The organism is Vibrio sp. HB236076, from assembly GCF_040957575.1.
GTDB lineage: Bacteria > Pseudomonadota > Gammaproteobacteria > Enterobacterales > Vibrionaceae > Vibrio.
The window spans coordinates 2,941,249-2,998,919 of record NZ_CP162601.1 but is presented as its reverse complement, the minus strand read 5'-3'; the positions used below and the strand labels follow the sequence as shown (position 1 = coordinate 2,998,919).

The following is a 57,671-nucleotide window of genomic DNA, read 5'->3' as shown; positions in this document are numbered from 1 at the left end:
TCAATGGCACCACGGGTTACGAAGAAGCAGCAGCGCAAGGTTTAATGGCCGGTGTCAACGCCAGCTTATACAGCCAAGACAAAGAAGGTTGGAGCCCGCGCCGTGACGAAGCTTACATGGGCGTATTGATCGATGACCTTTCCACAATGGGCACACAAGAACCGTATCGCATGTTCACCTCGCGAGCCGAGTTCCGACTCTTGCTGCGTGAAGACAATGCCGACATGCGCTTAACCGAAAAAGGTTACCAACTCGGCCTGGTTAACGAAACTCGCTGGGCGCGCTTTAACGAAAAAATGGAAAACCTGGAGAAAGAGCGCCAACGCTTGCGTGATATTTGGATGAATCCTCAGTCTGAAGGGGTTGATCAACTCAATGCCTTGCTCAAAACGCCAATGGCTCGCGAAGCCAGTGGTGAGGATTTGTTGCGTCGCCCTGAAATCAATTACCAACAATTGACCGAGCTCGATGCTTTTGCGCCTGCGCTTGCCGATCAACAAGCCGCTGAGCAAGTTGAAATCCAAGTAAAATACGAAGGTTACATCAAACGCCAGCAAGACGAGATTGAAAAATCCTTGCGCCATGAACACACCAAATTGCCGTTTGAGCTCGATTACAAAGACGTCAAAGGCCTCTCGAATGAAGTGGTGGCCAAGCTCAATGACGCCAAACCAGAAAGTATTGGTATTGCCTCACGCATTTCAGGCGTTACCCCAGCGGCGATCTCTATTTTGTTGGTTCATCTCAAAAAACACGGTTTGCTGAAAAAAGGTGAGGACGCCGCATAATGAACGAGTTGCGACACACCTTAGACGCACTTTTGGCTCAGACATCACTGGTGGTGTCTGAGTCACAAAAAGAGCAACTTGTTTCTTATGTAATGCTACTCAATAAGTGGAACAAGGCGTATAATTTGACCTCGGTCCGCGATCCAAATGAAATGTTGGTCAAACACATTTTAGACAGTATAGTAGTAAGTGAGTATTTACCGGGGCAGCGATTTATCGACGTGGGAACTGGGCCTGGTTTACCGGGTATCCCATTGGCTATTATGAATCCAGGCAAACAATTCGTGTTGCTCGACAGCCTTGGCAAACGCGTGCGCTTTTTAAAGCAGGTCGTTCATGAGCTCGGATTAACCAATGTCACTCCAGTTCAAAGCCGCGTTGAAGAATACCAACCGGAAGAAAAATTTGATGCGGTTCTAAGCCGTGCCTTTGCATCAATGACAGACATGGTGGAATGGTGTCATCATCTACCCAAATCAGCAGGAGGGGTGTTTTGCGCCTTGAAAGGACAACACCCACAAGATGAGATAGCGGCATTACCCGAGTGGTGTCAACTCGACGACATCATTGTACTATCCGTTCCTCAATTGGTCGGAGAACGCCACTTAGCTATTTTATCGCACAAGGAATCGTAGCGAGGTCAATGTGGGAAAAATTGTCGCCATAGCCAATCAAAAAGGCGGTGTGGGAAAAACCACAACATGTGTGAATTTAGCTGCTTCTATGGCGGCGACGAAACGCCGGGTATTGGTGATTGACTTGGATCCCCAAGGCAACGCCACGATGGCCAGCGGCATTGATAAATACGACGTGGAGAGTACGGCGTACGATCTGTTAGTCGATCAAGTCCCGTTGGATCAAGTGATTTGCCAGGGTACAACCGGGCGTTATGACCTCGTTGCTGCCAATGGTGATGTCACCGCTGCAGAAATCAAGTTAATGGAAGTGTTTGCACGCGAAGTGAGGCTGAAAAATGCCTTGGCCTCTTATCGCGACGAATACGATTTTATCTTTATCGATTGCCCTCCATCTCTTAACCTTCTTACCATCAATGCGATGGCCGCCGCTGACTCGGTACTCGTTCCGATGCAGTGTGAATACTTTGCTCTAGAAGGGTTAACAGCCCTGATGGATACGATCAGTAAACTGGCGGCTGTAGTAAACGAAAACCTCAAAATCGAGGGGTTGTTGCGCACCATGTTTGATCCGCGCAATCGCCTGTCAAATGAGGTCTCAGATCAGCTTAAAAAACACTTTGGCAATAAAGTTTATCGCACTGTGATCCCTCGTAACGTTCGCTTAGCCGAAGCGCCGAGTCACGGTAAACCGGCGATGTATTACGACAAGTACTCGGCGGGTGCCAAAGCTTATCTCGCGCTTGCCGGTGAAATGCTACGCCGAGAAGAAGTGCCTGTTTAATTTAGTTCAAAGGATATTTGCCAGATGTCAAAGCGTGGCCTAGGAAAAGGGCTTGATGCTCTACTATCGACGAGTTCTCTTGCTCGAGAAAAACAGCAACTAGCGACGAAAAGTGAAGCCTTATCGGCAGAAGGCCAGTTAACGGAATTGCGAGTGGCCGAGCTAAAACCCGGTGTGTATCAACCTCGTCAAACCATGTCTTCACAAGCGCTTGAAGAGCTCTCCGCCTCGATTCAATCCCAAGGTGTGATTCAGCCGATTGTCGTTAGACAATCCGACGACGGTCGTTACGAAATTATTGCCGGTGAACGACGTTGGCGCGCGGCGAAGCACGCTGGGTTATCCTCGGTTCCTTGTGTGATCAAACACATCGATGATCGCGCGGCGATCGCAATGGCGCTGATCGAAAACATTCAACGTGAAGATCTCAATGTGATCGAAGAAGCGAGTGCGTTGGCACGTTTGCAAAAAGAATTTGATCTGACTCACCAACAACTGGCTGATACTGTGGGAAAATCTCGTACAGCGATCACCAACCTCTTGCGCCTTAACCATTTAGAAGACGACGTGAAAACCATGGTCTCGGAAAAGAAAATGGAAATGGGGCACGCTAGGGCCTTACTCGCGCTTGATGGAGAAGCGCAACTTGAGTTGGCACAGCAAGTGGTGAAAAAGGGCTGGACGGTACGCCAAACAGAGCAGGCGGTGAAGAAGGCATTACAGCCTGAAGTCATTGAAGAGCGTGAAGCCGCTCAACCTATAAAGCCTGTGGCGACAGAGCAAGCTCAGCATTGGTCGACACAATTAGCAAATAAATTACAAGCAAAAGTGCTTCTAGATGTTTCAGAAAAAGGCAATACCACAATCACCATCAGTTTGGACAAAGAACAAAATTTAGAAAATATTTTGGAAAAATTAGCAAAAACACAAGATTAATGATGTTTTTGTGACCAAACGCGTGTTTTTGTGAGTTTTAATACTTGATTAAGTGCGTTTTTTGACTTGATTAGTCATTATGTCGTTTGGAAATGTCTATTGGTATTTACCGTCAGACTTTATTGTAAAACATAAAGTCAACGGTATAATCTGCACGTGGTTAATAAATGGTTCTCTATGTTGAATAAATGGTATCTCTTGTCTTTTTTTTGGCAAAGTGCGTTTTTTACAGTTTTGGCAGCCATTGTTAGCCTCGCGTATGACAAGGAGAGTGCGATTTCGGCTCTTCTAGGGGGGCTCGCATATTGCGTTCCTGCACTGTTGTCTAATCTTTATGTCCATCATTCTAGGCGGGTAAAGAGCCCGATAGCGAAGGCATCATTAGGCACTGTGTATCGATTTATTATGGTGGCGGCGATTTTGGTTTATCTTCTCGAAGAAACCGATTTACCTCATGCCATGATGATCGTCTGTTTCTGTTTGGCGACAGTGGTTCAGTATGTGACGTCATTTAGTTTTTTAAAACGTAATTAGACAGGATATCTAATGGCTGGTTCAGGTGAACTAACTCCTCAGGAGTACATCTCACACCATTTGCAAAGCCTAGAAGTAGGTGGCGGATTCTGGACACTGAATATTGACTCACTGATTGTTTCAGTCCTATTGGGTTGTGCATTCTTGTGGCTCTTTAAGCGCGTAGGCCAAAAGGCGACGAGCGGTGTTCCAGGCAAGCTACAGTGCTTTATAGAAATGCTGGTTGAGTTTGTGGATGCCTCAGTAAAAGATATTTTTCATGGAAAGAGTGCTCTATTAGCGCCATTAGCGTTAACCGTATTCGTATGGATTTTCCTAATGAACCTAATGGATCTAATTCCGGTCGATTTTCTACCTCATGCAGCTACACTTTTGGGAATTCCTTACCTTCGTGTTGTTCCAACGGCGGATGTAAACATTACCATGTCTATGGCATTAGGTGTGTTCTTCCTCATCATTGGCTACAGCGTCAAAATGAAAGGGGTAAGTGGGTTTGCAAAAGAGTTAGCATTACAGCCTTTTAATCACTGGGCGTTTATTCCGGTAAACCTAGTGCTAGAAACGGTGACGTTATTGGCTAAACCAGTCTCTTTGGGCTTGCGTTTGTTCGGTAACATGTATGCAGGTGAGTTGATTTTCATTTTGATTGCTGGGCTATTGCCTTGGTGGTCTCAATGGCTTCTTTCTGTGCCTTGGGCGATATTCCACATCTTAGTTATCGTTTTACAGGCATTTATCTTTATGACATTGACGATAGTGTATCTATCTCAAGCATCTGAAGAACATTAAATAATTATTTAACACAAAAACTTGGAGTTTTTTATTATGGATCTGATCTACATTTCTGTTGCTATCATGCTTGGTCTTGCTGCTGTCAGTGCTGCGATTGGTATCGCACTACTTGGTGGTAAGTTCTTGGAAGGTGCGGCTCGTCAACCTGATTTAATCCCTGTATTACGTACTCAATTCTTCATCGTAATGGGTCTTGTGGATGCGATTCCTATGATTACTGTAGGTCTTGCTCTCTATCTGTTGTTTGCGGTTGCCGGATAATAGTTCCTTATCAAGGTATTGTTTTTTTTAACAGCAAACATAGAAGGAGTATGCGGTGAATATGAACGCAACTCTGCTAGGTCAAGCCATTGCCTTTGTCCTGTTTGTGTGGTTCTGCATGAAGTTCGTGTGGCCACCACTGATGGCAGCAATTGAAGAGCGTCAGAAAGAAATTTCTAAAGGCCTTCAAGCTGCGGAAAGGGCAGAGAAAGACCTAGCTTTAGCTAAAGAAAATGCTTCTGATCAGCTAAAAGAAGCGAAACGCACTGCTACAGAAATCGTTGAGCAAGCAAACAAACGCAAAGCTCAAATTGTTGATGAAGCTCGTGAAGAAGCTCTAGCGGAACGCGCTAAGATTCTTGCTCAAGCCGAGTCAGAAATTGAAACAGAACGCAACCGTGTACGCGATGAACTGCGTAAACAAGTTGCGACGCTGGCTGTTGTTGGTGCTGAGAAAATCCTTGAGCGTTCTATTGATAAGAATGCACACAAAGATATTCTCGACAACATTACTGCAAAACTTTGAGTAGGGGGGCGCTATGTCTGATTTGACTACTATTGCACGCCCCTATGCTAAAGCAGCTTTTGACTTTGCAGTGCAAAATGAGCAAATTGAGCAATGGGCTCAAATGCTGATTTTTGCTGCTGAAGTCGCTAAAAACGAACAAATACACCAAATGCTTACCAGCTCGATTTCAGTTGATAAGACTTCGGATGTATTTATTACAGTTTGTGGTGAACAACTCGATGTTCACGGCCAAAACTTAATTAAGTTAATGGCTGAAAATGGCCGTCTATTGGCCTTACCCGATGTCAGCGAGCAATTTATTGCTTTGAAGAAAGAACACGAGAAAACCATCGATGTTGATGTGGTTTCGGCGACTGAACTTTCTGAATCACAACGTGTGGACATTGAAAGCAAACTGGAGCAGCGTTTAGCGCGTAAAGTCAAGCTGAATTGCAGTATAGATGAGGCCCTACTTGGTGGGGTTATTATTCGAGCCGGAGACTTAGTCATCGATAACTCAGTACGCAGTCGTCTTGATCGTCTCGGTGATGCATTGCAGTCTTAATGGGGATTGGAGCATGCAACTTAATTCCACGGAAATTAGCGATCTAATTAAACAACGTATCGAATCTTTCGAAGTTGTTAATGAAGCTCGCAACGAAGGTACTATCGTATCGGTAAGCGATGGTATCATTCGCATCAACGGCCTAGCGGACGTGATGCAAGGTGAAATGATTGAATTACCAGGTGGCCGTTATGCCTTAGCACTTAACCTTGAGCGTGACTCGGTTGGTGCGGTAGTAATGGGCCCATATGCTGACCTTAAGGAAGGCATGAAAGTCACTGGCACAGGTCGTATTCTTGAAGTACCTGTTGGTCCTGAATTGCTTGGCCGTGTTGTTAACACGCTGGGTGAGCCTATTGATGGCAAAGGTCCTATCCAAGCCAAATTAACTTCTCCTGTAGAAGTGATCGCACCTGGTGTAATCGACCGTCAATCGGTAGACCAGCCAGTACAAACCGGCTATAAGTCAGTTGACTCTATGATCCCAATCGGTCGTGGTCAGCGTGAGCTTATCATCGGTGACCGTCAAACCGGTAAAACGGCGATGGCGATCGATGCGATCATCAACCAGAAAAATTCTGGCATCTTCTCTATCTACGTTGCGATTGGCCAAAAAGCGTCAACGATTGCAAACGTAGTTCGCAAACTTGAAGAGCACGGTGCACTACAAAATACAATTATTGTAGTCGCGTCTGCTTCTGAGTCGGCGGCATTGCAATACCTAGCGCCTTACGCAGGGTGTGCAATGGGTGAATACTTCCGCGACCGCGGTGAAGATGCACTGATCGTTTATGATGATTTGTCTAAGCAAGCTGTTGCCTATCGTCAAATCTCTCTACTATTGAAACGCCCACCAGGCCGTGAAGCTTTCCCAGGTGACGTTTTCTACCTCCACTCTCGTCTACTTGAGCGCGCTGCTCGTGTAAATGCGGATTACGTAGAAAAATTCACAAATGGTGAAGTGAAAGGCAAAACGGGTTCACTGACTGCGCTTCCGATTATCGAAACGCAAGCCGGTGACGTTTCTGCATTCGTACCGACCAACGTTATCTCGATCACTGATGGTCAGATCTTCTTGCAAACAGAACTGTTTAACTCTGGTATCCGCCCTGCGGTAGACCCAGGTATCTCAGTTTCTCGTGTAGGTGGTTCTGCTCAGACTAAGATCATTAAGAAGCTATCTGGTGGTATCCGTACGGCACTTGCGCAATATCGTGAATTGGCGGCGTTCGCCCAGTTCTCTTCTGACCTAGATGAAGCGACTAAACGTCAGCTTGACCACGGTCAAAAAGTGACTGAGCTAATGAAGCAAAAACAATACGCGCCGATGTCTGTATTTGACCAAGCTTTGGTTATTTTTGCAGCGGAACGCGGCTACTTACAAGACGTGGAAATCAACAAACTTCTCGACTTTGAAGCAGCCCTACTATCGTATGCTCGCGATCAACACGCTGAATTTGCAGCAGAGATCGACAAGACGGGTGCGTTTGACAAAGAAATCGAAGCTCAGCTTAAGAAGCTGGTTGACGATTTTAAAGCAACCCAAACTTGGTAATAGGTCGGTGGTAGTCAATACCACCAACTAATGGAGAGTAACGATGGCCGGCGCAAAAGAGATACGTAATAAAATCGGTAGTGTAAAAAGCACTCAGAAAATTACGAAAGCGATGGAAATGGTCGCGGCTTCAAAAATGCGTCGCAGTCAAGACGCGATGGAGTCGTCACGTCCATACGCAGAAACAATGCGTAAAGTGATCGGTCATGTCGCAAACGCAAATCTAGAGTACCGTCATCCGTACCTAGAAGAGCGTGATGCTAAGCGTGTTGGTTACATCATCGTTTCAACAGACCGCGGTCTTTGTGGTGGTTTGAACATTAACTTGTTCAAGAAAGCCATGATGGATATGCAGTCTTGGAAAGAAAAAGGCGCAGACGTGGAGCTGGCAATTGTCGGCGCTAAAGCGACCGCGTTTTTTAATAACACTGGAGCAAAAGTAGCTGCCCAAGTTTCAGGCCTTGGTGATTCACCAAGCCTTGATGACTTGATTGGTTCGGTCAGTGTTATGTTGAAGAAATACGATGAAGGTGAGTTGGATCGCCTGTACGTAGTGTTTAACCACTTTGTGAACACTATGGTACAAGAACCAACGATCGATCAATTACTGCCTTTGCCTAAATCGGAAAGCGAAGAGATACAGCAGCGTGAGCACTCGTGGGATTACCTTTACGAGCCCGAACCTAAACCACTACTTGATACGTTGTTAAAGCGTTACGTCGAGTCTCAGGTTTACCAAGGGGTTGTGGAGAATTTAGCGTGTGAACAAGCAGCGCGTATGGTTGCCATGAAAGCGGCAACCGACAATGCGAGTAACTTAATTGATGACTTAGAGCTTGTGTATAACAAGGCGCGTCAAGCGGCGATTACACAAGAGTTGTCAGAAATTGTCTCGGGCGCGTCAGCGGTTTAAGCTTAGGTTAACGAAATAGTTTAGAGGATTAACGATGGCTACAGGTAAGATCGTACAGATCATCGGTGCGGTAGTCGACGTAGAGTTCCCGCAGAGCGATGTACCAAGTGTTTACGATGCTCTGAAAGTTGTGGATTCAACAGAGCGTCTTGTTCTTGAAGTTCAACAACAGCTTGGCGGTGGCACAGTGCGTGCAATCGTAATGGGTAGCTCAGATGGTTTACGTCGTGGCATGACTGTGGAAAACACAGGCTCGCCAATTTCAGTGCCAGTAGGTACTAAAACCCTTGGTCGTATCATGAACGTGCTTGGTGATGCGATTGATGAGCGCGGTGAAGTAGAAGCTGAGGAAACTTACTCTATTCACCGTTCTGCACCTAGTTATGAAGAACAGTCTAACGCAACTGAGTTGCTTGAGACGGGTGTAAAAGTTATCGACTTGATTTGTCCATTTGCAAAAGGTGGTAAAATCGGTCTGTTTGGTGGTGCTGGTGTTGGTAAGACCGTTAACATGATGGAACTTATCAACAACATCGCTCTTCAACACTCTGGTTTGTCAGTATTTGCCGGTGTTGGTGAGCGTACTCGTGAAGGTAACGATTTCTACTACGAGATGCAGGAAGCTGGTGTTGTGAACATCGAAAAACCTGAAGAATCGAAAGTAGCAATGGTTTACGGTCAGATGAACGAGCCACCGGGTAACCGTCTGCGCGTTGCATTGACTGGCTTGACCATGGCGGAGAAATTCCGTGATGAAGGCCGTGATGTACTTCTGTTTATCGATAACATTTATCGTTACACCCTTGCGGGTACCGAAGTATCAGCACTACTAGGTCGTATGCCTTCTGCGGTAGGTTATCAGCCAACATTGGCAGAAGAGATGGGTGTACTACAAGAACGTATTACCTCAACTCGCACAGGTTCTATCACCTCTGTACAGGCGGTTTACGTTCCTGCGGATGACTTGACTGACCCATCACCAGCAACGACGTTTGCTCACTTGGACGCGACGGTTGTACTTAACCGTAACATCGCATCAATGGGTCTTTACCCAGCGATCGACCCATTGGATTCAACCTCTCGTCAGCTTGATCCACTTGTGGTTGGCCAAGAGCACTACGACATTGCGCGTGGCGTTCAGCAAACTCTACAACGTTACAAAGAGCTAAAAGACATCATTGCGATTCTTGGTATGGACGAATTGTCTGAAGAAGATAAGCAAGTGGTTTCTCGTGCTCGTAAGATTGAGCGTTTCTTGACTCAACCTTACCACGTTGCAGAAGTCTTCACTGGTGACCCAGGTATCTACGTATCTCTAAAAGATACCCTGCGTGGATTTAAAGGTCTCCTAGATGGCGAATACGATGACATTCCAGAGCAAGCCTTCATGTACTGCGGTGCAATCGAAGATGCTATTGAGAATGCGAAGAAGCTATAAGGCTAACTAGGAGGCGATATGGCAGAAATGACCTTTCACCTTGACGTTGTGAGCGCAGAGAAGAAATTATTCTCTGGTCTTGTTAAAACGTTTCAAGTGACCGGTACTGAAGGTGAACTTGGTATTTACCATGGCCATACGCCGCTCTTGACCGCTATTAAGCCTGGTATGGTTCGCATCGTGAAACAAGATGGCCAAGACGAGATCCTTTACGTCTCTGGTGGTATTGTTGAAGTTCAGCCAAGTACCTCTACGGTACTGGCTGACACTGCGATTCGTGGTGAAGACCTCGATGCAGCTAAGGCCGAAGAAGCAAAACGTCGCGCTGAGGAGAAAATCCAAAATCAGAGTGGCGATATGGACTTCGCTCAGGCGGCCAGCGAGTTGGCAAAAGCCATTGCTCAATTACGTGTTATCGAGCTGACAAAACAGCGTCGTTAATAAGTAAACGCGCAGTTAAAGGCGGTCTTTTGACCGCCTTTTTGTTTTTTTACCAACAAATTTCCTCTTCCCATTAACTAATTCTTTTTCTCTGTCTACAATAGCTTCATATCATCAAGGAACGCTTTGCGTATAGGATCACTATGAAGTTCAGTTCAGTTATTCTCGCGGCTGGTAAAGGCACGCGTATGTACTCTCAAAAACCTAAAGTACTGCACACGTTGGCGGGTAAGCCTATGGTGTCTCACGTCATCGATACTTGTCGAGAAATCAACGTCGATAACATTCATTTGATCTATGGCCATGGCAAAGATCAAATGCAGGCCACTTTGGCAAATGAGAGCGTTAACTGGGTACTACAAGCAGAACAGTTAGGTACCGGACACGCGGTGATGCAGGCCGCTGATCAGTTTGTCGATGACGAGCAAATTGTTGTCTTATACGGTGATGTTCCTTTGATTTCATCGCAAACGATTGAAGCTTTACTCAGTGCGCAACCTGCAGGAGGCATTGCCTTGCTCACGGTGAAGTTGGATGAGCCGACGGGGTATGGGCGTATTGTACGTCAGCAAGATCAAGTCGTGGCGATCGTTGAACAAAAAGACGCGAATGCCGAACAGTTGTTAATTAATGAAGTCAACACCGGTGTGTTAGTTGCGACAGGCCGCGATCTTAAGCGCTGGTTATCTGGACTGTCTAACGATAACGCGCAGGGTGAATATTACTTAACGGATATCATCGCTGCTGCCCATAGTGAAGGCGGTGTGATCGAAGCCGTTCATCCACAATCGACAATGGAAGTGGAAGGGGTCAATGACCGTGTACAACTCGCTTGCCTAGAGCGCCGTTTCCAACTTTCTCAAGCCCAAGCCTTGTTAAAGCAAGGGGTTATGCTACGCGATCCGAGTCGCTTTGATTTACGCGGTCAATTGCAATGTGGGCAAGATGTTGAAATCGATGCCAACGTGATCATTGAAGGCACTGTGACCATCGGCAATAACGTGACGATTGGCGCAGGCTCGGTACTGATCGATTGTGAAATTGATGATAATACTCTCGTACGCCCGTACAGTATTATCGAGGGGGCGATTGTCGGTGAGACTTGTACCGTCGGGCCATTTGCGCGTTTGCGTCCTGGGGCTGAGCTCTGTGACGATGCACACGTCGGTAACTTTGTCGAAATGAAAAACGCCCGTTTAGATCAAGGCTCAAAAGCCAATCACTTAACGTACCTTGGCGATGCGGACATTGGCCAACGAGTTAATATTGGCGCGGGGACCATCACTTGTAACTATGACGGGGCAAACAAACACAAGACCATTATCGAAGACGATGTTTTTGTTGGCTCTGACACTCAACTTGTCGCACCGGTTAAGGTCGGCAAAGGAGCAACCATTGGCGCAGGGACTACGGTGACACGCGATATCGATGACAATGAATTGGTGATCACGCGAGCGAAAGCAAAACACATTACCGGTTGGAAGCGGCCAACCAAAAAGTAAAAAAATGGCCCTCAAGGGCCATTTTTTTTATCAAGTACACCGTTATTTAGACAGAAAAAAGCGATAAGCTGAATTATCACTTTCGTCTTTGTACTGGTAATTTAACTCGCGTAAGTGCGCCGTGAAGCGATCGAGATCCGAATCTGACAGTTCAAACGCACACAAGACGCGGCCGTAATCGGCACCGTGATTGCGATAGTTAAACAAACTGATGTTCCAATGCGTACCAAGCGTACTCAAAAACTTCAACAGCGCGCCAGGGTACTCTGGAAACTCAAAGCTATACAATCGCTCTTGAAGCGGTTTTGATGGCTTACCACCAATCATATAGCGCACGTGTTGCTTAGCCATTTCGTCATCGGAAAGGTCTTCGACGGGGTAACCGCCTTCGCGAAGATCTTTGATGATGGTTTCCAACTCTTGTTGGCCGCCCTGTAAGCGCACCCCGACGAAAATATTCGCGAGCTCATCATCGCTGTAACGGTAGTTAAACTCCGTAACGGCGCGTCCGCCGAGTAATTGGCAAAACTCAAAAAATGCCCCTTCGCGCTCGGGGATAGTGACCGCCAGTAACCCTTCGCGCTTCTCACCGAGCTCACTGCGTTCAGAGACGTAACGCAAGGCGTGGAAGTTGGTATTGGCACCAGAGAGCACGGCTCCGAGTTGTTTTCCGGACAGCTGGTGTTGAGCGGCGTATTTTTTTAGCCCCGCGAGTGCGACCGCGCCCGAAGGCTCGGCAATGGCGCGAACGTCTTCAAAGATATCTTTAACAGCCGCACAAATCTCGTCACTCGACACGCAAATATGCCCGTCAAGGTACTGCTGGCAAACTCGGAAAGTTTCATCGCCAATGCGCTTCACGGCAACGCCTTCAGCAAATAAGCTGATTTGGTCGAGGACAACGGGCTCACCAGCGTCTAAGGCCGCTTTCAGACACGCTGAATCTTCGGGTTCAACAGCGATGACTTTTACATCGGGCATCAGTTGCTTCACCAACACCGCGATGCCTGCCGCCAAACCGCCACCGCCAACTTGGACAAAAATGTAATCGAGATGGCCATTTTGTTGCAACATCTCCATGCCCACAGTGCCTTGACCGGCAATGACCAGTGGGTGGTCAAACGGCGGGACAAAGGTATACCCGTGCAGTTTGGCAAGGCGTTCAGCTTCGCCTTTGGCCTCATCAAAGTTATTGCCGAATAACAAGACTTCACCGCCAAACCCTTTTACCGCATCGACTTTGATGTCAGGCGTTATTTCCGGCATGACGATGATGGTCTTGACGCCGAGCAAGCGCCCCGACAATGCCATTCCTTGCGCGTGGTTACCCGCAGAGGCGGCAATCACCCCGGCTTGCTTTTGCGCTTCACTCAAGTGAGAGAGCATGTTGTAAGCGCCACGGACTTTAAACGAGTGTACTGGCTGTCTGTCTTCGCGCTTGATAAAAATGCGATTATCAATGCGATCAGACAGGCGCTGCATGGTTTGTAACGGCGTGACGATAGCGGCGTCATAAACCGATGCGCGCAAAATATGGCGCAGATACTCTGCGCCTGTTGGATTGGTTTCACTCATGATCAATCCTCAAACATCGACGTGTCGCGCACCGCTCCTTTGTCAGCACTTGTTGCCATGCTGGCAAATGCCTTAAGCGCGAGAGACACTTTACGCTCACGAGAAACGGGTTTCCAACCGATTTTATCTTGTTCAGCGCGACGTTCTGCCATTTCTTGCTCCGAAATTTCTAGAGTGATACTGCGGCCCGGAATATCGATGGTGATGATGTCATTGTCGCGTACCAGACCAATCGCACCGCCGCTGGCTGCTTCTGGTGACGCGTGGCCAATAGACAGACCAGACGTACCACCAGAGAAGCGACCGTCGGTTAGCAGAGCACATTCTTTGCCGATCCCCATCGATTTTAGATACGTGGTCGGGTAAAGCATTTCTTGCATGCCAGGGCCACCTTTAGGGCCTTCATAGCGAATAATCACCACGTGGCCGGCTTTTACTTTACCGCCTAAAATGCCTTCAACCGCATCGTCTTGGCTTTCAAAGACAATTGCTGGGCCTTGGAACTTCAAGCTGCCTTCGTCTACCCCAGCGGTTTTGACAATACAGCCATCAACCGCGATATTGCCTTTTAGCACCGCTAGGCCACCGTCTTGGCTAAAGGCGTGCTCGCGATTGCGGATACAGCCTTCTTTGCGGTCGTCATCCACTGTGTCCCAACGGCAGTCTTGTGAGAATGCTTGCGTGGTGCGAATACCGGCCGGTCCAGCGCGGTAAAAGTCACGGATCTCAGGTGATTGGGTTTGGATAATATCGTATTGAGCCAGTTGCTCTTTCCAGTTCATACCTAAGATGGTACGCGAGTCAGAATTCAGCAGTCCTGCGCGATCGAGCTCGCCTAGGATACCCATGACACCGCCGGCGCGGTGGACGTCTTCCATGTGATACTTAGGCGTTGAAGGCGCCACTTTACACAAATGAGGGACTAGGCGAGACATGCGATCGATGTCATTCATATCAAAGTCAATCCCGCCCTCTTGAGCGGCAGCTAAAAGGTGTAAAACGGTGTTGGTTGAACCGCCCATGGCAATATCAAGCGCCATGGCGTTTTCAAAGGCCGCTTTATTCGCGATATTACGCGGCAATAACGCCTCTTCATCTTGCTCGTAATAACGGCGCGTGATATCAACAATACGGCGACCGGCGTTGAGGAAGAGTTCTTTACGGTCTGCGTGGGTGGCCAGCATAGAGCCATTACCAGGCTGCGATAGACCGAGTGCTTCGGTCAAACAGTTCATGGAGTTTGCAGTAAACATACCAGAGCAAGAACCACAGGTTGGGCATGCTGAGCGCTCAATCTGTTCACTTTGTTCATCAGAGACGGTTGGGTCGGCCCCTTGGATCATAGCGTCAACCAAATCGAGTTTGATCAATTGATCCGATAATTTCGTTTTACCCGCTTCCATTGGGCCACCAGAAACAAAGATCACAGGGATGTTGATACGCATTGCTGCCATCAGCATTCCCGGAGTGATTTTGTCACAGTTGGAAATACACACCATGGCATCAGCACAGTGGGCATTGACCATGTATTCCACAGAGTCGGCAATCAAGTCACGCGATGGCAAAGAGTAAAGCATGCCACCGTGACCCATTGCGATACCGTCATCGACAGCAATGGTGTTAAATTCTTTCGCGATACCACCGGCTTGTTCGATTTCGCGGGCAACCAATTGGCCGAGGTCTTTAAGGTGAACGTGACCAGGAACAAATTGAGTAAATGAGTTAACTACGGCGATAATGGGTTTACCAAAGTCATCGTCTTTAACGCCTGTTGCGCGCCATAATGCGCGAGCACCGGCCATGTTGCGACCGTGAGTGGTTGTAGCGGATCTATATTTAGGCATTTGAGATGACTCCTTACTTCTCATTCTCTGGGTAAACGTAATCTAACCAGCCCCATTTATCTTCGGTGGTGCCGTTAAATAAGCCAAAGTAGGCTGTTTGTAAATCTTCAGTAATCGGGCCGCGAGCACCGTTGCCCACTTCAATTCTGTCAACAGATCGCACCGGCACAATTTCAGCTGCGGTTCCGGTCATAAAGATCTCGTCAGCGAGGTAGAGTGATTCACGTGCAATGTTCGCCTCTTGTACTTGGTACCCTTTGTCACGGGCTAAAGTCATAATCGAATCACGGGTAATACCTGGCAAAATGGCGCTGGTGGTTGGCGGGGTTAAAATGACGCCATCTTTGATAACGAAAATGTTTTCACCTGCACCTTCAGACAGGTAACCATCGACACTGAGTGCAATCCCTTCATCGTAGCCATGACGACGGGCTTCACCACCAATCAGTAGTGAAGACAGGTAGTTACCGCCTGCTTTGGCGCCTGTTGGAATGGTGTTTGGCGCTAGGCGATTCCAGCTTGAAATCATTGCATCAACACCGTTTTTCAGTGCTTCTTCACCGAGGTACGCTCCCCAAGGAAATGCTGCAATGATTAAGTCCATCTCAGTATCGGCTGGTGGACAGACCCCAAGGCCGACATTGCCGACAAACGCCAAGGGGCGAATGTAGGCGTCGTTGAGTTTGTTTTGGCGCAGGGTTTCGCGCGTTGCTTCCATGATTTCCTCAGCGCTGTAGGGAATGGGGAAGCGGTAGATTTTCGCTGAGTTAATTAAACGCTCGGCGTGTTCTTGGTGGCGAAAGACAATCGGTCCTTTTGGGGTGTTGTAACAACGAACGCCTTCAAAGACGGAGGTCCCGTAGTGCATAGCGTGTGTCAAAACGTGGACATTGGCCTCGGCCCAAGGTTTGAGCTCGCCGTTGAACCAAATGTAGTCTGCAGTTGTGTTTGCCATTGTTGTTGCCTTCCTATGCACTTACTTGTTTTTGTAAATTATTATTGGGAAGTTGATCGTTAGGGATTTTGATCACTTCCACGGTTTTGATGTCCCAAAGTTTTTCGATCTGATTGACCAAAAATGAAATAGGGCGATCACTGTCGACAATGATTTCCACACTGGCGACGTGGCTCGCGTGGTTTTGCGTCGCCGCAACTTGCTTGATAATAAAGCCGCGGTGGCGAGTGACTCGCAATACGCGTTCAAGTAAAACCGGTTTGTCGTCAGCTTTGATGTCTAATAAATAACGTTCCATGGCTCATTCGTCTCCTAGGTATTCTCTAACATATCACTGTTTGAGGCACCTGGTGGAACAAGTGGCCAAACATTTTCTTCTTCGTCGATAAGAACATGCAATAAATAAGAGGTTTTACTCGCGAGCATTTCTTGCAATGCGGGTACAACTTCTTCTTTGGTGGTGATGGTTTTTCCTGGTATATCAAACGCTTTGGCAAGGGTGATGAAGTCCGGGTTATCATCCAGGATAGTTTCACTGTGGCGACCGTCGAAAAAGAGTGATTGCCACTGACGTACCATGCCCAAGCGCTGGTTGTTGAGTAGTACGATTTTAACTGGGATTTGGCGGCGCTTTAACGTGCCCAGTTCTTGTATGTTCATCATAAACGAGCCATCGCCCGTAATGAGGATCGATTGATCGTCTGGGCGCGCAACCGCCGCTCCCATGGCTGCCGGTAAGCCAAAGCCCATGGTGCCCAAGCCTGCCGAGGTAATGAAATTTTGTGGTTCGCGAGGTTGAATGTGTTGCGCCGCCCACATTTGATGCTGACCCACGTCGGTCGATACCATGCTGGAATCAGGCATCATGTCCGATAATTGCTTGAGCAATAGTGGCGCATAAATTAAATCACCAGGGTGGTCGTAGCGCCACTTAAAGCCGCTGCGCAAGCTTTCGCTGTGGTGTAGCCATGGCGTGATGTCTTGAGTGAGCTCAAGGCGAGGCAAAATGTCGGTAATCTCGCCGCGCAATGGGGCATTCGCGTGACGCAGTTTGTTGAGCTCCGCGGCATCAATGTCAACGTGGATGACTTTGGCGTTAGGTGCAAACGTGTCGAGTTTGCCGGTGACTCGGTCATCGAAACGGGCGCCCACTACAACGAGCAGGTCCGATTCTTGTACCACAAGGTTCGCCGCTTTCGTGCCGTGCATCCCGAGCATACCTAAGTAATGAGGGTCGTGACGCTCTATGGTACCTAAGCCTTTAAGAGTGCTGACGACTGGCATAGGGTTAAGTCGTAAAAACTCTCGTACACATTGCGTGGCTTTGGCGAGTTGAACACCGCCACCGACGTAAAAAACAGGGCGTTTGGCTTCAGAGAGTAGAGTCTGTGCTTTTACAACGGCATCGTTATCAACAGAAGGGAGAGCGGGGATGGTAACAGGGGGAAGTTCGCTAGTCGGGGCTTGGCCAAGTTGGACATCTTTTGCTATATCGACAATAACAGGGCCTGGGCGTCCGGTTTTAGCGACTTCAAAGGCTTCGGCTAAGGTTGGCGCTAACTCTTCGATGTCGGTCACAAGGTAGCTGTGTTTGGTACACGCTAATGACATACCAATCACATCCATTTCTTGGAAGGCGTCGGTGCCGATGTGAGAGCTGGCAACCTGGCCGGTGATCGCGACGACCGGGATGGAGTCGAGGAAGGCATCAGCAAGGCCGGTCACCAAGTTAGTGGCTCCTGGCCCTGAGGTGGCCATGCAGACGGCGACATCTTGAGTGGCTCTGGCCATACCGATGGCGGCCATGGCGGCACCTTGCTCATGGCGACAGAGGATATGTTCGACTCCGCCGTCGTAAAGGGCATCGTATATGGGCATGATCGCCCCGCCTGGATAACCAAAGACGGTTTCAATGCCTTGTTGTTTTAAGGCGGATACAACTAATTCAGCACCTGTCATTGCTTACTCCCGTCTGTGGTGTGGTTGTGTTTGTTTGGCACATGGTGTGCGCTCCCATTCTTCCTGTCATTTTTATTATGGCCTTTTTGAGACCCAATTTTTCAGTTGTAAAAAAACCCCCGGACTTTTCAGTGCGGGGGTTTAGAAATTCTTATGTTTACTTATCGCCCATAAGACCCCGCGCGGTGCCAATAATGACCACGACAATCAGGAGTACCAGTGAGTTAATTAGGGCAATTGGGTTCATTTGTTACTTATTTTCTATTTTTTTACTAAGAAAGTGTTTGCACCCTTAGTGTTATCATAAAAAACTGTTAACTGACAAGTGAAAACTCATTCTTTTTTCATCTTTCTTATCATTAAAAATACGGTAAATAACTAAGGTGGATAAAAACCAGTGACTTATTGAAAGGGGTAATGGAATGGGATTGTCGATAGTTTACAGCCGAGCGATTGTCGGAGTTGAAGCACCATTGATTTCAATAGAAGTGCATATCAGTAATGGCATGCCGGGTTTCGCTTTAGTCGGCTTGCCAGAGACCACGGTCAAAGAAGCCAAAGATCGAGTGAGAAGTGCGATCATCAATTCGCAATTTGAGTTTCCTAGCAAGAGGATTACCGTCAATTTGGCACCAGCGGATTTACCCAAAGAGGGCGGGCGTTTTGATTTACCAATTGCCTTGGGGATTTTGGCTGCCTCCGATCAAGTTCCACATGAAACCTTATCTCAGTACGAGTTTTTAGGAGAGTTAGCGCTTTCTGGCCATTTGCGCACGGTCAAAGGGGTATTGCCCGCCGCCTTAGCCGCCAAAGCCGCGGCGCGACAATTAATCGTCCCAGACAGTAATTCCGGTGAGGCGGGCTTGGTGGATGCCGATCATCGTTCTGCATCGAGTTTATTGGCGGTGTGCGCTCATTTATCAAGTGAAAAGCCCTTGGTCTTAAAACCGGTACTCAAGGTCGTTAAGGAGACGGCTGAAGAGCGCGATTTACAAGACATCATCGGCCAGCAGCAAGGTAAGCGAGCATTGGAAATTGCCGCGGCGGGCGGGCACAATTTATTGTTTCTCGGCCCGCCTGGTACCGGGAAAACCATGTTGGCTAGTCGCTTGTGCGATTTACTGCCGGAAATGGGAGACGAAGAGGCGATGGAAACGGCGGCTGTGGCCTCGCTGGTGGGCAATGATATCCACAGTGGCAATTGGAAAACCAGGCCATTTCGCTCGCCTCATCACTCGAGCTCAATGGCGGCGTTAGTCGGGGGCGGCAGTATTCCTCGCCCAGGTGAGATTTCACTCTCTCACAATGGCATTTTGTTTCTCGATGAGATGCCGGAGTTTGAGCGTAAAGTACTGGACTCACTTCGCGAACCGTTAGAGTCCGGAGAAATTGTGATTTCTCGTGTACAAGGAAAAACCCGCTTTCCGGCTCGCTTTCAATTGATTGGTGCGCTCAACCCCAGCCCGACGGGGTATTATGAAGGAGAGCAAGCCAGAGCCAACCCTCAAAGCATTTTGCGCTACCTGGGGCGTTTGTCTGGTCCTTTGCTCGATCGCTTTGATATGTCGCTAGAAATTCCATCGCTCCCCAAAGGCACATTGGCTGAAGGCGGTGACCGGGGTGAGGCAACCTCGGTCGTAAAAGAGCGCGTCAATCAAGCCAGAGCAACGATGTTGGCGCGCTGTGGTAAGATCAACAGCCGTCTCAATACGCGAGAAATTGAGCAGTACTGCCCATTAGTCAAACAAGATGCCGAGTTTTTAGAACAAGCTTTGCATCAGTTAGGGCTGTCCATTCGCGCTTATCATCGCATTATTAAAGTGGCTCGCACCATCTCCGATCTCAATGGCGAAGAGCAAATTAGCCGAACGCACCTGTGTGAAGCACTCGGCTATCGCTCGATGGATCGTTTGATGAAGCAATTAACGGAGCAAACGGTTTGGCCTTAATGAATACTGCTGTTTTTTGCGATGGTTGCCTTACTTGTATTAGACATGAAGAGAAAAATGGCAACAGAGCCGACCATAGCGTCTGGGCTATGAAAGCGTGAGTGACTTTGTATAATATTGCGCTTCTTTCTCGCGCCAAGATGTTTATTTATGTCCTACTTTATTTTGTTGTTCAACGCGGTACTGGTGATCGCCAACACGGCGGTGTTTTCTTTGCTCATTTGTTTGGTGGCCGTTTTAAAGTTCGCCTTACCGATACCGGCATGGCGTGGTTTGATGACGCGGCTGGCCGACGGGTGGATGTGGTGCTGGGCCACGGTGAACCACGGTGTTTTGGCCTTGAGCAATCGTGTGGATTGGCAGTTAAATTGCCCAGAAGGATTGAGTAAAAGAGCGTGGTATTTGTTGATTTGTAACCACTTGAGTTGGACAGACATTGTAGTGTTGTGCTGCGTGTTTAGAAATCAAATTCCCATGCCGAAGTTTTTTTTAAAACAACAACTGCGTTATGTTCCTTTTGTTGGTATGGCTTGCTGGGCGTTAAACATGCCTTTTATGCGCCGTTATTCCAGAGCCTATTTATTGCGACACCCGGAGAAGAAAGGCCAAGATCTCGAGGCGACTCGCCGCGCCTGTTTGCAGTTTCGCCATCACCCGACCACGGTGGTAAACTATGTGGAAGGGACTCGTTATACGCCTCAAAAACGCATCAGCAGTCAATCGCCTTATCGTCATGTACTGGCGCCTAAATCAGGCGGTATTGGGTACGCGATGTCGACGATGGGTGAACAATTTAACGCAGTGATAGACGTTACACTCGCTTACCCAGACAATCGTGATACCCCCTTTCGAGATTTGTTAATGGGCAAGATGACACGCATTGTGGTGGATGTTCAGGTGCGCAGTGTTGACCCCATTCAGGGCAATTATTTCACAGATAAACAATTTAAACGCCACTTTCAGGCTTGGTTACATCAAGTGTGGCAAGACAAGGACGAGCACTTAGATAGGGTATATAACGATCAACATGTCGCGTGTAGTACCGACTGTGAGGCGATAAAAAACTCACCGCAGTGAGTTTTTTATCGGTTGGAATACGATGCGGTCGATTACTTTTTCAATAAATAATCGACTAAGTCGTAGTACTCGTCCATGGTTTTAATACCTTGAGCAACCACTAAATACTTGTTGTTGACGACAACAGAAGGCACACCGGTCAAACCGTGGTCTTTAAATGATTTGCTAAAGCGTCGCGCCATTGAGTCGACAGCGAAGCTGTTGTATTCCGCATCAAAGGTTTTGCCATCAATGCCGTGGTCAGTAAAGATTTGCTTTAATTCCGCTTCGTTTTTCGGCGCTTGGCGCAATTGGTGAATTTGATTGAACATCACCGGGATCATTTTATCTTCGATGTTCATCACCACCATAGTGGCGTAGGCTTTACTCATCGAGAGGCCCATATCACCGCCCATAAAGTCGACGTGGTTTTTTTGAAACTCAACGTTGTCAGGTAAGTGCTCTTTGAGCTTTTCAATCACAGGTTCGAAATTGTAGCAGTGCGGGCAGTAAAATGAGAAAAACTCCGTGACTTGCGGGCTTTTGGATTTTTCTGTCGCGAGCTCTTTGTATTGCTCGCCTTCTTTATAGTCTGCAGCGTGAGCTGACAGGCTTAAACAAGCAGCGACTAACAGGGCAAAAAACTTCTTCATATTTCTCTCCAATTTAAAAAACAGAGCCATCACCATTGTGAGAATAAAGTGAGCGGCGGTTGCTGAATAGTGCGAATTTGTTCTTCTAATGTATTGATTTGATTTTGCCAATAAGGCGCTTGTTGAAACCATGGAAAGGCGTTGGGAAAAGCAGGGTCTTGCCATCGTTTTGCTATCCATGCCATATAGTTCAACATACGTAGACCGCGCAAAGGCTCAATAAGTTTCAACTCATTGACGTCAAAATGGCAAAAACTCTGATAGGATTCAAGCAAGATATCTAATTGCATTCGTTTGTCGTTTTGTTCGCCATTGAGCAGCATCCAAATATCTTGGATGGCCGGACCGTTGACAATATCATCAAAGTCGACAAACACAGGTCCATCACGCCATAAAATATTACTTGGGTGGCAATCGCCATGTAAGCGTCTTGTAGTAAATGGTTGATTCAGTGAGGGGGTGATTTCGCAGAGCAGTTTCTCCATGGTTTGGATGATCTGCCCGCGTAGTGAGGAAGGAATTAACTCACAATTGCCAATGATTTCGATGGGGGAGTCAATGCTACTGAGATCGCACAAGGAGCGGCGATGAGCAAAATGGCTAGTCGGTCCAATTTGGTGAATCTGGCCAAGGTAGTGGCCGACACTTTCGAGTTGGTCGTCGTTGTCGACTTCGAAATTGCGCCCCCCAACACTGGGGTACAGGGCAAATAAAAAACCTTGGTGATCGTGTAAACTGTGGCCGTTAATGACCAAAGGGGCGATCACTGGGATATCGCTCTGTTGCAGGGCTAAACAAAATTGATGTTCTTCGAGAATTTGCGCTTTGTTCCAGCGCTGCGGGCGATAAAACTTGACCACATAGCGCTGCTTTTCTTCGTCAGTAAATTGATATACGCGATTTTCATAACTGTTGAGGGCCAGTAGGCCGGATTCGGCTCTGATCCCGATTTCTGCCATGGCTTGCCAGATAATATCTGGTGTGAGCCCAGAAAAATTGAATTGCGGTTGTGTCATTGTCCCTACTAACGCATTGCTGCATCAGACCAAAATATAGGTTATTACACAGTATAAACACGTTATAGGGTTGGAAACTAGCGATAGTCATGGCCAATCTTATTGGTTATTCAATGCCCCGCGCTTTGAGTAACGCTTGTTTAAAGTCGCTTTCGCAATCTTTTTGCATACCTGGGATCGGCGCGTTTTCTCCTTGTTGCTGCATTTTTAAATGGTAGATCAGCATGTCATCGGTCAATTCGGCCAAACCTTCTGGAAGTGCTAATTGTGTGGCGATCTCAAGCAGGCAATCACATAAGCTCAAATCCGGCGATTGTTGCCAGTGCGTGTTTAATAGAGACAGCAATTCATCAATGCGATGGCAGCTCATAGCGATTTCCCTTTTTCTTTCGGATGGATTCAAAATACCAACGCTAGCAAAAAGGAAGGAGAGAGGGATTGATGTAGATTAAAAAAGCGCAGCTTTCACTGCGCGTTTTTTACGCGGCGTGCACAACGTTATTGATAATATCAGAGTGAGCTTTAATCGTTCTCTCCGTCATCATTTTGTTGACAGCAGCGGATTGGTGCTTAGTCGGCGCTTTGGCAAAGCCAGAACGGCGACGTGTCGCACTGCGATTGGTGTGTGAGCACCTGACAGTAGTCGGTCGCATTATGTTACCTAATTGTGTGGCAAATCCATTGCCTAACAATGTCCCTGAAGCAATTTGGAGCCCGAGCTTACACTCTGACTCTATTGGTTGAATCACCATTCCGAAACATTGCCTCAGGATTGCTCATCGTATAAACGATGTTCAATTCATATTATCACCGTTGAATAATAAAATCGATAAGTCAATCAAAGTTATGACATGTTTTTTGCATAATTTTCAAACAATACAGTAGAGTGGAACTACGCATTGATCTATTCATATCGGTGTCGTCAGATGAAGGATAGGAGGCAATATGTCATTGTGGAAAAAAACCTTGGCCAGCCTGGGAATTGGGGCGACGAAAGTGGATGTCAGCATTAAACAATCAGCACTTTATCCGGGGCAAAGTGTGGATATCCAAGCGCATGTTTACGGTGGGGCGACGGAACAAGTGATAGAACAATTGTCTATTCGTTTGTGTTGTCAGTACTGGCAAGATATCGATCCTAACCGAGATGATCCAGGGTCTAAGGTCGGCAAGCGCGAAGCGGTCACTTATACCTTAGCTGAAAGTCATTTACCCGAATCATTCTCAGTGGCTAGCGGCGAAGAAAAAGTCTTTTCACTGACCTTGTCATTGCCTTGGGAAACCCCTGTCACCTTGTCCGATGCCAAAGTTTGGTTAGATACCTCTTTGGATATTGCCTACGCCGTTGACCCGACCAACAAAGCATCGATTACTGTGCGCCCGGACCCGGTTTTAGACGACGTGCTTTCTTTGTTTGAAGAGCAAGGCTTTCGGATCCGGCAAGTCGAATGTGAAGCGGTTGACGGGTTGGCGGCCCCTTTTGTTGAAGAGTTTGAATTTGTCCCGGTCGATGGGCCTTTTCACGGGGTGTGGCGTGAGCTTGAAGTCGCGATACACCGCAATGACCAGACAATGACGTTGTGGATGGCGATTGATCGGCATCGCGATGGCTTACGAGGTATGTTGGCTTCGGTACTCAATCGCAGTGAGACTTTTCCGCCATTGGTACTGGAGGTGTCAGCGTCGCGGGCGCAACTAAAGCGCGCCTTATTGAGCTACCTTGAAAGCATGGATTAATTAGGCGTACACGTGTAAGCTAGAAGTGGTTAAAACCTCAAGTTGAACGGTTGGTTACATGAATACCCACAATGACGCCCTATCTAGCTATAGCAAAAATGAAGAAAGACTCAATGCCATTACTCATGCGTTAGGGGCAATGGCGTCTTTGATTGCAACGCTGTTTTTATTAAGCCATATCCCGCCTTCAGAAGAGCTCACGTTGATGAGTATTGCGGTCTATGGGGCGAGTTTGGTGACGCTCTTTACGGCTTCAACCCTTTATCATTCCATTTTTATTGCCCGGGCGCGCCGTTGGTTGAAGGTGTTCGATCACTGCGCTATCTATTTATTGATCGCCGGTACTTATACGCCCTTTTTACTGATTGGCCTGGGTACCCCTTTGGCAATGGGGTTGATTTGGGTCATCTGGTTTGTGGCGCTTATCGGCGTGCTGTTTAAGCTGCGCTTTGTTGGGCGCTACAAGCGGTTCTCAGTCGCTTTGTATTTGCTGATGGGGTGGCTATCGCTGATTGCGATTTATCAGATGTGGTTATTGTTGCCTTTAGCCAGCTTGGTATTACTGGCCGCTGGCGGTGTGACTTACACGTTAGGAGTAGGGTTTTACCTTGCCAAGACACTGCCTTATCACCATGCTATTTGGCATGTGTTTGTGCTGGGCGGTGCAACCTGCCACTTCATTGCGGTGGCATATCTACTCTGAGTCACCTGTCGTTCTGTTTTTGCCTACTCACTTGCGGCGTATGTCTCACAGGTGGCCTTAACGGGGATTAGCGCGTTTCCAATTGGTCTACCGTTACGAGGAGGCGATAGTTTGGCAGCGGCGGCACATCGAAACTCAGTTCGATTCCCGGCTTTGAGCTTTGGGTGCGCAAGTAAGTGTCAGGAAGTCGCTTGATCGCTTGCCAGACCGCACGCGTTTGTTTAATGAGAGGTTGGCCTTGGCTGTCTTGGATCTCAATATTAATACTCATCTTGATGACCGGGTCTTGGCTTTGGTTACTGATTGCGGTGGGTACCCACAATTTTCCGTCTCGATAATCTGCTTTTCCGAGTACTAAATCTACCCCAGCGTGGCTCAATTGATAAATCGGCTTGTCTTGTTTGAGGTTAATGTCGATATAGCGAGGGCTTGGCAAGGTTTTTAGCGGTACAGGGGGTGCCGTAGTGTTTTTTTCTGGGGCTATCGCGCCATGAGAAGCGTCGCCGTGGGGGGCTTGTGGGTAGTGCCAAGTAAAGTCAGGGTTGAGGATCACTGTGGTTCCGTCATCGAGGGTAGCTTTTTGTGCGCTGAAACTCGAGGTGCTAAACAAGGCTGCCACCAGTAAGCTGGCTAGGGTTAGAGGAGTGTATTTCATGAATTTATCGCTTCCAAAACGCAGGAAAAAACAGCACGAGTATAGTGAGTATTTCTAATCTCCCTAACAACATGCCAAAACTAAGTACCCATTTCGCGCTGGCGGGTAAAGGGGCAAAGTTACCGGTTGGGCCGATGACTTGCCCCATACCTGGGCCAACATTGGCAACCGCAGTAATGGCCCCCGTAATGCTGGTGATAACATCGAGGCCCATGATGCTAAGCGTGGCAGCAATGGCCAAGATACTGATAAAAAACATTAACACAAAGGCCACGACAGAGCGAATGACATCGTCGTTGACAGGCCTTTGGTTATAACGTTGAACAAAGACCCCAGAGGGGTGGATCAATTTCATGATTTGTTTGTTGAGCAAGGTTATTGCGATCTGGAAGCGAAACACCTTAATGCCGCCTGAGGTCGACCCTGAACATGCCCCCGCCATTAATAAGAACGCAAATAATGTGGTTGGTAGGGCTCCCCAAGCGGTAAAGTCCTCCAAGCCAAAGCCGGTGGTGGTGACGACGGAAATAATATTAAACATGCTAACGCGAATGGCATCGAGTATCGAATAACCGTCTTCCACCACCATCCATGCACTGATGACCGCGGTACTGGCAAGGATGAGTTTGGCAAACCCTCTCACTTGGGCGTCGGCCAATAAGGTGTGCCAGTCGCGCTTTTTTATCGCAGCAATAAAGAGTAAAAAAGGCAAACCACCTAAAAACATGAAGAGAATAGCCACCCAGTGAGCGCCCGATGAAAAATGGTTCATTGAGCCATCTGAGGTTGAGTAGCCGCCCGTGGATAAGGTGGTAAAAGCGTGGTTGATGGCGTCAAAGAGGGACATTCCGGTCAACAGGTAGCCTGACGTGCACAATAATGTCAGTACTAAATAGACGATGACAATATTTTTCGCGACGGTTTTTGCTCTTGGGCTACTTTTGTCTGACCAGTCTGAGGATTCGGTGTGAAACAGTTTCATGCCACCCACATTGAGCATGGGCAACACGGCAACGGCCATGACAATAAAGCCTATTCCCCCTAACCATTGCAGTGTTGATCGCCACAATAAAATACTCGGCGCCATGTTGTCGAGCCCGCTCAGTACCGTTGAGCCCGTGGTGGTGATTCCGGACATGGTTTCAAAGTAAGCGTCGGTGAAGCTGATGTGGTTGATGAACACAAAGGGCAGGGCGGCGAACACGCTGGCGATGCTCCATACCATACTGGTAATTAAAAACATATCTCTCACCCCTAAATGAAAACGGGCAGAGCGGCCTAGGGTTAAGCACAAGAAAGCTGCGATATGCGTAATGATCACCGCTTGGGCAAAATCGATGAAGCCGGCCGTCGCGGTAAAAAAAGCTAATAGGGTGGGAATGTACATAAACAGGGCCAGTTTAGAGAGCACTAGCCCAACAACAAACAAGATAGAACGTAAGTTAACCATAATACCAATCTCGCGAAATAGCGGGTCACCCTAATCGATTAAAACGCTCGCTTTACAAGAAAAAGGCGCTTGGTTGGAACAAAGACTCGACGTCTGGGACGTATTTTTTATTGACCAAAAACATCACGACATGGTCATCTTGCTCAATCACCGTTTTGTCATGGGCGATCATGACTTCTTCGCCACGTACGATGGCTCCGATGGTGGTGCCCGGTGGCAATTTGATCTCTTCGATGGCTCTGCCGACCACTTTTGATGTGCTTTCATCACCGTGGGCAATGGCTTCGATGGCTTCGGCGGCCCCTCTTCTTAGCGAGGAGACATTGACGATGTCAGCGCGTCTGACATGGGTGAGGAGTGCCGATATCGTTGCTTGTTGAGGAGAGATGGCGATATCGATGACTCCCCCTTGAACTAAGTCGACGTAGGCACTGCGTTGAATCAGTACCATGACTTTTTTCGCTCCCATGCGTTTGGCAAGCATGGCCGACATGATATTGGTTTCATCTTCGTTGGTGAGGGCAATAAAGACGTCAACTTGGTCGATGTTTTCTTCAGAGAGAAGCTCTTGATCGGCGGCGTCACCACAAAAAACGATCGTGTGCTCTAACTCTTCCGATAAACGCTCTGCTCGCTTGTAGTCCCGCTCGATCAACTTGATGCTGTAGTCTTGCTCTAGACGCTTGGCCAAGCTAGAGCCAATATTACCTCCACCGACAATCATGATGCGTCGATAGGGCTTTTCTAAGCGTTGTAACTCACTCATTACCGAGCGGATATGGTTGTTGGCCGCGACAAAAAAGACTTCATCATCGGCTTCAATCACGGTGGTACCTTGGGGGCGAATGGCCCGACCCTGACGGAAAATTGCCGCAACACGGGTATCGATGTGCGGCATATGTTCACGTAATGCCGATAGCGCGTTACCGACCAAAGGCCCACCGTAGTAAGCTTTAACGGCGACTAGGCATACCTTTTTATCTGCAAAGTTAACAACTTGCAGTGCACCAGGGTATTGGATAAGCCTTTCTATATAGCCGGTCACCAACTCTTCAGGGGCAATGAGGTGATCGACCGGGACTGCCCCAGATTGAAATAAAGCATCTTTGTGAGTCAAATATTGGGGAGAGCGAATACGAGCGACGCGGTTAGGTGTGTTGTAGAGGGTAAACGCCACTTGGCACGCCGCCATGTTGACTTCGTCTGTATTGGTGACCGCGACGAGCATGTCTGCATCTTGTGCCCCGGCTTCTTGCAACACATCAGGGTGGCTCGCGTAACCGCTGACCACCCTTAAGTCGTATTTGTCTTGCAGTTCTCTCAGGCGCTCTGGGTTGGTATCAACAATAGTGATATCGTTGTTTTCACCAACTAAATTCTCTGCCAGAGTCCGACCAACTTGACCTGCACCAAGAATGATTATTTTCATAATGGGTTCTCATCTTTCATCGTCATCGCGTCCCTGCGGTGACGTTTAGTTCGCGGTTTTGGTGATGACGGCGTAATAAAATCCATCCATCTGTTCTTCACCAGGCAAAATTTGACGGCCGGGATCCTTGTCGTCAGAGTCTAGCAGTTTGGCATCACCCGTGTTGGCGAGGAAGCGTTTAATCTGTTCTTTGTTCTCTGCTGGTGTGATAGAGCAGGTGGCGTAAACCAAGCGCCCCCCCGGTTTTAACATCGTCCACATGGCGTGTAAGATGTCTTGCTGTAACTCAACCAAGGCATCGATATCTTCTTTACGGCGCAACCATTTGATATCGGGATGGCGTCGAATAACGCCAGTGGCGGAGCAAGGCGCATCGAGAAGAATGCGGTCAAATTGCTCGCCTTGCCACCAAGTGCGAGGGGCTCGGGCGTCACCGTGAATGACATTGGCCGTTAATTTTAAACGAGTGAGATTATCATTGACGCGTTCTAGTCGGTTTTGATCACTGTCAATCGCGACCACTTGAGCGGTTGGTGTGGTTTCTAAAATATGGGCGGTTTTGCCACCAGGCGCGGCGCAGCAATCTAAAATTAACTCACCCTCTTGTGGATCCAAATAGTGATACGCCAATTGGGCCGCGGCATCTTGTACCGATACCCAGCCTTGTTCAAAACCCGGTAAAGTATAAACGTCACAAGGCTTGGCTAAGAGTAGCGCATCTTGGGCCTGGCTATGGAGACTGCTCTCAATACCGTGTTCGTCTAACAAAGCTTGGTATTGTTCTCGGGTGTGGTGCTGTCGGTTGACGCGTAGCCACATTGGCGCTTTGTGGTTGTTGGCCTCAACGATGTCTTGCCACTGTGTTGGGTAACTCGTTTTGAGCGTGTTGAGTAACCAACTTGGGTGAGTATAGCGACCGGCGTCATGGCTAACGGCTTTTTGGTCTAACGCTTCTTGCTGTCGTTGGTAGTTGCGAAGAACAGCGTTGATTAACCCTCTGAGCTTTGGGCATTTGAGTGCTTTGGTGCCTTCAACCGTTTCTGCCACCGCGGCGTGTGCAGGGATCCGCATGTAGCCCAGCTGATATAAGCCGATTAAGATCAAGTGGTGAAAGACGCGTTGTTTGCCCTTGAGAGGTTTATCCATTAATTGGTTAGCAATCGACTCGAGCCTGGGTAAATAGCGCAAAGCGCCGTAGCACATTTCTTGTAATAAGGCGTGGTCACGTGGCTTTATCGCCGATTGTGCCAAGGGCAATGCCGTCGACAACGATTGGCCTTGATCGACAACGGAAAAAAGGACTTGAGCGGCGGAAGCGCGAACATTCATCTAGGTGATACCTTTAAAACAAAGGAGGGCATCTCTGCCCTCAATAATTACGGTTTCTTGGTGGCAAGCTCACCAAAATTTAATTAAGCAATTGACCCACTTCAAACCAACTGGCTTTGGAGTTTAATACGTCGGCCACGGGCATGGCTTTTTTGCCTGGGATTTGAATGTGCTCTAGGACCAATTGCCCTTGTCCAGTTGCCACGACAATACCGTTTTTATCCGCTTGAACAATGGTGCCCGGCTGGGCGGTTGTCTCATTGTATCGCACATGACTTTGCCAGACCTTAACCGTTTGCTCTTGAACCTCAAAATGGCTCACTGGCCACGGATTAAAAGCACGAACACAGCGTTCAATGTGCTCGGCAGACTCCGCCCATTGAATTCGAGCTTCTTCTTTGCTGAGTTTCTTGGCGTAATTGGCTTGTGCATCGTCTTGCGGGGTTGCAATGACCTTGCCTTGATTGATCTCAGTTAAGCATTCCAGTAAGGCTTGTGGGCCAAGTTGCGCTAATTTAGCAAACATGGTGCTACTGGTATCATTGGGTTCAACCGGGATCTTGGCAATCTTGAGGATATCACCGGTGTCCAGGCCGACATCCATTTGCATAATGGTGACCCCGGCTTCTTGATCGCCGGCCCAAATCGCGCGTTGGATTGGCGCAGCGCCTCGCCAGCGTGGCAAGATAGAAAAATGGATGTTGATGCATCCCAAGCGTGGGGTATCGAGTACCACTTTAGGCAACAGCTGACCATAAGCCACGACGATCATCACGTCGGCATTTAAACGAGCGAGCTCTTGTTGCGCTTGTTCATTTTTAAAGCTTTCTGGTTGATAGACGTCAATGCCGTGTTCCATCGCGATTTGTTTTACCGGGCTTGCTGTTAACTTTTTACCGCGCCCTGCGGGTTTATCTGGTTGGGTATAAACGGCGATAACGTCGTGCTCTGAAGACAGTAATGCCGCCAAGTGTTGGGCGGCAAAATCAGGCGTACCAGCAAAGACAATACGAAGAGGTTGAGTCAAGAGAATGTCCTTGTGTTATGGCTTAAGAATTCGATTGTTGTGCGTGCTTGGCGTTCAGGCGCTTGAGTTTCAACATTTTGTCTTGAATGCGTTTGCGCTTTAGCGGCGACAGGTAGTCAACAAACAGTTTGCCATTGATGTGGTCGATTTCGTGTTGCACACAGATAGATAACAAGCCATCGGCATCAAACGTGTATTCTTTACCATCTCGGTCTAGGGCTTTAACGCTGACGTTCGCGGCGCGTGGTACTAAGGCTCGTGCACCCGGGATCGATAAACACCCCTCTTCGATGCCATCCTCACCGCTCTGCTGTATAATTTCCGGGTTGATCAATACCATCGGCTGATCCCGTGTATCAGAAACATCAATAACAATAATGCGTTGATGAATATCGACCTGAGTTGCGGCAAGGCCAATCCCTTCTTCATCGTACATGGTTTCAATCATGTCATCGACAATGGTTTGGATTTCAGGCGTGACTGCTTCTACAGGGGTGGCAACAGTACGCAAGCGCTCATCGGGAAAAATTAATACATTTAATACAGACATAGTTACTCAAGTTTTGTTCTGAGCCGTTAACAGGCAAAAGGTTTCGCTTTAATTCTAGTCATTTTACCACCTAAATAACAGTATAACGGCAGCTTTTTTCACCGTGTTATATAGTTAGTAGTAAGACAATCAAGATTCTCGGTGTAACGTGCAGCACTTACTGCGGTGGTTTTGAGTGGAGTATTAAAGTGAGTGGAAACGCGCAAGCTTGATTGCAAGGCCTTGGCGATGGTGGGCCGAGCCACTCAGTGATGAGGGAATAAGGAGTGAGAAGATGCGAAAGGAATTGTCACCGGAGCTCGTGTGGTTGGCCCTGAGTCTATTGCCCAAAATCGGGCCACAGCGTTTGTCCTCCTTGTGGCCCACGATACCTGTTCAAGGGTGCCATTTAGCGGTTCGCGCCGATTGGCTGTCTTGGGGAATAAGCGACGCGCAATATACGCGCCTCGATCGGGTATGGCAGCAAGCGATTCGCGTTGAGCAATGGCTGGCAGACAAACCCAATCGCAGTATGTTGACCCCTTGGAGTTTGGGGTACCCGCGTTTACTCAATGAGATTAACAGTAAACCCAGTGTGCTGTTTGTCGAAGGGGATGGGTCGGTGTTGCAACAGGCTCAAGTGGCGATAGTGGGTGGACGTCACGCTCGGCCTCAAGCCCTGACGCTTGCGCAGCAGTGGAGTCGGGAATTGGCAGGACAAGGCTTGGTGATCACCAGTGGTCTCGCGGTGGGGATTGATGGTTTTGCCCACGACGGTGCACTAAAAGGCGGAGGAAAAACCATCGCCGTGCTTGGTTCTGGTATCGATCGTATTTACCCCGCTTGTCACCGTGGTTTGGCTGAGCGCATTGTTGAATCTGGGGCGCTGGTTAGCGAATTTTTACCGGATAGTCGCCCACAAGCGGCCTATTTCCCTCGCCGCAATCGCATCATCAGCGGCTTGTCTTTGGGGGCGGTTATCGTGGAAGCGGCAGAAAAAAGTGGCTCTTTAATTACCGCTCGTTACGCGCTAGAGCAAAATCGCGAGGTGATGGCGACGCCGAGCTTCCCCGGAGAACGGGTGGGGGCTGGGTGTAATCGTTTAATTAAGCAAGGTGCGGCCTTAGTGCAATGTGCGCAGGATATACTTGATGAAATTTCGCCAATGTTGATGTGGGCCCCTGACATTGTCGAAGAACAAAAAAAGTCGCCAGACGACAATCAGTCATTGCCATTTTCCTCTCTGTTGGATAACGTAAAAGAAGAACCCCTACCCATTGATATTATCGCAAGCAGGAGCCATATACCTGTTCAACAAGTTATGTCACAGTTACTCGAGTTAGAACTATTAGGGTTCGTTGAGTCGGTCACTGGTGGCTACATTCGAAAGAGGAGAGGCTAGCTATGATGATGGATATTTTAATGTATCTTTTCGAGACCTACATCCATAGTGATGCGGAATTACAGGTGGATCAAAACGAGCTCGAAGATGAGCTGATCCGTGCGGGTTTTCAACAAAAAGATATCCTCAAAGCCTTGCAATGGTTAGAAGAGCTGGCCTTATTGCATCAGAACGATTCTCCGCTAGCCTTGATTTCCAATGATGGCAAAGTGCCATCGACGCGTATTTATACCGCGGTCGAAATGGAGCGCTTAGATGCGAAGAGCCGAGGCTTTTTGTTGTTTTTAGAACAAGTTGAAATTTTAAAGCTCGAAACTCGCGAAATGGTGATCGACCGTGTTATGGGGTTGGAAACCAAAGAGTTTGATTTAGAAGACTTAAAGTGGATTGTTCTGATGGTACTGTTCAATGTCCCTGGTCATGAACAAGCTTATACCTTAATGGAAGAGCTGATTTACACCCAAGAGCAAGGGTTAATGCACTGAGTCTATGAATAGAAAAATTGATGCCGATCTCTTTGATTCATCTCAGCAAGACCGGGGGGAACCCTGCCCGGAATGTGGGCATACGCTGGTGCTAAAATACGGTAAACATGGGCCGTTTTGGGCGTGTTCTCATTTTCCAGTGTGTGAGTACTTAAAACCTTTGCATCAAAATGACGGTCATGTTGTGAAGCACTTAGCCGTGCCCTGCCCGGAGTGTGGGAGTGAACTGGTGCTGCGCCAAGGGCGTTATGGCATGTTTATTGGGTGTAGTGATTACCCGCAATGTGATTATCACCAGTCACCTAAATCGGCGGCTCAACAAGATACCGACGACGAGCAATTTGTGTGCCCCGAGTGTCAGCAAGGGCAGTTAGTGGCGCGCCAAAATCGGTTTGGTAAGCGCTTTTATTCTTGTTCTTGTTACCCAGATTGTAAATTTACTCTCAATACTCAACCTGTGACTGGTGTGTGCCAATCGTGTGGCAACACGCTACTGACTAAGCTTAAGTCAGGTAAATTCCAGTGCGCGATTAAATCCTGTCATCATCACCAAGAACAGCCAAGCTAAATAGCATCGAATGGTTATGCCGTCATGGCGGAGAAGAAAGACGGCCTTCACTTTCGGGGGGAAGGCCGTTGGTGGCGAGGGAGTGCGACTCGCGTTTAACCTTATTGGTCAGTCAGAGATGCACACCACTGATGAAGCGCTGGGTAGAGTTTTTCTGGTAGAAGGTCGGTTAAATCGGTCAATAATTGTTGTTTTTCTCGCTCGCTTTGGGCACTGACATTAAGGTGGCCCATTTTCCTTCCTGCGCGCTTTTGTTTGCCGTACCAATGCAGGTGACAACCGGGTTTCGCTAACACCATATCATGAATGCTGTCTTCACCTAAGATGTTGATCATTGTCGTTGGTCGTAATAACTCAGTGTTGCCAAGCGGTAGATTACACACGGCCCGTAAGTGGTTCTCAAATTGACAAACCTCACTGCCTTGTTGTGTCCAGTGGCCAGAGTTATGAACGCGAGGGGCAATTTCATTGACTAATAATTGCCCATCGACATCGAAAAACTCCAATGCCAACACACCACAATAATCCAAAGTGTCGGCGACGGCGCTAAACATGGCATGCGCTTGTGCTTGTCGCTGAGGGTCGTCAATGGCAGAAGACAGGCTAAGCACACCATTAACATGGATATTCTCCGCTAAAGGGTACGTGGCAATATCACCGTTTTCCCTTCTGACTCCGACTAAAGACACTTCGCGTTGAAAAGGAATCCACTGCTCAGCCACAATCGCTTGATGGGAGGCCGAGTCCAAGCAGGCTTGAACCTCAGGCCAAAACTGTTGGGCTTGTTGGGCGTTTTTAATACGCCATTGTCCTTTGCCATCGTAGCCGCCCAATGCGCTTTTCAGTACTAAAGGCAGGCCGAGTGATTCAATGGCCAACTCGAGGTCGGCGAACGTTTCAATGTGACGATATGGCGCATTTTTAACCCCCGCTTGGTCGAGTAAGCGTTTTTCTAAGCGACGGTCGCCCCCCACTTTTATCGCCTGAGCACTTGGCTTGAGCTTACCACTTTGTTCGCACACATCGAGGATGTCATGTGGGATGTGCTCAAACTCTGCCGTGACGACATCAGCGCGCTTTAATTCGGATTCTAAACTCGCGTTTTCAATCTGAGCTTTTGATATAGGATCGACGATGGCCTTGGTGCCGACGTCATAGGCGTGGATGGTGATATTGAGCGGCGCTCCTGCCAATGCCATCATTCGGGCAAGTTGGCCGGAACCGAGAACTAAAACATGCATGTCAGTGGTTACTCTTCAGCTGGGTTAGGGTTGGCGAGAACGGTGTCGGTTTGTTGCTGACGAAATGCTTCGACTTTTGTCATGACTTGGTTGTCGAACGTACCGATAATTTGGGCAGCAAGTATACCGGCATTCGCCGCACCGGCGTCACCGATGGCCAATGTTCCTACGGCGATGCCTTTGGGCATTTGTACGATTGAAAGTAACGAGTCCATCCCTTTTAGGGCTTTGGATTGTACCGGTACACCAAGCACTGGCACACTGGTAAAAGCCGCGGCCATTCCAGGTAAGTGCGCTGCACCGCCGGCTCCGGCAATAATCACTTTAATACCACGCTCTTTGGCGCTACTGGCGTAATCGGCAAGTAACTGAGGAGTTCGATGTGCTGAGACGACTTTTGTTTCGTATTCTACACCGAACTGGTCTAGCATCTCTGCAGCTAATTTCATTGTTGGCCAATCAGATTTCGAACCCATGATAATACCGACGGTCATGATAAACTCCTTGAAGGGGATAGGTGTGATTTAACAGTGCAATATGGCGGCATTATACGTGGATTTCTTGTTGAGGAAAACGTTTGCGTGAGTCGGGCTAGGTCAATGTCTTTATCTCAGGAGTGTGAGATGCCGTATTTTCGCGTTTTAGTAGCACGAAGCTTGCGCCACATCAGTTATTTTATCGCTTTACAAGTGGTATGGTAGGCACTCTCTGTTTCGGTTCATAGACTGAGCCGACAAACATGTATACAAACGAGGTATCTGGGCGTGGTCAATAAGCAAGCCGTAAAAACGTTTTTACTCGAACTCCAAGACAGTATTTGTCGCCAGCTAGAGCAGGTGGATGGCTCAGCAACCTTTGTGGAAGATGCGTGGCAACGTGAAAAAGGTGAAAAACTTGGCGGCGGCGGTCGTACTCGAGTCATGACTCAAGGCGACGTATTTGAACAAGGTGGTGTTAACTTCTCTCATGTTTTCGGTAATGCGATGCCTGCTTCTGCGACGGCACATCGCCCAGAGCTAGAGGGGCGTCAGTTTGAGGCCATGGGCGTGTCTTTGGTCATGCATCCTAAAAATCCTTATGTACCCACTTCTCATGCTAATGTCCGATTTTTTATTGCCGAAAAAGAAGGTGAAGCGCCGATATGGTGGTTTGGCGGTGGTTTTGACTTAACCCCGTTTTATCCCTTTGAAGAAGATTGTCAGTATTGGCATCAAGTGGCTCATCATTTGTGTCAACCTTTTGGTGAGCAGGTCTATTCTGAGCACAAAGCCTGGTGTGACCGTTATTTCTATTTGCCTCACCGCGATGAAACCAGAGGCATTGGCGGCTTGTTTTTTGACGACTTGAATCAATGGCCGTTTGAGCAGTGCTTTGATTACATTAAAGCGGTTGGTGAAGGCTATGCTCAAGCTTATATCCCGATTGTCGAGAAGAGAAAGTCATTGCCATACAGCGATCAAGAACGTCAGTTTCAATTGTACCGCCGCGGCCGTTATGTCGAGTTTAATCTCGTACTCGACCGAGGTACGCTCTTTGGTTTGCAAAGTGGTGGGAGAACGGAATCGATATTGATGTCTATGCCACCTTTAGCGCGTTGGGAATACCGTTTTCAACCGAAAGAGGGCAGTGCCGAAGCCAAACTGGCTGAGTATCTTGTTCCACGCCAATGGCTATAGAGTCACCTAGTATTATAAATTTTGATATCGCAATAAATGAAGAAAGGAAATAAGAATGGCAGGGCCTGAACGTTATCGAGTGTACGGAAACCCCATCGCACACAGTAAGTCACCTTATATACATCAACAGTTTGCCGAGCAAATTGGCAAGAATATTGATTATCAAGCGAAGCTAGAACAAGTTGGTGAGTTTACTGCCAGTGCCGAGCAATTCTTTGCACAAGGTGGCCTAGGGGCGAACGTAACCATGCCTTTTAAAGGCGATGCTTTTGATATGGCTGACGAGTTGACCGAGCGAGCACGTCTTGCCGGCGCGGTGAACACGCTACAGCGCCTTGCTGATGGCCGTATTTTAGGCGACAACACCGATGGCGCTGGCTTGGTTAAAGACCTGCTTCACAAAGGTGTTGCGTTTACCGGTAAACGCGCTTTGCTGATCGGTGCTGGAGGGGCTGCTCGTGGCGTGATCAGCCCTCTACTAGACCAAGGTTTATCTTCACTCGTTATTGTCAATCGCACGATGGAAAAAGCGACGTCACTTGCCGAACGTTTTGCCAGCAAAGGAGACGTGCAGGCTTGTGATTTGGGGGCGATCAATACTTCATTTGATATCATCATTAACTCAACCTCGACCAGCTTAACCGGGGAGGTCCCCGCGATTTCTGATGCCATTTTTGCTCGTGATAGCGTGTGCTATGACATGATTTATCAAAAGCAGATGACCAGCTTTAATCAATGGGCACAATCCCATGGTGTATCACAGTGTTATGATGGATTGGGGATGTTAGTCGGCCAAGCGGCAGAGAGTTTTTCACTATGGCATGGGGTGTTTCCTGACATCAAGCCTGTGTTAGCGCAACTGCGCGCGTCGATGTCCTAATGCGGTTAGCGTGGTAGATTGAACAGGAATAAATAAATATGAATCAATCGGTATTGTTTCCAGATCAGTGTGATTGGCAAGAAGCGTTGGGGATTATCACGTTTCCCGCTCAGTGTCAGGGAGCGTTAATAGAGTGCTTTGTCGCTAAGTCAACGTTGGAGCATCACCTAAATACATCACTAGATACACAAGCGGAGTTGAACGAGGCCTTTGAACAACTCCGGTTTGATCTAGAAGATATCGCCGAACAGAAAATTCTCGATGACGACTTTGATCTGCAAGGTCGTATCGAGATAGCTGAACTTAATTGATATAGGGGTAACCCTTTTTCAATGAGGTGTTAAGTACTCGGAGTGACATGTTCAAGATAGTCATTTTTATTGTTGACGTAGTTCAGAGCAGACTTGACTAAAAAAGCACGTTCCTTCTCAGTGAGAGAACGTGCTTTTTTTACTGGACTGCCTAGGTAGAGAAAACCCGACTCCAACACTTTTCCAGGAGGAACTAGGCTGCCCGCTCCAATCATTACATCGTCTTCTATTATGGCATTATCTAAAATAATGCTGCCCATCCCGACCAAGACCCGATTGCCAATGGTACAACCATGCAGCATGGCTTTGTGGCCTACGGTAACGTCATCGCCGATTAACAATGGATAGCCTTTTGGGTTCTCAGCATTTTTATGGGTTACGTGTAAGACACTGCCATCTTGAATGTTGGTCCGATTTCCAATGCGAATGTGATTGACATCACCTCGAGCGGCCACCAAAGGCCATACACTGGAGTCATCACCAATGTGTATATCTCCAACTAGAACAGAATGTTCAGATAAATAAACGCGTTGGCCAATTACAGGGGCTTTATCGAAGTAGCGGTACAAAGTTGTCATTTTAATATCCTTAATCTGCCTGCCATGGTGAAACTTACAGCGTATTTATATGAAAATAGCCCTTTTAAGTGCATAAAACACCCAAACGCAAAAAAAACCAAAAAAAACGCAAAAAAGGGCTTGTCAATGTGAGCTGGATCTCTATAATGCGCATCCACTGACACGGGGAAGCAAAACGCTGAAGCGACAAGTCAGTAAGGCGGCAAAGAGTGATTCACTCTTTCGATAAAAAAGTTTCAAAAAAGTGTTTGACACAGAAACTTAAATCGCTAAAATAGCCGTCCACTTCGAGGGAAAGCCTTGAAGCAAAGCTCTTTAACAATTTAAACACTATCAATCTGTGTGGGCACTCGTTGATGATAATCAATAGATTCTCAGGAATCACATTGGTTTCAATGAACTGAGTGACCAAACGAGTCGAAAGACTTGGCACAGTCAATTCACAGTCCTTATTCGGCAACGAATAAAGAATGTAATCAGTATTCATTGAGCCGCTCGAAAGAGCACAAAACTTTAATTGAAGAGTTTGATCATGGCTCAGATTGAACGCTGGCGGCAGGCCTAACACATGCAAGTCGAGCGGAAACGAGTTATCTGAACCTTCGGGGGACGATAACGGCGTCGAGCGGCGGACGGGTGAGTAATGCCTGGGAAATTGCCCTGATGTGGGGGATAACCATTGGAAACGATGGCTAATACCGCATAATCTCTTCGGAGTAAAGAGGGGGACCTTCGGGCCTCTCGCGTCAGGATATGCCCAGGTGGGATTAGCTAGTTGGTGAGGTAATGGCTCACCAAGGCGACGATCCCTAGCTGGTCTGAGAGGATGATCAGCCACACTGGAACTGAGACACGGTCCAGACTCCTACGGGAGGCAGCAGTGGGGAATATTGCACAATGGGCGCAAGCCTGATGCAGCCATGCCGCGTGTATGAAGAAGGCCTTCGGGTTGTAAAGTACTTTCAGCAGTGAGGAAGGGGATTAGGTTAATAGCCTAGTTCTTTGACGTTAGCTGCAGAAGAAGCACCGGCTAACTCCGTGCCAGCAGCCGCGGTAATACGGAGGGTGCGAGCGTTAATCGGAATTACTGGGCGTAAAGCGCATGCAGGTGGTTTGTTAAGTCAGATGTGAAAGCCCGGGGCTCAACCTCGGAATAGCATTTGAAACTGGCAGGCTAGAGTACTGTAGAGGGGGGTAGAATTTCAGGTGTAGCGGTGAAATGCGTAGAGATCTGAAGGAATACCGGTGGCGAAGGCGGCCCCCTGGACAGATACTGACACTCAGATGCGAAAGCGTGGGGAGCAAACAGGATTAGATACCCTGGTAGTCCACGCTGTAAACGATGTCTACTTGGAGGTTGTGGCCTTGAGCCGTGGCTTTCGGAGCTAACGCGTTAAGTAGACCGCCTGGGGAGTACGGTCGCAAGATTAAAACTCAAATGAATTGACGGGGGCCCGCACAAGCGGTGGAGCATGTGGTTTAATTCGATGCAACGCGAAGAACCTTACCTACTCTTGACATCCATAGAACTTAGCAGAGATGCTTTGGTGCCTTCGGGAACTATGAGACAGGTGCTGCATGGCTGTCGTCAGCTCGTGTTGTGAAATGTTGGGTTAAGTCCCGCAACGAGCGCAACCCTTATCCTTGTTTGCCAGCACTTCGGGTGGGAACTCCAGGGAGACTGCCGGTGATAAACCGGAGGAAGGTGGGGACGACGTCAAGTCATCATGGCCCTTACGAGTAGGGCTACACACGTGCTACAATGGCGCATACAGAGGGCAGCCAACTTGCGAAAGTGAGCGAATCCCAAAAAGTGCGTCGTAGTCCGGATTGGAGTCTGCAACTCGACTCCATGAAGTCGGAATCGCTAGTAATCGTGGATCAGAATGCCACGGTGAATACGTTCCCGGGCCTTGTACACACCGCCCGTCACACCATGGGAGTGGGCTGCAAAAGAAGTGGGTAGTTTAACCTTCGGGGGGACGCTCACCACTTTGTGGTTCATGACTGGGGTGAAGTCGTAACAAGGTAGCCCTAGGGGAACCTGGGGCTGGATCACCTCCTTATACGAAAGATTGTCTTTGATGTGTGCTCACACAGATTGGTAGCGTTTAGAAAAGAGTTCAAAGAAACATTCCCATATGTTTCGCATAGTGTCCCGTTCGTCTAGAGGCCTAGGACACCGCCCTTTCACGGCGGTAACAGGGGTTCGACTCCCCTACGGGATACCACTTTACTGTTTATGGCCACAAGGCGGTAAACAAGAAAAGTTGGGTCGTTAGCTCAGTTGGTAGAGCAGTTGACTTTTAATCAATTGGTCGCAGGTTCGAATCCTGCACGACCCACCATTTCCTTTCACAGGAAACACCTATTGTTCTGATTTAAAGCAGAATCAATATGGGCGATTAGCTCAGTTGGGAGAGCACCTGCCTTACAAGCAGGGGGTCACTGGTTCGAGCCCGGTATCGCCCACCACTCTTTAAATATTTTTTGGCACGGATGTCCAAACCACACAAACTTTTGTTGCTGGTTCGGATTTTTACCGCCTGAAAGTCTTTAAAAAGTGTTTTTGTAAAGAAAACATTGCTCTTTAACAATTTGGAAAGCTGACAAAACAATCTCTTTGAGATTGTTTGTAAAAGTTCTCAATTATCTCTTTAAGAGATAACCAACACACAATCAAGTGTTCTTGGGAAAGCATAGCGATATGTTTTCAAAATTGAGTCCGGCAATATCGAGTTCGTGACATGTATAAAAACACGAACACACCTTAATTAGTTGATTTATCAACTCAAAAGACTCTTTTGGGTTGTATGGTTAAGTGATTAAGCGTACACGGTGGATGCCTTGGCAGTCAGAGGCGATGAAGGACGTACTAACTTGCGATAAGCGTAGATAAGGCAGTAAGAGCCACTTGAGTCTACGATTTCCGAATGGGGAAACCCAGCTGCATAAGCAGTTATCATTGTGTGAATTCATAGCACAATGAGGCGAACCGGGGGAACTGAAACATCTAAGTACCCCGAGGAAAAGAAATCAACCGAGATTCTGGAAGTAGCGGCGAGCGAAACCGGATTAGCCCTTAAGCTTTTTATGCGTCAGGTGAAGTGTCTGGAAAGGCACGCGATACAGGGTGATAGCCCCGTAACCGGCAGCGCATATTCAGTGAAATCGAGTAAGGCGGGACACGTGATATCCTGTCTGAACATGGGGGGACCATCCTCCAAGGCTAAATACTCCTGACTGACCGATAGTGAACCAGTACCGTGAGGGAAAGGCGAAAAGAACCCCTGTGAGGGGAGTGAAATAGAACCTGAAACCGTGTACGTACAAGCAGTAGGAGCAGGCTTTGTCCTGTGACTGCGTACCTTTTGTATAATGGGTCAGCGACTTATATTCAGTGGCAAGGTTAACCGTTTAGGGGAGCCGTAGGGAAACCGAGTCTTAACTGGGCGTTCAGTCTCTGGATATAGACCCGAAACCAGGTGATCTAGCCATGGGCAGGTTGAAGATTGAGTAACATCAATTGGAGGACCGAACCGACTAATGTTGAAAAATTAGCGGATGACTTGTGGCTAGGGGTGAAAGGCCAATCAAACCTGGAGATAGCTGGTTCTCCCCGAAAGCTATTTAGGTAGCGCCTCGGACGAATACTACTGGGGGTAGAGCACTGTTAAGGCTAGGGGGTCATCCCGACTTACCAACCCTTTGCAAACTCCGAATACCAGTAAGTACTATCCGGGAGACACACGGCGGGTGCTAACGTCCGTCGTGGAGAGGGAAACAACCCAGACCGCCAGCTAAGGTCCCAAATTATAGCTAAGTGGGAAACGATGTGGGAAGGCTTAGACAGCTAGGATGTTGGCTTAGAAGCAGCCATCATTTAAAGAAAGCGTAATAGCTCACTAGTCGAGTCGGCCTGCGCGGAAGATGTAACGGGGCTAAGCTATAAACCGAAGCTGCGGCAATACAGTTTACTGTATTGGGTAGGGGAGCGTTCTGTAAGCCGTTGAAGGTGAGTTGTAAAGCTTGCTGGAGGTATCAGAAGTGCGAATGCTGACATGAGTAACGATAATGGGGGTGAAAAACCTCCACGCCGGAAGACCAAGGGTTCCTGTCCAACGTTAATCGGGGCAGGGTAAGTCGACCCCTAAGGCGAGGCTGAAAAGCGTAGTCGATGGGAAACGGGTTAATATTCCCGTACTGCTTATAATTGCGATGGGGGGACGGAGAAGGCTAGGTGGGCCTGGCGATGGTTGTCCAGGTTCAAGTGCGTAGGCTAAGGAATTAGGTAAATCCGGTTCCTTGTTAGGCCGAGACACGACGTCGAGTCACTACGGTGATGAAGTCATTGATGCCATGCTTCCAGGAAAAGCCTCTAAGCTTCAGATTATAAGCAATCGTACCCCAAACCGACACAGGTGGTCGGGTAGAGAATACCAAGGCGCTTGAGAGAACTCGGGTGAAGGAACTAGGCAAAATGGTACCGTAACTTCGGGAGAAGGTACGCTCTTGACGGTGAAGTCCCTTGCGGATGGAGCTATTAGGAGTCGCAGATACCAGGTGGCTGCAACTGTTTATTAAAAACACAGCACTGTGCAAAATCGTAAGATGACGTATACGGTGTGACGCCTGCCCGGTGCCGGAAGGTTAATTGATGGGGTTAGACTTAGGTCGACGCTCTTGATCGAAGCCCCGGTAAACGGCGGCCGTAACTATAACGGTCCTAAGGTAGCGAAATTCCTTGTCGGGTAAGTTCCGACCTGCACGAATGGCGTAATGATGGCCACGCTGTCTCCACCCGAGACTCAGTGAAATTGAAATCGCTGTGAAGATGCAGTGTACCCGCGGCTAGACGGAAAGACCCCGTGAACCTTTACTACAGCTTGGCACTGAACATTGACCCTACATGTGTAGGATAGGTGGGAGGCTTTGATGCATGGGCGCCAGTTCATGTGGAGCCATCCTTGAAATACCACCCTTGTAGTGTTGATGTTCTAACTTAGCCCCATTATCTGGGGTGAGGACAGTGCCTGGTGGGTAGTTTGACTGGGGCGGTCTCCTCCCAAAGTGTAACGGAGGAGCACGAAGGTGGGCTAATCACGGTTGGACATCGTGAGGTTAGTGCAATGGCATAAGCCCGCTTAACTGCGAGAATGACGGTTCGAGCAGGTGCGAAAGCAGGTCATAGTGATCCGGTGGTTCTGAATGGAAGGGCCATCGCTCAACGGATAAAAGGTACTCCGGGGATAACAGGCTGATACCGCCCAAGAGTTCATATCGACGGCGGTGTTTGGCACCTCGATGTCGGCTCATCACATCCTGGGGCTGAAGTCGGTCCCAAGGGTATGGCTGTTCGCCATTTAAAGTGGTACGCGAGCTGGGTTTAGAACGTCGTGAGACAGTTCGGTCCCTATCTGCCGTGGGCGTTGGAGAATTGAAAGGGGCTGCTCCTAGTACGAGAGGACCGGAGTGGACGAACCTCTGGTGTTCGGGTTGTGTCGCCAGACGCATTGCCCGGTAGCTAAGTTCGGAATCGATAACCGCTGAAAGCATCTAAGCGGGAAGCGAGCCTTGAGATGAGTTCTCCCTGGCGCTTTAAGCGTCCTAAAGGGTTGTTCGAGACTAGAACGTTGATAGGCAGGGTGTGTAAGCGTTGTGAGGCGTTGAGCTAACCTGTACTAATTGCCCGTGAGACTTAACCATACAACACCTAAAGGGTTTTATCGGACTCGATAAAAAAACTTGATTGTGTCGAGAACACAAACAGCTTTCCAGATTTAGTTATCTTGCCTGACGGCAAGATAACGCCATATTTTGCTTGGCGACCATAGCATTTTGGACCCACCTGACTCCATGCCGAACTCAGAAGTGAAACAAAATTGCGCCGATGGTAGTGTGGGGCTTCCCCATGTGAGAGTAGGACATCGCCAGGCTTTTATTCTTGTTTTCAGATTTTAAAAAAATCTAAAAACAATGACTGGATTTCGCAAGAAATCAGTCACCATAACGTTTTATTGTTTGGTGTTAAATTTAAAACCAAAAAAATAAAATTTTATGTTGACTTACAGAGTCAATAGCGTATTATACGCGTCCTGCTTCGGTGATAAGTCATTGAAAGCAAAGCTCTTTAACAATTTAAACACTATCAATCTGTGTGGGCACTCGTTGATGATAATCAATAGATTCTCAGGAATCACATTGGTTTCAATGAACTGAGTGACCAAACGAGTCGAAAGACTTGGCACAGTCAATTCACAGTCCTTATTCGGCAACGAATAAAGAATGTAATCAGTATTCATTGAGCCGCTCGAAAGAGCACAAAAACTTTAATTGAAGAGTTTGATCATGGCTCAGATTGAACGCTGGCGGCAGGCCTAACACATGCAAGTCGAGCGGAAACGAGTTATCTGAACCTTCGGGGAACGATAACGGCGTCGAGCGGCGGACGGGTGAGTAATGCCTGGGAAATTGCCCTGATGTGGGGGATAACCATTGGAAACGATGGCTAATACCGCATAATCTCTTCGGAGTAAAGAGGGGGACCTTCGGGCCTCTCGCGTCAGGATATGCCCAGGTGGGATTAGCTAGTTGGTGAGGTAATGGCTCACCAAGGCAACGATCCCTAGCTGGTCTGAGAGGATGATCAGCCACACTGGAACTGAGACACGGTCCAGACTCCTACGGGAGGCAGCAGTGGGGAATATTGCACAATGGGCGCAAGCCTGATGCAGCCATGCCGCGTGTATGAAGAAGGCCTTCGGGTTGTAAAGTACTTTCAGCAGTGAGGAAGGGGATTAGGTTAATAGCCTAGTTCTTTGACGTTAGCTGCAGAAGAAGCACCGGCTAACTCCGTGCCAGCAGCCGCGGTAATACGGAGGGTGCGAGCGTTAATCGGAATTACTGGGCGTAAAGCGCATGCAGGTGGTTTGTTAAGTCAGATGTGAAAGCCCGGGGCTCAACCTCGGAATAGCATTTGAAACTGGCAGGCTAGAGTACTGTAGAGGGGGGTAGAATTTCAGGTGTAGCGGTGAAATGCGTAGAGATCTGAAGGAATACCGGTGGCGAAGGCGGCCCCCTGGACAGATACTGACACTCAGATGCGAAAGCGTGGGGAGCAAACAGGATTAGATACCCTGGTAGTCCACGCTGTAAACGATGTCTACTTGGAGGTTGTGGCCTTGAGCCGTGGCTTTCGGAGCTAACGCGTTAAGTAGACCGCCTGGGGAGTACGGTCGCAAGATTAAAACTCAAATGAATTGACGGGGGCCCGCACAAGCGGTGGAGCATGTGGTTTAATTCGATGCAACGCGAAGAACCTTACCTACTCTTGACATCCATAGAACTTAGCAGAGATGCTTTGGTGCCTTCGGGAACTATGAGACAGGTGCTGCATGGCTGTCGTCAGCTCGTGTTGTGAAATGTTGGGTTAAGTCCCGCAACGAGCGCAACCCTTATCCTTGTTTGCCAGCACTTCGGGTGGGAACTCCAGGGAGACTGCCGGTGATAAACCGGAGGAAGGTGGGGACGACGTCAAGTCATCATGGCCCTTACGAGTAGGGCTACACACGTGCTACAATGGCGCATACAGAGGGTTGCCAACTTGCGAAAGTGAGCGAATCCCAAAAAGTGCGTCGTAGTCCGGATTGGAGTCTGCAACTCGACTCCATGAAGTCGGAATCGCTAGTAATCGTGGATCAGAATGCCACGGTGAATACGTTCCCGGGCCTTGTACACACCGCCCGTCACACCATGGGAGTGGGCTGCAAAAGAAGTGGGTAGTTTAACCTTCGGGGGGACGCTCACCACTTTGTGGTTCATGACTGGGGTGAAGTCGTAACAAGGTAGCCCTAGGGGAACCTGGGGCTGGATCACCTCCTTATACGAAAGATTATCTTTCGATGCGTGTCCACACAGATTGATAGCGTTTAGAAATAAAGAGAGCACCGCGAATATTTCCTCTGCCCTTTTCCGAGCAGGGGTTATTAGTGTCCCGTTCGTCTAGAGGCCTAGGACACCGCCCTTTCACGGCGGTAACAGGGGTTCGACTCCCCTACGGGATACCATCTTTAAGCACACTCATTACTACTGTGAGTAGAAATGAGTGTTCTTAAAAATGGTTCTTCTTTCAGTAGAAAGACAATCATGCTCTTTAACAATTTGGAAAGCTGACAAAACAATCTCTTTGAGATTGTTTGTAAAAGTTCTCAATTATCTCTTTAAGAGATAACCAACACACAATCAAGTGTTCTTGGGAAAGCATAGCGATATGTTTTCAAAATTGAGTCCGGCAATATCGAGTTCGTGACATGTATAAAAACACGAACACACCTTGGTGACTAACCGCTTTACTTGTAAAGCACATCAACTCAAAAGACTCTTTTGGGTTGTATGGTTAAGTGACTAAGCGTACACGGTGGATGCCTTGGCAGTCAGAGGCGATGAAGGACGTACTAACTTGCGATAAGCGTAGATAAGGCAGTAAGAGCCACTTGAGTCTACGATTTCCGAATGGGGAAACCCAGCTGCATAAGCAGTTATCATTGTGTGAATTCATAGCACAATGAGGCGAACCGGGGGAACTGAAACATCTAAGTACCCCGAGGAAAAGAAATCAACCGAGATTCTGGAAGTAGCGGCGAGCGAAACCGGATTAGCCCTTAAGCTTTTTATGCGTCAGGTGAAGTGTCTGGAAAGGCACGCGATACAGGGTGATAGCCCCGTAACCGGCAGCGCATATTCAGTGAAATCGAGTAAGGCGGGACACGTGATATCCTGTCTGAACATGGGGGGACCATCCTCCAAGGCTAAATACTCCTGACTGACCGATAGTGAACCAGTACCGTGAGGGAAAGGCGAAAAGAACCCCTGTGAGGGGAGTGAAATAGAACCTGAAACCGTGTACGTACAAGCAGTAGGAGCAGGCTTTGTCCTGTGACTGCGTACCTTTTGTATAATGGGTCAGCGACTTATATTCAGTGGCAAGGTTAACCGTTTAGGGGAGCCGTAGGGAAACCGAGTCTTAACTGGGCGTTCAGTCTCTGGATATAGACCCGAAACCAGGTGATCTAGCCATGGGCAGGTTGAAGATTGAGTAACATCAATTGGAGGACCGAACCGACTAATGTTGAAAAATTAGCGGATGACTTGTGGCTAGGGGTGAAAGGCCAATCAAACCTGGAGATAGCTGGTTCTCCCCGAAAGCTATTTAGGTAGCGCCTCGGACGAATACTACTGGGGGTAGAGCACTGTTAAGGCTAGGGGGTCATCCCGACTTACCAACCCTTTGCAAACTCCGAATACCAGTAAGTACTATCCGGGAGACACACGGCGGGTGCTAACGTCCGTCGTGGAGAGGGAAACAACCCAGACCGCCAGCTAAGGTCCCAAATTATAGCTAAGTGGGAAACGATGTGGGAAGGCTTAGACAGCTAGGATGTTGGCTTAGAAGCAGCCATCATTTAAAGAAAGCGTAATAGCTCACTAGTCGAGTCGGCCTGCGCGGAAGATGTAACGGGGCTAAGCTATAAACCGAAGCTGCGGCAATACAGTTTACTGTATTGGGTAGGGGAGCGTTCTGTAAGCCGTTGAAGGTGAGTTGTAAAGCTTGCTGGAGGTATCAGAAGTGCGAATGCTGACATGAGTAACGATAATGGGGGTGAAAAACCTCCACGCCGGAAGACCAAGGGTTCCTGTCCAACGTTAATCGGGGCAGGGTAAGTCGACCCCTAAGGCGAGGCTGAAAAGCGTAGTCGATGGGAAACGGGTTAATATTCCCGTACTGCTTATAATTGCGATGGGGGGACGGAGAAGGCTAGGTGGGCCTGGCGATGGTTGTCCAGGTTCAAGTGCGTAGGCTAAGGAATTAGGTAAATCCGGTTCCTTGTTAGGCCGAGACACGACGTCGAGTCACTACGGTGATGAAGTCATTGATGCCATGCTTCCAGGAAAAGCCTCTAAGCTTCAGATTATAAGCAATCGTACCCCAAACCGACACAGGTGGTCGGGTAGAGAATACCAAGGCGCTTGAGAGAACTCGGGTGAAGGAACTAGGCAAAATGGTACCGTAACTTCGGGAGAAGGTACGCTCTTGACGGTGAAGTCCCTTGCGGATGGAGCTATTAGGAGTCGCAGATACCAGGTGGCTGCAACTGTTTATTAAAAACACAGCACTGTGCAAAATCGTAAGATGACGTATACGGTGTGACGCCTGCCCGGTGCCGGAAGGTTAATTGATGGGGTTAGACTTAGGTCGACGCTCTTGATCGAAGCCCCGGTAAACGGCGGCCGTAACTATAACGGTCCTAAGGTAGCGAAATTCCTTGTCGGGTAAGTTCCGACCTGCACGAATGGCGTAATGATGGCCACGCTGTCTCCACCCGAGACTCAGTGAAATTGAAATCGCTGTGAAGATGCAGTGTACCCGCGGCTAGACGGAAAGACCCCGTGAACCTTTACTACAGCTTGGCACTGAACATTGACCCTACATGTGTAGGATAGGTGGGAGGCTTTGATGCATGGGCGCCAGTTCATGTGGAGCCATCCTTGAAATACCACCCTTGTAGTGTTGATGTTCTAACTTAGCCCCATTATCTGGGGTGAGGACAGTGCCTGGTGGGTAGTTTGACTGGGGCGGTCTCCTCCCAAAGTGTAACGGAGGAGCACGAAGGTGGGCTAATCACGGTTGGACATCGTGAGGTTAGTGCAATGGCATAAGCCCGCTTAACTGCGAGAATGACGGTTCGAGCAGGTGCGAAAGCAGGTCATAGTGATCCGGTGGTTCTGAATGGAAGGGCCATCGCTCAACGGATAAAAGGTACTCCGGGGATAACAGGCTGATACCGCCCAAGAGTTCATATCGACGGCGGTGTTTGGCACCTCGATGTCGGCTCATCACATCCTGGGGCTGAAGTCGGTCCCAAGGGTATGGCTGTTCGCCATTTAAAGTGGTACGCGAGCTGGGTTTAGAACGTCGTGAGACAGTTCGGTCCCTATCTGCCGTGGGCGTTGGAGAATTGAAAGGGGCTGCTCCTAGTACGAGAGGACCGGAGTGGACGAACCTCTGGTGTTCGGGTTGTGTCGCCAGACGCATTGCCCGGTAGCTAAGTTCGGAATCGATAACCGCTGAAAGCATCTAAGCGGGAAGCGAGCCTTGAGATGAGTTCTCCCTGGCGCTTAAAGCGTCCTAAAGGGTTGTTCGAGACTAGAACGTTGATAGGCAGGGTGTGTAAGCGTTGTGAGGCGTTGAGCTAACCTGTACTAATTGCCCGTGAGACTTAACCATACAACACCTAAAGGGTTTTTATCGGACTCGATAAGAAACTTGATTGTGTCGAGAACACAAAACAGCTTTCCAGATTTAGTTATCTTGCCTGACGGCAAGATAACGCCATATTTTGCTTGGCGACCATAGCATTTTGGACCCACCTGATTCCATGCCGAACTCAGAAGTGAAACAAAATTGCGCCGATGGTAGTGTGGGGCTTCCCCATGTGAGAGTAGGACATCGCCAGGCTTTAACATTCCTTCTTGATGTATCAAGAAGACACAAGCTAAAGCATGTAAAGTAAGACTTTAGACTGTGAACAATTTGTAGTGGAGCGGTAGTTCAGTTGGTTAGAATACCGGCCTGTCACGCCGGGGGTCGCGGGTTCGAGTCCCGTCCGCTCCGCCACTTTTTAAGAAAGCCTGATTCGTTAAGAGTCAGGCTTTTTTTCGTTAACGGTAGTTCAAGCGGCAGTTCAGTTGGTTGCTATTATTTAGAACAAGCCGGCCTGTCACGCCGGGGGTCGCGGGTTCGAGTCCCGTCCGCTCCGCCACTTTTTAAGAAAGCCTGATTCGCAAGAGTCAGGCTTTTTTTCGTTAACGGTAGTTCAAGCGGCAGTTCAGTTGGTTGCTATTATTTAGAACAAGCCGGCCTGTCACGCCGGGGGTCGCGGGTTCGAGTCCCGTCCGCTCCGCCACTTTTTAAGAAAGCCTGATTCGTTAAGAGTCAGGCTTTTTTTCGTTAATGGTAAACACAGTCAATAACAGTCTGACACAGTCCGCTTCGCTTAACACAGTGAAAGACAGATCGCTGCGCTGCAAGGTCGTTTCACTTCAAGGACGCTGCGCTCAAGTGACAAGAAAGGTCAAAAGAATAAAATGAATGATAGCGGTTTTTAGTCTTAGGGTTTTCTGTTTACTTGGAACGAAGTGATCTTGTGACTTGAAGCGAAGCGATCTTGCCACTGTCTTTTACTGTGTGTCACTGTCTCATATTGTCTTATATTTTGGTTTTACCTAACTCAAATGGGGTCGGATTTGCGAAATAGACTGACTGACAGCGTCCTCGGTATTATGCGGATCCGACCCCTAGAAGTGATGAACCCAATAGGCAAAGAATGACTTTTGGTGTTGATTGTCATCATGTACTGCAATGGTTGAGGTCAATCTTTGTTCTTTGCCAAAGTGCGTTTTCGAGTCATAGGGGTCGGATCCACAACAGTTAGGCGCATAGGGTGAGTACTGCGATCCCGCGAATCCGACCCCAGGATGATTTCTTTCCACTCGTTTTTCTCAGCAACCCATCAATTTCGTGAACCACAGTGTTGTACAGTCAAACACAGATCGCTTCGCTTAACACAGTGAAAGACAGTCAACCTACTCAGTGGCTACCGGAATCAAGGGTCAAATTTGGTCTGTACAGGTATTAGGGCTTTTGGGTTGCCATGATCCAAATGCTATTCACGCTATGTTAACTCAGCAGTGGGCGCTGTTGATTTTGGGCTTTACTGCGTGCTCGGTACGGGGTCAGCAGCTTTGAAGAAGCTCGATCATATCAGTGAGGGTTGGGTAGAGAAGCTCTGACCCCTGTATGTTGTATTCAAAGACGCTTCGCTGGCATCGCTGTGTTGGTGACAGCGCACTTACCTCGGCTGCCGACCCCGTTCATCGAATAACACAAGATCGCTTTGCTTAAGACAGTGAAAGACAGGTCATGTGCTGAGACTGTCCTACACTGTCTCATACTGTCTTATATTTTGGTTTTACCTAACTCAAATGGGGTCGTGTTTGCGAAATAGACTAACTGACAGCGCCCTCGGTATTATGCGGATCCGACCCCTAGAAGTGATGAACCCAATAGGCAGAGAATGACTTTTGGTGTTGATTGTCATCATGTACTGCAATGGTTGAGGTCAGTCTTTGTTCTTTGCCAAAGTGCGTTTCGAGTCATAGGGGTCGGATCCACAACAGTTAGGCGCGAGGGTGAGTGCTGCGATCCCGCGAATCCGACCCCAGGATGATTTCTTCCCACTCGTTTTTCTCAGCAACCCATCAATTTCGTGAACCACAGTGAAAGACAGATCGCTGCGCTGCAAGATCGTTTCACTTCAAGGACGCTTCGCTCAAGTGGCAAGGTAAAATCAGTGTGGCATAGTGAATGACAGTTTGACACCTTAATACAGTGAACCACAGGTCATGTGGTGAGATCTATTTTGATCGCAATGATCTGAGTGCCATCAGTGGGATCGGTGTTAGTTATTGGTCTACGATAATGACGCGTAACTTCTAGCTGATTGCTCAACATATAAACGGTATGATACATGGGTTGTCGGTTAATTCGTGTAAAAGTGACTGCCGTAACTTTTTTATTTTTTAGATGTTCTTGATACTTATCACTTATTTTTTAATCTTTGGATTGCCAGTATGAATTACTTTTCCACTCTCACCTTTGTTGCATTAGGTGGTGCGATAGGGGCGTGCTCTCGTTTTCTTCTCTCGGAGCTTTTTGTTTTATTACTAGGTCGCAGTTTTCCTTACGGTACGCTATTCGTTAATGTAACGGGTTCTATGATGATGGGGGCTTTTACGGCTTTACTCACTATGCAGGCGGTGTCAGGTGATCCGTGGCGTCCTTTAATTGGTCTTGGTTTTCTAGGCGCTTTAACCACCTTTTCAACTTTTTCGATGGATAATGTCAATCTCTTACAACAAGGCGAGTTTGTTAAGATGGGACTCAATATGATGTTGAACGTCGTTCTCAGTGTTTCGGCTTGTTGGATGGGTTATCACATTTTAATGAAACAATAAGAGAATGCCGTTACAGGCTTGGTTTTGATCCAAGGCTGTGATAATAATAGCTTCACTTGTCGGAGTGCCATTTGGCTGAGACCGTTTATTCGGGATCCGTTGAACCTGATCAGGTTAATACCTGCGAAGGGAACAAGAGAATGTCTTTGGGCGTTTTTTGTCCTCATTTCATTTCTTCGGTCAGTTTTGATCGCTCTTGTATTATGCATTTATCCGGCAAGCATTTTTCTTAATACTTACTGGAGAATAATGCATGTCGACTCGCAAACAAGCTAGGCTATCAGCCCAGCAATTTATTGAAAATATTGAATCCTCACCTTATCCAAACTCGAAAAAAGTTTATCTTTCAGGTAGCCAGTACCATATAAAAGTCCCTTTTCGGGAAATCACCTTAACGGATACGATCATCGGTGGCACACCTAACAGCCCCGAGTATCAAGCGAATTCGCCAGTGTTGGTTTATGATACTTCTGGTCCATATACGGATCCTCAACATAAGATTGATGTTCATGTTGGTTTACCAAAGTTGCGTGCAGATTGGATACAAGCACGTGCTGATACTCATCAACTTTCAGGTTTATCATCTCAATATGCAAATCAAAGGCGTGAAGATTCAACCTTAGATACCTTGCGCTTTAAGTCTGATGCCATTGTTGTAAAAGCGAATCAGGGCAAGTGTGTGACTCAGCTCCATTACGCAAGACAAGGTATTATCACTCCAGAAATGGAGTTCATTGCATTGCGTGAGAATATGCAGCGCTTACAAGTACTGGATGAACAACTTGAGCATCAGCATCCCGGTCAAGCATTTGGGGCGCAGTTACCGCAGCAAATTACCCCTGAGTTTGTCAGAAGTGAAGTCGCAGCAGGGCGCGCGATCATTCCAGCTAACGTCAATCACCCCGAGTCAGAACCTATGATCATTGGCCGTAACTTTTTGGTGAAAGTGAATGCCAATATTGGTAACTCATCAGTTACTTCTTCGATAGAAGAAGAAGTTGAGAAACTGGTTTGGGCGACTCGCTGGGGCGCTGATACGGTGATGGATTTATCGACTGGGCGTAATATCCATGAGACCCGCGAATGGATATTGAGAAATAGTCCGGTTCCTATTGGCACGGTGCCCATGTACCAAGCCCTAGAGAAAGTGAATGGGGTTGCGGAGAATCTGACCTGGGAAGTGATGCGCGATACGCTCATTGAGCAGGCTGAGCAAGGCGTCGATTATTTTACCATCCACGCAGGCGTATTATTGCGTTATGTGCCGATGACGGCCAAGCGTGTCACGGGCATTGTGTCACGCGGTGGCTCGATTATGGCGAAGTGGTGTTTGGCTCATCACAAAGAAAGTTTCCTCTACACCCATTTTGAAGAAATTTGTCAAATCTGTGCCCAATATGATGTTTCTCTTTCTTTAGGTGATGGTTTACGCCCTGGGTCGATTGCTGATGCGAATGATGAAGCGCAATTCTCCGAGTTAAGGACGCTTGGTGAACTGACTAAGGTTGCTTGGCAGTATGATGTACAGGTAATGATCGAAGGCCCTGGCCACGTTCCTATGCACTTAATTAAAGAGAACATGGAAGAACAGCTCAAGCATTGTGATGAGGCACCATTTTACACATTAGGGCCGCTAACAACCGACATCGCGCCGGGTTATGATCACATTACCTCAGGAATTGGTGCGGCGATGATTGGGTGGTATGGCTGTGCGATGCTGTGTTATGTCACGCCAAAAGAGCACTTGGGGTTACCGAATAAAGAGGATGTCAAAACAGGCCTCATCACTTACAAATTAGCGGCTCATGCGGCCGATTTAGCAAAAGGCCACCCAGGGGCTCAAGTCAGAGACAATGCTTTATCTAAAGCCCGTTTTGAGTTCCGTTGGGAAGACCAGTTTAATTTATCGCTCGATCCAGTGACGGCTCGTCAATACCACGATGAAACCTTACCTCAAGAATCAGGAAAAGTAGCCCATTTCTGTTCTATGTGTGGTCCTAAATTCTGCTCGATGAAGATTTCCCATGAAGTGCGAGAATACGCCAATCAAGGGATGCAACAGAAAGCACAAGAATTCCATCAGCAGGGGGCTGAGCTATACATCCCTATTCGTCAAGAGGCGTCTATCAAGGAGACGATGTAATGGCACTAACCGACCCATTTTTATCAAGCGAAGGGGAAAGTACCCGGCGCGGGGGGGCAAGGCATAGTCTGGCCAATATTAAGACCTTACTTGAACATCATGCCGAAGTTCGTGGTTTGGTTTTCTCTGCATGGACGATAAAAAGCGAGCAACAGAAGGTGGAATTGTTCATTCAAGACCACCCTGTTTATCGACTGACGGTGATGAATGATGACCAAAACACTTTACGTATTCAGTTGTTTCGATTGACTGAGCAATCAGAGTCATTCGTTTTGAACTTTTGTCCGCATATTGAGGTTGAAACGATTCACGAAACACCTTTAACGCCATCAGTATGGATTGCCATGGGCTGTTTGCCAGGTGCAGTGAGTGAGATGTGGCATGGGAATGACGCTTTCGATCACCCTGGATTTCAGGCACTGCTGACGAGTCGAGTCCCTCGCCAATGGCAGAAAAGTGATATCAATAACTACCTCGCCGCCTTGTTAATTTCACTGCTGCAAGACTATAGCGTTGAAGATGCCTTGCTATTGGCTCATGCCAGTTCGGTTTCACGTGAAACTTGGCCTATTCATTGTCATGATTTTCCTGACTTGTTGTGTTTTGAACCAGCAACAAAAAAGCCAGTTCTCAATAACAATAGCAAAGATTACCCCCCATGGCCTGAGGTCGATCGTGAGCAACTGCGCTTTTACCCAGTGTTACCAAACGTTGAGTGGGTAAAAAAATTGTCGTCAGCGGGGGCAAAAACCTTGCAGCTGAGAAACAAAGGTAATCGAGATGCTCATTATATCAATGAGATTAGGCTGGCGATTGAATTAGGGCATCAGCAAGGGCTTCAGTTATTCATTAACGATGACTGGCAATTGGCGATTGAATTAGGGGCTTATGGCGTACACTTAGGACAACAAGATCTGCAAACGGCGGATCTTACCGCCATTAACCAAGCGAACTTAAGGCTGGGAATTTCGACCCATGGCTATTTTGAAATTCTCAATGCTATGCGTATTCAACCCAGTTACCTCGCACTAGGGCATGTTTTTGCGACGACAACCAAAGTCATGCCATCAAAACCTCAAGGACTTCAACGATTAAAAGAACTCAAGAGCTTTGTTGCTCAATGTTGTCCTACGATGCCGACAGTGGCCATCGGCGGTATCGACTTAACCAATGCAGAGCAAATTATTGAGACCGGTGTAAGCAGTATTGCGGTGGTTCGCGCTGTAACCGAAGCCGACGATCTCGATGGCGTTATGGCTGAATTTAACCAAATCATGGTTAACAGCAAGTGGGGGGATAATGCTGAGCGATAAAGAGTTCATTCGTTATTCACGACAAGTTGCCATACCCGAAATTGGTTTGGATGGTCAGGTGGCGATAAAACAAGCCAGAGTCTTGGTGATTGGTTGTGGTGGGCTTGGTTGCCAGGTGGCGCTGCAATTGGCTGGTGCCGGTGTTGGTCACTTGGTGTTGGTTGATGACGACCAAGTGGATTTGTCCAATTTACACCGTCAAATAACGTATCGAGAAACCGATCTTCAACAGCCAAAAGTTCAGGCCTTAAGTCAACAGATTGACCAATTGAACCCTTGGGTTCAGTGCCGCACCGTCAATAGACGAATGTCAGATCAACAATTGGCGATTGAGATCTCGATGGCCGACATAGTGGTAGATGGCAGTGATAACTTTGCTACCAGAAAGCAAGTCAACAAACTCTGCTATCAACAACAAAAGGCGTTGATCAGTGCTGCGGTAACGGGGTGGGGCGGGTTTTGTAGCCGCTTTAATTTTCATTGGTTAGCATCGCGCGGATCTCAACCTTGTTATCAGTGTCTAACCGGTGACCCTGAAGATAATCAAGCAAGAAATTGTCAATCGGTCGGTGTGGTTGGCAGTGTTGTCTCAACCATTGCCAGTGTGCAAAGCCTAATGACGTTACAGGTAATCTTAGGCAATGAGGAGGCCGCTTTGCCAGGAAGTGAGAGTGGCAGCTGGGTCCATCAGTTTGATGGATTAACCATGCAGTGGCAAAGATATTGGTTTACGACGGATCCAAGTTGTCGCGTTTGTTGCGATACATCGGAGGCAATTCATGAAAATTCAATTTAATCACAAGCATATCGAATGTGATGAAGGTACGACGTTATTCGCTCTCTTACAGAGTCAAGATCTTACCTTAAGTGGCAGTGTGTTTGTCGTTAACGGCAACATTGTTGCCAAAAGCCAGTGGCGCGAAGTGACCTTAAAGCAGGGCGATAAAATTGATTTATTTAATGTAGTTGCAGGAGGCTAAAGTAATGATGGACACAACCACAACACAATCACAATCGGGTTTTCGCCACCTTCAACAGCACCGCGATGGGTTGACGATTGCAGATCGAACATTTACGTCGAGGTTATTTACCGGAACCGGTAAGTTTTCATCTCAGCAGGCCATGATGGCTGCACTGAGTAGTAGTGAATCGCAATTGGTCACAATGGCTTTGAAGCGAGTTGACCTCCATAATCCGCACGATGACATCCTTGCTCCCATTGTCGCGAGTGACCACTTATCGTTACTGCCGAATACTTCGGGGGCTAAAGATGCCCGCGAGGCGGTATTTGCCGCTGAGCTTACCCGAGAAGCTCTGCAAACACCCTGGGTTAAGTTAGAAATTCACCCCGACCCGAGGTATTTGCTCCCTGACCCGATTGAAACCTTAAAGGCTGCTGAGATATTGGTGAAGAAAGGCTTTACTGTTTTGCCATACTGTCCTGCTGATCCTGTCTTGTGTAAACGTCTAGAGCAAGTAGGTT

At 48.0% G+C, this 57,671-nt stretch carries 48 protein-coding genes, 5 tRNA genes, 6 rRNA genes and 1 riboswitch (2 of these 60 only partly in view); of the genes, 41 read left to right on the top strand and 18 right to left on the bottom strand.

Going from position 1 to position 57,671, the window contains the following annotated elements; genetic code table 11:
* From mnmG to glmU, 14 genes are all read left to right on the top strand, one after another.
* Positions 1-788, top strand: partial view of a tRNA uridine-5-carboxymethylaminomethyl(34) synthesis enzyme MnmG gene (gene mnmG, locus AB0763_RS13245; protein ID WP_306102273.1) — the 3' end only. Its footprint begins 1,111 nt before the window's first position; 788 of the gene's 1,899 nt are visible here — the last part of the coding sequence; its start codon lies off the left edge, out of view; the stop codon is at positions 786-788.
* On the top strand, positions 788-1,423 hold the full coding sequence (gene rsmG, locus AB0763_RS13240) for a 16S rRNA (guanine(527)-N(7))-methyltransferase RsmG (protein WP_306102272.1): 636 nt from the start codon (positions 788-790) through the stop codon (positions 1,421-1,423). Before mnmG ends, rsmG begins: the two co-directional genes overlap by 1 nt.
* 10 nt (positions 1,424-1,433) lie before the next feature.
* The gene (locus AB0763_RS13235) at positions 1,434-2,207 is read left to right on the top strand and encodes a ParA family protein (RefSeq protein ID WP_306102271.1); all 774 of its coding nucleotides are present in this window, start codon (positions 1,434-1,436) and stop codon (positions 2,205-2,207) included.
* A gap of 24 nt (positions 2,208-2,231) precedes the next feature.
* Positions 2,232-3,143, top strand: coding sequence for a ParB/RepB/Spo0J family partition protein (locus AB0763_RS13230; protein ID WP_306102270.1), 912 nt, complete (start codon positions 2,232-2,234; stop codon positions 3,141-3,143).
* 177 nt (positions 3,144-3,320) lie between these two features.
* Positions 3,321-3,677, top strand: coding sequence for an ATP synthase subunit I (locus AB0763_RS13225; protein WP_306102269.1), 357 nt, complete (start codon positions 3,321-3,323; stop codon positions 3,675-3,677).
* A gap of 12 nt (positions 3,678-3,689) precedes the next feature.
* Positions 3,690-4,466 carry a F0F1 ATP synthase subunit A gene (gene atpB / locus AB0763_RS13220; RefSeq protein WP_306102268.1) on the top strand — a complete coding sequence of 259 codons (777 nt, stop codon included), beginning with the start codon at positions 3,690-3,692 and terminating at the stop codon, positions 4,464-4,466.
* A gap of 21 nt (positions 4,467-4,487) precedes the next feature.
* Positions 4,488-4,730: a F0F1 ATP synthase subunit C gene (atpE, locus tag AB0763_RS13215; protein ID WP_027695063.1), complete on the top strand. Its 243-nt coding sequence runs from the start codon at positions 4,488-4,490 to the stop codon at positions 4,728-4,730.
* Positions 4,731-4,785: 55 nt separating this feature from the next.
* Positions 4,786-5,256, top strand: coding sequence for a F0F1 ATP synthase subunit B (atpF, locus tag AB0763_RS13210; RefSeq protein ID WP_306102267.1), 471 nt, complete (start codon positions 4,786-4,788; stop codon positions 5,254-5,256).
* Between the two features lie 13 nt (positions 5,257-5,269).
* On the top strand, positions 5,270-5,803 hold the full coding sequence (atpH, locus tag AB0763_RS13205; protein ID WP_306102266.1) for a F0F1 ATP synthase subunit delta: 534 nt from the start codon (positions 5,270-5,272) through the stop codon (positions 5,801-5,803).
* 13 nt (positions 5,804-5,816) lie between these two features.
* Positions 5,817-7,358, top strand: a complete 1,542-nt coding sequence (gene atpA, locus AB0763_RS13200; RefSeq protein ID WP_306102265.1) for a F0F1 ATP synthase subunit alpha — start codon at positions 5,817-5,819, stop codon at positions 7,356-7,358.
* Between the two features lie 43 nt (positions 7,359-7,401).
* Positions 7,402-8,271, top strand: coding sequence for a F0F1 ATP synthase subunit gamma (gene atpG / locus AB0763_RS13195; protein ID WP_306102264.1), 870 nt, complete (start codon positions 7,402-7,404; stop codon positions 8,269-8,271).
* 34 nt (positions 8,272-8,305) lie between these two features.
* The gene (atpD, locus tag AB0763_RS13190; protein ID WP_306102263.1) at positions 8,306-9,709 is read left to right on the top strand and encodes a F0F1 ATP synthase subunit beta; all 1,404 of its coding nucleotides are present in this window, start codon (positions 8,306-8,308) and stop codon (positions 9,707-9,709) included.
* Positions 9,710-9,727: 18 nt separating this feature from the next.
* A complete protein-coding gene (locus tag AB0763_RS13185) occupies positions 9,728-10,150 on the top strand; it encodes a F0F1 ATP synthase subunit epsilon (RefSeq protein ID WP_306102262.1) in 423 nt (140 codons plus the stop codon).
* A 143-nt stretch (positions 10,151-10,293) separates the two neighbouring features.
* Complete coding sequence (gene glmU, locus AB0763_RS13180) at positions 10,294-11,652, top strand: bifunctional UDP-N-acetylglucosamine diphosphorylase/glucosamine-1-phosphate N-acetyltransferase GlmU (protein ID WP_306102261.1); 1,359 nt, start codon at positions 10,294-10,296, stop codon at positions 11,650-11,652.
* Between the two features lie 42 nt (positions 11,653-11,694).
* Here glmU and ilvA read toward each other — a convergent pair whose 3' ends face one another.
* Genes ilvA through ilvG form a run of 5 tightly spaced genes read right to left on the bottom strand, consistent with a single transcriptional unit; the run spans position 11,695 to position 17,985 of the window.
* Positions 11,695-13,227, bottom strand: a complete 1,533-nt coding sequence (gene ilvA / locus AB0763_RS13175; protein WP_306102260.1) for a threonine ammonia-lyase, biosynthetic — start codon at positions 13,225-13,227, stop codon at positions 11,695-11,697.
* A gap of 2 nt (positions 13,228-13,229) precedes the next feature.
* Complete coding sequence (gene ilvD, locus AB0763_RS13170) at positions 13,230-15,071, bottom strand: dihydroxy-acid dehydratase (RefSeq protein ID WP_306102259.1); 1,842 nt, start codon at positions 15,069-15,071, stop codon at positions 13,230-13,232.
* 13 nt (positions 15,072-15,084) lie between these two features.
* Positions 15,085-16,026: a branched-chain amino acid transaminase gene (locus AB0763_RS13165; protein WP_306102258.1), complete on the bottom strand. Its 942-nt coding sequence runs from the start codon at positions 16,024-16,026 to the stop codon at positions 15,085-15,087.
* Positions 16,027-16,039: 13 nt separating this feature from the next.
* Positions 16,040-16,324: an acetolactate synthase 2 small subunit gene (ilvM, locus tag AB0763_RS13160; RefSeq protein WP_306102257.1), complete on the bottom strand. Its 285-nt coding sequence runs from the start codon at positions 16,322-16,324 to the stop codon at positions 16,040-16,042.
* A 14-nt stretch (positions 16,325-16,338) separates the two neighbouring features.
* Entirely contained in the window at positions 16,339-17,985 is a 1,647-nt protein-coding gene (ilvG, locus tag AB0763_RS13155) for an acetolactate synthase 2 catalytic subunit (protein ID WP_306102256.1), read from the bottom strand.
* Positions 17,986-18,407: 422 nt separating this feature from the next.
* Between ilvG and AB0763_RS13150 the strand changes: the two genes are divergently transcribed.
* Together AB0763_RS13150 and AB0763_RS13145 are read left to right on the top strand one after the other, a co-directional pair.
* Positions 18,408-19,934, top strand: coding sequence for a YifB family Mg chelatase-like AAA ATPase (locus AB0763_RS13150; protein WP_306102255.1), 1,527 nt, complete (start codon positions 18,408-18,410; stop codon positions 19,932-19,934).
* A gap of 150 nt (positions 19,935-20,084) precedes the next feature.
* Positions 20,085-21,011 (top strand): acyltransferase, encoded by a 927-nt coding sequence (locus AB0763_RS13145; RefSeq protein ID WP_306102254.1) that lies wholly within the window; start codon positions 20,085-20,087, stop codon positions 21,009-21,011.
* A 32-nt stretch (positions 21,012-21,043) separates the two neighbouring features.
* On the opposite strand, the gene AB0763_RS13140 is transcribed toward AB0763_RS13145, so the two are convergent.
* The 4 genes from AB0763_RS13140 to AB0763_RS13125 all read right to left on the bottom strand — a co-directional run bounded on the left by AB0763_RS13140 (position 21,044) and on the right by AB0763_RS13125 (position 23,312).
* Positions 21,044-21,643: a thiol:disulfide interchange protein DsbA/DsbL gene (locus tag AB0763_RS13140; protein WP_306102253.1), complete on the bottom strand. Its 600-nt coding sequence runs from the start codon at positions 21,641-21,643 to the stop codon at positions 21,044-21,046.
* A gap of 29 nt (positions 21,644-21,672) precedes the next feature.
* Positions 21,673-22,659 (bottom strand): serine/threonine protein kinase, encoded by a 987-nt coding sequence (locus AB0763_RS13135; RefSeq protein ID WP_306102252.1) that lies wholly within the window; start codon positions 22,657-22,659, stop codon positions 21,673-21,675.
* Positions 22,660-22,765: 106 nt separating this feature from the next.
* Positions 22,766-23,029, bottom strand: a complete 264-nt coding sequence (locus tag AB0763_RS13130) for a DUF1040 family protein (protein WP_306102251.1) — start codon at positions 23,027-23,029, stop codon at positions 22,766-22,768.
* Between the two features lie 109 nt (positions 23,030-23,138).
* Positions 23,139-23,312, bottom strand: a complete 174-nt coding sequence (locus AB0763_RS13125; RefSeq protein WP_306102301.1) for a hypothetical protein — start codon at positions 23,310-23,312, stop codon at positions 23,139-23,141.
* Between the two features lie 292 nt (positions 23,313-23,604).
* On the opposite strand from AB0763_RS13125, the gene AB0763_RS13120 reads away from it, so the two are divergent.
* Both AB0763_RS13120 and AB0763_RS13115 read left to right on the top strand, forming a co-directional pair.
* Positions 23,605-24,396, top strand: a complete 792-nt coding sequence (locus AB0763_RS13120; protein WP_306102250.1) for a sporulation protein — start codon at positions 23,605-23,607, stop codon at positions 24,394-24,396.
* Between the two features lie 58 nt (positions 24,397-24,454).
* On the top strand, positions 24,455-25,099 hold the full coding sequence (locus AB0763_RS13115) for a hemolysin III family protein (protein WP_306102249.1): 645 nt from the start codon (positions 24,455-24,457) through the stop codon (positions 25,097-25,099).
* A gap of 67 nt (positions 25,100-25,166) precedes the next feature.
* On the opposite strand, the gene AB0763_RS13110 is transcribed toward AB0763_RS13115, so the two are convergent.
* The 6 genes from AB0763_RS13110 to def form a co-directional block, all read right to left on the bottom strand.
* Positions 25,167-25,754, bottom strand: coding sequence for a DUF3157 family protein (locus AB0763_RS13110; RefSeq protein ID WP_306102248.1), 588 nt, complete (start codon positions 25,752-25,754; stop codon positions 25,167-25,169).
* Between the two features lie 4 nt (positions 25,755-25,758).
* On the bottom strand, positions 25,759-27,204 hold the full coding sequence (locus tag AB0763_RS13105; RefSeq protein ID WP_306102247.1) for a TrkH family potassium uptake protein: 1,446 nt from the start codon (positions 27,202-27,204) through the stop codon (positions 25,759-25,761).
* Positions 27,205-27,256: 52 nt separating this feature from the next.
* The gene (gene trkA / locus AB0763_RS13100; protein WP_306102246.1) at positions 27,257-28,633 is read right to left on the bottom strand and encodes a Trk system potassium transporter TrkA; all 1,377 of its coding nucleotides are present in this window, start codon (positions 28,631-28,633) and stop codon (positions 27,257-27,259) included.
* Between the two features lie 45 nt (positions 28,634-28,678).
* Complete coding sequence (gene rsmB, locus AB0763_RS13095) at positions 28,679-29,962, bottom strand: 16S rRNA (cytosine(967)-C(5))-methyltransferase RsmB (RefSeq protein ID WP_306102245.1); 1,284 nt, start codon at positions 29,960-29,962, stop codon at positions 28,679-28,681.
* A 79-nt stretch (positions 29,963-30,041) separates the two neighbouring features.
* Positions 30,042-30,989 carry a methionyl-tRNA formyltransferase gene (fmt, locus tag AB0763_RS13090; RefSeq protein WP_306102244.1) on the bottom strand — a complete coding sequence of 316 codons (948 nt, stop codon included), beginning with the start codon at positions 30,987-30,989 and terminating at the stop codon, positions 30,042-30,044.
* Positions 30,990-31,011: 22 nt separating this feature from the next.
* Positions 31,012-31,539: a peptide deformylase gene (gene def, locus AB0763_RS13085; protein ID WP_306102243.1), complete on the bottom strand. Its 528-nt coding sequence runs from the start codon at positions 31,537-31,539 to the stop codon at positions 31,012-31,014.
* Positions 31,540-31,813: 274 nt separating this feature from the next.
* Here def and dprA point away from each other — a divergent pair, with 274 nt between their 5' ends.
* Genes dprA through AB0763_RS13070 form a run of 3 tightly spaced genes read left to right on the top strand, consistent with a single transcriptional unit; the run spans position 31,814 to position 33,973 of the window.
* Positions 31,814-32,920, top strand: a complete 1,107-nt coding sequence (gene dprA, locus AB0763_RS13080; RefSeq protein WP_306102242.1) for a DNA-processing protein DprA — start codon at positions 31,814-31,816, stop codon at positions 32,918-32,920.
* Positions 32,921-32,922: 2 nt separating this feature from the next.
* Positions 32,923-33,405: a DUF494 family protein gene (locus AB0763_RS13075; RefSeq protein WP_306102241.1), complete on the top strand. Its 483-nt coding sequence runs from the start codon at positions 32,923-32,925 to the stop codon at positions 33,403-33,405.
* Between the two features lie 4 nt (positions 33,406-33,409).
* Entirely contained in the window at positions 33,410-33,973 is a 564-nt protein-coding gene (locus tag AB0763_RS13070) for a type I DNA topoisomerase (protein ID WP_306102240.1), read from the top strand.
* A gap of 101 nt (positions 33,974-34,074) precedes the next feature.
* Here AB0763_RS13070 and AB0763_RS13065 read toward each other — a convergent pair whose 3' ends face one another.
* A complete protein-coding gene (locus AB0763_RS13065) occupies positions 34,075-35,214 on the bottom strand; it encodes a 5-(carboxyamino)imidazole ribonucleotide synthase (RefSeq protein ID WP_306102239.1) in 1,140 nt (379 codons plus the stop codon).
* Positions 35,215-35,222: 8 nt separating this feature from the next.
* Positions 35,223-35,708, bottom strand: a complete 486-nt coding sequence (gene purE, locus AB0763_RS13060) for a 5-(carboxyamino)imidazole ribonucleotide mutase (RefSeq protein ID WP_306102238.1) — start codon at positions 35,706-35,708, stop codon at positions 35,223-35,225.
* Positions 35,709-35,972: 264 nt separating this feature from the next.
* On the opposite strand from purE, the gene hemF reads away from it, so the two are divergent.
* Genes hemF through AB0763_RS13045 form a run of 3 tightly spaced genes read left to right on the top strand, consistent with a single transcriptional unit; the run spans position 35,973 to position 38,081 of the window.
* Positions 35,973-36,890, top strand: coding sequence for an oxygen-dependent coproporphyrinogen oxidase (gene hemF / locus AB0763_RS13055; RefSeq protein WP_306102299.1), 918 nt, complete (start codon positions 35,973-35,975; stop codon positions 36,888-36,890).
* Between the two features lie 55 nt (positions 36,891-36,945).
* Positions 36,946-37,770: a shikimate dehydrogenase gene (aroE, locus tag AB0763_RS13050; protein WP_306102237.1), complete on the top strand. Its 825-nt coding sequence runs from the start codon at positions 36,946-36,948 to the stop codon at positions 37,768-37,770.
* Between the two features lie 38 nt (positions 37,771-37,808).
* Positions 37,809-38,081 carry a DUF1488 domain-containing protein gene (locus AB0763_RS13045; RefSeq protein ID WP_306102236.1) on the top strand — a complete coding sequence of 91 codons (273 nt, stop codon included), beginning with the start codon at positions 37,809-37,811 and terminating at the stop codon, positions 38,079-38,081.
* Between the two features lie 29 nt (positions 38,082-38,110).
* Here AB0763_RS13045 and AB0763_RS13040 read toward each other — a convergent pair whose 3' ends face one another.
* On the bottom strand, positions 38,111-38,659 hold the full coding sequence (locus tag AB0763_RS13040) for a gamma carbonic anhydrase family protein (RefSeq protein ID WP_306102235.1): 549 nt from the start codon (positions 38,657-38,659) through the stop codon (positions 38,111-38,113).
* Positions 38,660-39,173: 514 nt separating this feature from the next.
* Between AB0763_RS13040 and AB0763_RS13035 the strand changes: the two genes are divergently transcribed.
* The 17 genes from AB0763_RS13035 to AB0763_RS12955 form a co-directional block, all read left to right on the top strand.
* Positions 39,174-40,725 (top strand): 16S ribosomal RNA (locus tag AB0763_RS13035).
* An 89-nt stretch (positions 40,726-40,814) separates the two neighbouring features.
* A tRNA-Glu gene (locus AB0763_RS13030) sits at positions 40,815-40,890 on the top strand.
* A 41-nt stretch (positions 40,891-40,931) separates the two neighbouring features.
* Positions 40,932-41,007, top strand: a tRNA-Lys gene (locus AB0763_RS13025).
* Between the two features lie 51 nt (positions 41,008-41,058).
* Positions 41,059-41,134: transfer RNA gene (locus AB0763_RS13020), tRNA-Val, on the top strand.
* Between the two features lie 340 nt (positions 41,135-41,474).
* Positions 41,475-44,365, top strand: a 23S ribosomal RNA gene (locus AB0763_RS13015).
* 114 nt (positions 44,366-44,479) lie between these two features.
* Positions 44,480-44,595 (top strand): 5S ribosomal RNA (gene rrf / locus AB0763_RS13010).
* A 394-nt stretch (positions 44,596-44,989) separates the two neighbouring features.
* Positions 44,990-46,541, top strand: a 16S ribosomal RNA gene (locus tag AB0763_RS13005).
* Between the two features lie 108 nt (positions 46,542-46,649).
* Positions 46,650-46,725, top strand: a tRNA-Glu gene (locus AB0763_RS13000).
* A gap of 327 nt (positions 46,726-47,052) precedes the next feature.
* Positions 47,053-49,943, top strand: a 23S ribosomal RNA gene (locus AB0763_RS12995).
* Positions 49,944-50,058: 115 nt separating this feature from the next.
* A 5S ribosomal RNA gene (rrf, locus tag AB0763_RS12990) occupies positions 50,059-50,174 on the top strand.
* Together the 16S, 23S and 5S rRNA genes with 5 tRNA genes alongside form the textbook arrangement of a ribosomal RNA operon.
* Before the next feature lie 82 nt (positions 50,175-50,256).
* A tRNA-Asp gene (locus AB0763_RS12985) sits at positions 50,257-50,333 on the top strand.
* 2,015 nt (positions 50,334-52,348) lie between these two features.
* Positions 52,349-52,732, top strand: coding sequence for a fluoride efflux transporter CrcB (crcB, locus tag AB0763_RS12980; RefSeq protein ID WP_306102424.1), 384 nt, complete (start codon positions 52,349-52,351; stop codon positions 52,730-52,732).
* Between the two features lie 50 nt (positions 52,733-52,782).
* Positions 52,783-52,881, top strand: a riboswitch (TPP riboswitch).
* Positions 52,882-52,985: 104 nt separating this feature from the next.
* On the top strand, positions 52,986-54,875 hold the full coding sequence (thiC, locus tag AB0763_RS12975) for a phosphomethylpyrimidine synthase ThiC (RefSeq protein WP_306102423.1): 1,890 nt from the start codon (positions 52,986-52,988) through the stop codon (positions 54,873-54,875).
* On the top strand, positions 54,875-56,188 hold the full coding sequence (thiE, locus tag AB0763_RS12970; RefSeq protein ID WP_306102422.1) for a thiamine phosphate synthase: 1,314 nt from the start codon (positions 54,875-54,877) through the stop codon (positions 56,186-56,188). The genes thiC and thiE overlap by 1 nt, the downstream gene beginning before the upstream one ends.
* Positions 56,175-56,984, top strand: a complete 810-nt coding sequence (locus AB0763_RS12965; protein ID WP_306102421.1) for a HesA/MoeB/ThiF family protein — start codon at positions 56,175-56,177, stop codon at positions 56,982-56,984. The genes thiE and AB0763_RS12965 overlap by 14 nt, the downstream gene beginning before the upstream one ends.
* Complete coding sequence (gene thiS, locus AB0763_RS12960; protein ID WP_306102420.1) at positions 56,968-57,168, top strand: sulfur carrier protein ThiS; 201 nt, start codon at positions 56,968-56,970, stop codon at positions 57,166-57,168. Before AB0763_RS12965 ends, thiS begins: the two co-directional genes overlap by 17 nt.
* 7 nt (positions 57,169-57,175) lie before the next feature.
* Positions 57,176-57,671: the 5' portion of a thiazole synthase gene (locus AB0763_RS12955; protein WP_306102428.1), read on the top strand. It continues 341 nt past the right edge of the window; the window shows 496 of its 837 coding nt (coding positions 1-496); the start codon lies at positions 57,176-57,178; its stop codon lies beyond the right edge, outside the window.

Coding starts and splice junctions, on each gene's coding strand:
- rsmG (WP_306102272.1), top strand. CDS start 788: ATGAACGAGTTGCGACACACCTTAGACGCACTTTTGGCTCAGACATCA.
- AB0763_RS13230 (WP_306102270.1), top strand. CDS start 2,232: ATGTCAAAGCGTGGCCTAGGAAAAGGGCTTGATGCTCTACTATCGACG.
- AB0763_RS13225 (WP_306102269.1), top strand. CDS start 3,321: ATGTTGAATAAATGGTATCTCTTGTCTTTTTTTTGGCAAAGTGCGTTT.
- atpB (WP_306102268.1), top strand. CDS start 3,690: ATGGCTGGTTCAGGTGAACTAACTCCTCAGGAGTACATCTCACACCAT.
- atpH (WP_306102266.1), top strand. CDS start 5,270: ATGTCTGATTTGACTACTATTGCACGCCCCTATGCTAAAGCAGCTTTT.
- atpA (WP_306102265.1), top strand. CDS start 5,817: ATGCAACTTAATTCCACGGAAATTAGCGATCTAATTAAACAACGTATC.
- atpG (WP_306102264.1), top strand. CDS start 7,402: ATGGCCGGCGCAAAAGAGATACGTAATAAAATCGGTAGTGTAAAAAGC.
- atpD (WP_306102263.1), top strand. CDS start 8,306: ATGGCTACAGGTAAGATCGTACAGATCATCGGTGCGGTAGTCGACGTA.
- AB0763_RS13185 (WP_306102262.1), top strand. CDS start 9,728: ATGGCAGAAATGACCTTTCACCTTGACGTTGTGAGCGCAGAGAAGAAA.
- glmU (WP_306102261.1), top strand. CDS start 10,294: ATGAAGTTCAGTTCAGTTATTCTCGCGGCTGGTAAAGGCACGCGTATG.
- ilvA (WP_306102260.1), bottom strand. CDS start 13,227: ATGAGTGAAACCAATCCAACAGGCGCAGAGTATCTGCGCCATATTTTG.
- ilvD (WP_306102259.1), bottom strand. CDS start 15,071: ATGCCTAAATATAGATCCGCTACAACCACTCACGGTCGCAACATGGCC.
- AB0763_RS13165 (WP_306102258.1), bottom strand. CDS start 16,026: ATGGCAAACACAACTGCAGACTACATTTGGTTCAACGGCGAGCTCAAA.
- ilvM (WP_306102257.1), bottom strand. CDS start 16,324: ATGGAACGTTATTTATTAGACATCAAAGCTGACGACAAACCGGTTTTA.
- ilvG (WP_306102256.1), bottom strand. CDS start 17,985: ATGACAGGTGCTGAATTAGTTGTATCCGCCTTAAAACAACAAGGCATT.
- AB0763_RS13150 (WP_306102255.1), top strand. CDS start 18,408: ATGGGATTGTCGATAGTTTACAGCCGAGCGATTGTCGGAGTTGAAGCA.
- AB0763_RS13145 (WP_306102254.1), top strand. CDS start 20,085: ATGTCCTACTTTATTTTGTTGTTCAACGCGGTACTGGTGATCGCCAAC.
- AB0763_RS13140 (WP_306102253.1), bottom strand. CDS start 21,643: ATGAAGAAGTTTTTTGCCCTGTTAGTCGCTGCTTGTTTAAGCCTGTCA.
- AB0763_RS13135 (WP_306102252.1), bottom strand. CDS start 22,659: ATGACACAACCGCAATTCAATTTTTCTGGGCTCACACCAGATATTATC.
- AB0763_RS13130 (WP_306102251.1), bottom strand. CDS start 23,029: ATGAGCTGCCATCGCATTGATGAATTGCTGTCTCTATTAAACACGCAC.
- AB0763_RS13125 (WP_306102301.1), bottom strand. CDS start 23,312: ATGCGACCGACTACTGTCAGGTGCTCACACACCAATCGCAGTGCGACA.
- AB0763_RS13120 (WP_306102250.1), top strand. CDS start 23,605: ATGTCATTGTGGAAAAAAACCTTGGCCAGCCTGGGAATTGGGGCGACG.
- AB0763_RS13115 (WP_306102249.1), top strand. CDS start 24,455: ATGAATACCCACAATGACGCCCTATCTAGCTATAGCAAAAATGAAGAA.
- AB0763_RS13110 (WP_306102248.1), bottom strand. CDS start 25,754: ATGAAATACACTCCTCTAACCCTAGCCAGCTTACTGGTGGCAGCCTTG.
- AB0763_RS13105 (WP_306102247.1), bottom strand. CDS start 27,204: ATGGTTAACTTACGTTCTATCTTGTTTGTTGTTGGGCTAGTGCTCTCT.
- trkA (WP_306102246.1), bottom strand. CDS start 28,633: ATGAAAATAATCATTCTTGGTGCAGGTCAAGTTGGTCGGACTCTGGCA.
- rsmB (WP_306102245.1), bottom strand. CDS start 29,962: ATGAATGTTCGCGCTTCCGCCGCTCAAGTCCTTTTTTCCGTTGTCGAT.
- def (WP_306102243.1), bottom strand. CDS start 31,539: ATGTCTGTATTAAATGTATTAATTTTTCCCGATGAGCGCTTGCGTACT.
- dprA (WP_306102242.1), top strand. CDS start 31,814: ATGCGAAAGGAATTGTCACCGGAGCTCGTGTGGTTGGCCCTGAGTCTA.
- AB0763_RS13075 (WP_306102241.1), top strand. CDS start 32,923: ATGATGATGGATATTTTAATGTATCTTTTCGAGACCTACATCCATAGT.
- AB0763_RS13070 (WP_306102240.1), top strand. CDS start 33,410: ATGAATAGAAAAATTGATGCCGATCTCTTTGATTCATCTCAGCAAGAC.
- AB0763_RS13065 (WP_306102239.1), bottom strand. CDS start 35,214: ATGCATGTTTTAGTTCTCGGTTCCGGCCAACTTGCCCGAATGATGGCA.
- purE (WP_306102238.1), bottom strand. CDS start 35,708: ATGACCGTCGGTATTATCATGGGTTCGAAATCTGATTGGCCAACAATG.
- aroE (WP_306102237.1), top strand. CDS start 36,946: ATGGCAGGGCCTGAACGTTATCGAGTGTACGGAAACCCCATCGCACAC.
- AB0763_RS13045 (WP_306102236.1), top strand. CDS start 37,809: ATGAATCAATCGGTATTGTTTCCAGATCAGTGTGATTGGCAAGAAGCG.
- AB0763_RS13040 (WP_306102235.1), bottom strand. CDS start 38,659: ATGACAACTTTGTACCGCTACTTCGATAAAGCCCCTGTAATTGGCCAA.
- crcB (WP_306102424.1), top strand. CDS start 52,349: ATGAATTACTTTTCCACTCTCACCTTTGTTGCATTAGGTGGTGCGATA.
- thiC (WP_306102423.1), top strand. CDS start 52,986: ATGTCGACTCGCAAACAAGCTAGGCTATCAGCCCAGCAATTTATTGAA.
- thiE (WP_306102422.1), top strand. CDS start 54,875: ATGGCACTAACCGACCCATTTTTATCAAGCGAAGGGGAAAGTACCCGG.
- AB0763_RS12965 (WP_306102421.1), top strand. CDS start 56,175: ATGCTGAGCGATAAAGAGTTCATTCGTTATTCACGACAAGTTGCCATA.
- thiS (WP_306102420.1), top strand. CDS start 56,968: ATGAAAATTCAATTTAATCACAAGCATATCGAATGTGATGAAGGTACG.